The 55,235-nt window shown below is 66.1% G+C and carries 56 protein-coding genes (2 of these 56 only partly in view); 28 read left to right on the plus strand and 28 right to left on the minus strand.

The features are described 5' to 3' along the window. A protein-coding gene (locus AC1RT8_RS06310) for a LysR substrate-binding domain-containing protein (RefSeq protein WP_493074742.1) crosses the window boundary here: on the plus strand, nt 1–736 show its 3' portion. 134 nt of this gene lie to the left of the window's left edge; the window shows 736 of its 870 coding nt (coding positions 135–870); the start codon falls outside the window, past its left edge; its stop codon occupies nt 734–736. On the opposite strand, the gene AC1RT8_RS06315 is transcribed toward AC1RT8_RS06310, so the two are convergent. The 8 genes from AC1RT8_RS06315 to AC1RT8_RS06350 form a co-directional block, all read right to left on the minus strand. After that, nucleotides 733–1,617, minus strand: coding sequence for an alpha/beta fold hydrolase (locus tag AC1RT8_RS06315; RefSeq protein ID WP_493074743.1), 885 nt, complete (start codon nt 1,615–1,617; stop codon nt 733–735). The two genes, AC1RT8_RS06310 and AC1RT8_RS06315, sit on opposite strands and share 4 nt — an antisense overlap. A 123-nt stretch (nt 1,618–1,740) precedes the next feature. Beyond that, the gene (locus tag AC1RT8_RS06320) at nt 1,741–3,321 is read right to left on the minus strand and encodes a DUF2272 domain-containing protein (RefSeq protein WP_493074744.1); all 1,581 of its coding nucleotides are present in this window, start codon (nt 3,319–3,321) and stop codon (nt 1,741–1,743) included. A gap of 516 nt (nt 3,322–3,837) precedes the next feature. Then, nucleotides 3,838–4,170, minus strand: coding sequence for a hypothetical protein (locus AC1RT8_RS06325; protein ID WP_493074745.1), 333 nt, complete (start codon nt 4,168–4,170; stop codon nt 3,838–3,840). A 468-nt stretch (nt 4,171–4,638) separates the two neighbouring features. Continuing rightward, the gene (locus AC1RT8_RS06330; protein ID WP_493074746.1) at nt 4,639–5,121 is read right to left on the minus strand and encodes a hypothetical protein; all 483 of its coding nucleotides are present in this window, start codon (nt 5,119–5,121) and stop codon (nt 4,639–4,641) included. A 279-nt stretch (nt 5,122–5,400) separates the two neighbouring features. Next, complete coding sequence (locus tag AC1RT8_RS06335) at nt 5,401–6,993, minus strand: hypothetical protein (protein WP_493074747.1); 1,593 nt, start codon at nt 6,991–6,993, stop codon at nt 5,401–5,403. Between the two features lie 64 nt (nt 6,994–7,057). Continuing rightward, nucleotides 7,058–7,522: a LexA family transcriptional regulator gene (locus AC1RT8_RS06340; RefSeq protein ID WP_493074748.1), complete on the minus strand. Its 465-nt coding sequence runs from the start codon at nt 7,520–7,522 to the stop codon at nt 7,058–7,060. Nucleotides 7,523–7,533: 11 nt separating this feature from the next. Further along, nucleotides 7,534–7,986, minus strand: coding sequence for a hypothetical protein (locus tag AC1RT8_RS06345; protein WP_493074749.1), 453 nt, complete (start codon nt 7,984–7,986; stop codon nt 7,534–7,536). Further along, nucleotides 7,964–8,896, minus strand: a complete 933-nt coding sequence (locus AC1RT8_RS06350; RefSeq protein WP_493074750.1) for a phage replication initiator YdaU family protein — start codon at nt 8,894–8,896, stop codon at nt 7,964–7,966. Before AC1RT8_RS06350 ends, AC1RT8_RS06345 begins: the two co-directional genes overlap by 23 nt. Nucleotides 8,897–9,408: 512 nt before the next feature. On the opposite strand from AC1RT8_RS06350, the gene AC1RT8_RS06355 reads away from it, so the two are divergent. Next, nucleotides 9,409–9,732, plus strand: coding sequence for a hypothetical protein (locus AC1RT8_RS06355; RefSeq protein ID WP_493074751.1), 324 nt, complete (start codon nt 9,409–9,411; stop codon nt 9,730–9,732). Nucleotides 9,733–9,758: 26 nt separating this feature from the next. Here AC1RT8_RS06355 and AC1RT8_RS06360 read toward each other — a convergent pair whose 3' ends face one another. Together AC1RT8_RS06360 and AC1RT8_RS06365 are read right to left on the minus strand one after the other, a co-directional pair. Continuing rightward, nucleotides 9,759–10,826 (minus strand): YncE family protein, encoded by a 1,068-nt coding sequence (locus tag AC1RT8_RS06360; protein ID WP_493074752.1) that lies wholly within the window; start codon nt 10,824–10,826, stop codon nt 9,759–9,761. A gap of 93 nt (nt 10,827–10,919) precedes the next feature. Then, nucleotides 10,920–12,092 (minus strand): site-2 protease family protein, encoded by a 1,173-nt coding sequence (locus AC1RT8_RS06365; RefSeq protein WP_493074753.1) that lies wholly within the window; start codon nt 12,090–12,092, stop codon nt 10,920–10,922. A gap of 116 nt (nt 12,093–12,208) precedes the next feature. Here AC1RT8_RS06365 and AC1RT8_RS06370 point away from each other — a divergent pair, with 116 nt between their 5' ends. Further along, the gene (locus AC1RT8_RS06370) at nt 12,209–12,538 is read left to right on the plus strand and encodes a hypothetical protein (protein WP_493074754.1); all 330 of its coding nucleotides are present in this window, start codon (nt 12,209–12,211) and stop codon (nt 12,536–12,538) included. Between the two features lie 101 nt (nt 12,539–12,639). On the opposite strand, the gene AC1RT8_RS06375 is transcribed toward AC1RT8_RS06370, so the two are convergent. Next, a complete protein-coding gene (locus AC1RT8_RS06375) occupies nt 12,640–13,107 on the minus strand; it encodes an NUDIX hydrolase (protein ID WP_493074755.1) in 468 nt (155 codons plus the stop codon). Between the two features lie 333 nt (nt 13,108–13,440). Here AC1RT8_RS06375 and AC1RT8_RS06380 point away from each other — a divergent pair, with 333 nt between their 5' ends. Further along, nucleotides 13,441–16,437: a TonB-dependent receptor domain-containing protein gene (locus AC1RT8_RS06380; protein WP_493074756.1), complete on the plus strand. Its 2,997-nt coding sequence runs from the start codon at nt 13,441–13,443 to the stop codon at nt 16,435–16,437. 158 nt (nt 16,438–16,595) lie between these two features. Beyond that, nucleotides 16,596–18,110 (plus strand): DUF4403 family protein, encoded by a 1,515-nt coding sequence (locus AC1RT8_RS06385; protein WP_493074757.1) that lies wholly within the window; start codon nt 16,596–16,598, stop codon nt 18,108–18,110. A gap of 40 nt (nt 18,111–18,150) precedes the next feature. On the opposite strand, the gene AC1RT8_RS06390 is transcribed toward AC1RT8_RS06385, so the two are convergent. The 3 genes from AC1RT8_RS06390 to AC1RT8_RS06400 all read right to left on the minus strand — a co-directional run bounded on the left by AC1RT8_RS06390 (nt 18,151) and on the right by AC1RT8_RS06400 (nt 19,320). Further along, nucleotides 18,151–18,726 (minus strand): hypothetical protein, encoded by a 576-nt coding sequence (locus AC1RT8_RS06390; protein ID WP_493074758.1) that lies wholly within the window; start codon nt 18,724–18,726, stop codon nt 18,151–18,153. After that, a complete protein-coding gene (locus AC1RT8_RS06395) occupies nt 18,723–19,088 on the minus strand; it encodes a hypothetical protein (protein ID WP_493074759.1) in 366 nt (121 codons plus the stop codon). The genes AC1RT8_RS06390 and AC1RT8_RS06395 overlap by 4 nt, the downstream gene beginning before the upstream one ends. 97 nt (nt 19,089–19,185) lie before the next feature. Then, nucleotides 19,186–19,320: a hypothetical protein gene (locus AC1RT8_RS06400; protein WP_493074760.1), complete on the minus strand. Its 135-nt coding sequence runs from the start codon at nt 19,318–19,320 to the stop codon at nt 19,186–19,188. A gap of 5 nt (nt 19,321–19,325) precedes the next feature. Here AC1RT8_RS06400 and AC1RT8_RS06405 point away from each other — a divergent pair, with 5 nt between their 5' ends. Next, nucleotides 19,326–19,841 carry an SMI1/KNR4 family protein gene (locus tag AC1RT8_RS06405; protein WP_493074761.1) on the plus strand — a complete coding sequence of 172 codons (516 nt, stop codon included), beginning with the start codon at nt 19,326–19,328 and terminating at the stop codon, nt 19,839–19,841. A 197-nt stretch (nt 19,842–20,038) separates the two neighbouring features. Here AC1RT8_RS06405 and AC1RT8_RS06410 read toward each other — a convergent pair whose 3' ends face one another. Beyond that, nucleotides 20,039–20,737, minus strand: a complete 699-nt coding sequence (locus AC1RT8_RS06410; RefSeq protein ID WP_493074762.1) for an alpha/beta hydrolase — start codon at nt 20,735–20,737, stop codon at nt 20,039–20,041. 147 nt (nt 20,738–20,884) lie between these two features. On the opposite strand from AC1RT8_RS06410, the gene AC1RT8_RS06415 reads away from it, so the two are divergent. From AC1RT8_RS06415 to AC1RT8_RS06425, 3 genes are all read left to right on the plus strand, one after another. Beyond that, nucleotides 20,885–21,832, plus strand: a complete 948-nt coding sequence (locus tag AC1RT8_RS06415) for a LysR family transcriptional regulator (RefSeq protein ID WP_493074763.1) — start codon at nt 20,885–20,887, stop codon at nt 21,830–21,832. A gap of 581 nt (nt 21,833–22,413) precedes the next feature. After that, nucleotides 22,414–23,043 (plus strand): hypothetical protein, encoded by a 630-nt coding sequence (locus AC1RT8_RS06420; RefSeq protein ID WP_493074764.1) that lies wholly within the window; start codon nt 22,414–22,416, stop codon nt 23,041–23,043. Between the two features lie 664 nt (nt 23,044–23,707). Further along, the gene (locus AC1RT8_RS06425; protein WP_493074765.1) at nt 23,708–24,001 is read left to right on the plus strand and encodes a hypothetical protein; all 294 of its coding nucleotides are present in this window, start codon (nt 23,708–23,710) and stop codon (nt 23,999–24,001) included. Between the two features lie 100 nt (nt 24,002–24,101). Here AC1RT8_RS06425 and AC1RT8_RS06430 read toward each other — a convergent pair whose 3' ends face one another. From AC1RT8_RS06430 to AC1RT8_RS06445, 4 genes are all read right to left on the minus strand, one after another. Then, complete coding sequence (locus tag AC1RT8_RS06430) at nt 24,102–24,911, minus strand: LytR/AlgR family response regulator transcription factor (RefSeq protein WP_493074766.1); 810 nt, start codon at nt 24,909–24,911, stop codon at nt 24,102–24,104. Beyond that, entirely contained in the window at nt 24,908–26,065 is a 1,158-nt protein-coding gene (locus tag AC1RT8_RS06435) for a sensor histidine kinase (RefSeq protein ID WP_493074767.1), read from the minus strand. Before AC1RT8_RS06435 ends, AC1RT8_RS06430 begins: the two co-directional genes overlap by 4 nt. 73 nt (nt 26,066–26,138) lie before the next feature. Further along, nucleotides 26,139–26,621, minus strand: a complete 483-nt coding sequence (locus tag AC1RT8_RS06440) for a hypothetical protein (protein ID WP_493074768.1) — start codon at nt 26,619–26,621, stop codon at nt 26,139–26,141. A gap of 100 nt (nt 26,622–26,721) precedes the next feature. After that, nucleotides 26,722–27,156, minus strand: a complete 435-nt coding sequence (locus AC1RT8_RS06445; protein WP_493074769.1) for a helix-turn-helix domain-containing protein — start codon at nt 27,154–27,156, stop codon at nt 26,722–26,724. A gap of 427 nt (nt 27,157–27,583) precedes the next feature. Here AC1RT8_RS06445 and AC1RT8_RS06450 point away from each other — a divergent pair, with 427 nt between their 5' ends. Continuing rightward, nucleotides 27,584–28,168 carry an outer membrane protein gene (locus tag AC1RT8_RS06450; RefSeq protein ID WP_493074770.1) on the plus strand — a complete coding sequence of 195 codons (585 nt, stop codon included), beginning with the start codon at nt 27,584–27,586 and terminating at the stop codon, nt 28,166–28,168. 48 nt (nt 28,169–28,216) lie between these two features. Here AC1RT8_RS06450 and AC1RT8_RS06455 read toward each other — a convergent pair whose 3' ends face one another. Both AC1RT8_RS06455 and AC1RT8_RS06460 read right to left on the minus strand, forming a co-directional pair. Further along, nucleotides 28,217–29,749 (minus strand): MBL fold metallo-hydrolase, encoded by a 1,533-nt coding sequence (locus AC1RT8_RS06455; protein ID WP_493074771.1) that lies wholly within the window; start codon nt 29,747–29,749, stop codon nt 28,217–28,219. A 1-nt stretch (nt 29,750) separates the two neighbouring features. After that, on the minus strand, nt 29,751–30,641 hold the full coding sequence (locus AC1RT8_RS06460) for a TolB family protein (protein ID WP_493074772.1): 891 nt from the start codon (nt 30,639–30,641) through the stop codon (nt 29,751–29,753). Between the two features lie 169 nt (nt 30,642–30,810). Here AC1RT8_RS06460 and AC1RT8_RS06465 point away from each other — a divergent pair, with 169 nt between their 5' ends. Further along, on the plus strand, nt 30,811–31,287 hold the full coding sequence (locus AC1RT8_RS06465; protein ID WP_493074773.1) for a GNAT family N-acetyltransferase: 477 nt from the start codon (nt 30,811–30,813) through the stop codon (nt 31,285–31,287). Here the strand turns inward: AC1RT8_RS06465 and AC1RT8_RS06470 are convergent. Then, nucleotides 31,259–32,608, minus strand: coding sequence for a YceI family protein (locus AC1RT8_RS06470; RefSeq protein WP_493074774.1), 1,350 nt, complete (start codon nt 32,606–32,608; stop codon nt 31,259–31,261). The two genes, AC1RT8_RS06465 and AC1RT8_RS06470, sit on opposite strands and share 29 nt — an antisense overlap. A 20-nt stretch (nt 32,609–32,628) precedes the next feature. On the opposite strand from AC1RT8_RS06470, the gene AC1RT8_RS06475 reads away from it, so the two are divergent. Further along, the gene (locus AC1RT8_RS06475; RefSeq protein WP_493074775.1) at nt 32,629–33,138 is read left to right on the plus strand and encodes a hypothetical protein; all 510 of its coding nucleotides are present in this window, start codon (nt 32,629–32,631) and stop codon (nt 33,136–33,138) included. A 46-nt stretch (nt 33,139–33,184) separates the two neighbouring features. Continuing rightward, entirely contained in the window at nt 33,185–34,477 is a 1,293-nt protein-coding gene (locus tag AC1RT8_RS06480; RefSeq protein ID WP_493074776.1) for a chymotrypsin family serine protease, read from the plus strand. A 144-nt stretch (nt 34,478–34,621) separates the two neighbouring features. Here AC1RT8_RS06480 and AC1RT8_RS06485 read toward each other — a convergent pair whose 3' ends face one another. The 3 genes from AC1RT8_RS06485 to AC1RT8_RS06495 all read right to left on the minus strand — a co-directional run bounded on the left by AC1RT8_RS06485 (nt 34,622) and on the right by AC1RT8_RS06495 (nt 36,145). Further along, complete coding sequence (locus AC1RT8_RS06485; RefSeq protein WP_493074777.1) at nt 34,622–35,161, minus strand: O-acetyl-ADP-ribose deacetylase; 540 nt, start codon at nt 35,159–35,161, stop codon at nt 34,622–34,624. A gap of 8 nt (nt 35,162–35,169) precedes the next feature. Beyond that, a complete protein-coding gene (locus AC1RT8_RS06490; protein WP_493074778.1) occupies nt 35,170–35,421 on the minus strand; it encodes a hypothetical protein in 252 nt (83 codons plus the stop codon). A 532-nt stretch (nt 35,422–35,953) separates the two neighbouring features. Then, complete coding sequence (locus AC1RT8_RS06495; RefSeq protein ID WP_493074779.1) at nt 35,954–36,145, minus strand: hypothetical protein; 192 nt, start codon at nt 36,143–36,145, stop codon at nt 35,954–35,956. A 214-nt stretch (nt 36,146–36,359) separates the two neighbouring features. On the opposite strand from AC1RT8_RS06495, the gene AC1RT8_RS06500 reads away from it, so the two are divergent. The 7 genes from AC1RT8_RS06500 (at nt 36,360) to AC1RT8_RS06530 (ending at nt 43,923) form a co-directional block, all read left to right on the plus strand. Then, nucleotides 36,360–37,037 (plus strand): L,D-transpeptidase family protein, encoded by a 678-nt coding sequence (locus AC1RT8_RS06500; protein WP_493074780.1) that lies wholly within the window; start codon nt 36,360–36,362, stop codon nt 37,035–37,037. 103 nt (nt 37,038–37,140) lie between these two features. Continuing rightward, nucleotides 37,141–37,518 (plus strand): hypothetical protein, encoded by a 378-nt coding sequence (locus AC1RT8_RS06505; protein ID WP_493074781.1) that lies wholly within the window; start codon nt 37,141–37,143, stop codon nt 37,516–37,518. A gap of 100 nt (nt 37,519–37,618) precedes the next feature. Then, a complete protein-coding gene (locus AC1RT8_RS06510; protein ID WP_493074782.1) occupies nt 37,619–37,855 on the plus strand; it encodes a hypothetical protein in 237 nt (78 codons plus the stop codon). Nucleotides 37,856–37,932: 77 nt separating this feature from the next. After that, the gene (locus tag AC1RT8_RS06515) at nt 37,933–39,174 is read left to right on the plus strand and encodes a TolC family protein (protein WP_493074783.1); all 1,242 of its coding nucleotides are present in this window, start codon (nt 37,933–37,935) and stop codon (nt 39,172–39,174) included. Further along, on the plus strand, nt 39,171–40,406 hold the full coding sequence (locus tag AC1RT8_RS06520) for an efflux RND transporter periplasmic adaptor subunit (RefSeq protein ID WP_493074784.1): 1,236 nt from the start codon (nt 39,171–39,173) through the stop codon (nt 40,404–40,406). The genes AC1RT8_RS06515 and AC1RT8_RS06520 overlap by 4 nt, the downstream gene beginning before the upstream one ends. After that, nucleotides 40,403–43,549, plus strand: coding sequence for an efflux RND transporter permease subunit (locus tag AC1RT8_RS06525; protein ID WP_493074785.1), 3,147 nt, complete (start codon nt 40,403–40,405; stop codon nt 43,547–43,549). The genes AC1RT8_RS06520 and AC1RT8_RS06525 overlap by 4 nt, the downstream gene beginning before the upstream one ends. After that, nucleotides 43,546–43,923 carry a copper-binding protein gene (locus AC1RT8_RS06530; protein ID WP_493074786.1) on the plus strand — a complete coding sequence of 126 codons (378 nt, stop codon included), beginning with the start codon at nt 43,546–43,548 and terminating at the stop codon, nt 43,921–43,923. Before AC1RT8_RS06525 ends, AC1RT8_RS06530 begins: the two co-directional genes overlap by 4 nt. Nucleotides 43,924–44,202: 279 nt before the next feature. On the opposite strand, the gene AC1RT8_RS06535 is transcribed toward AC1RT8_RS06530, so the two are convergent. Next, nucleotides 44,203–47,265 (minus strand): TonB-dependent receptor plug domain-containing protein, encoded by a 3,063-nt coding sequence (locus tag AC1RT8_RS06535; protein ID WP_493074787.1) that lies wholly within the window; start codon nt 47,263–47,265, stop codon nt 44,203–44,205. A gap of 923 nt (nt 47,266–48,188) precedes the next feature. Here AC1RT8_RS06535 and AC1RT8_RS06540 point away from each other — a divergent pair. The 3 genes from AC1RT8_RS06540 (at nt 48,189) to AC1RT8_RS06550 (ending at nt 50,950) form a co-directional block, all read left to right on the plus strand. Continuing rightward, nucleotides 48,189–48,539 (plus strand): PadR family transcriptional regulator, encoded by a 351-nt coding sequence (locus tag AC1RT8_RS06540; RefSeq protein WP_493074788.1) that lies wholly within the window; start codon nt 48,189–48,191, stop codon nt 48,537–48,539. Between the two features lies 1 nt (nt 48,540). Further along, complete coding sequence (locus AC1RT8_RS06545) at nt 48,541–49,710, plus strand: HAAS signaling domain-containing protein (RefSeq protein ID WP_493074789.1); 1,170 nt, start codon at nt 48,541–48,543, stop codon at nt 49,708–49,710. A gap of 199 nt (nt 49,711–49,909) precedes the next feature. Beyond that, nucleotides 49,910–50,950 carry a methyl-accepting chemotaxis protein gene (locus tag AC1RT8_RS06550; protein ID WP_493074790.1) on the plus strand — a complete coding sequence of 347 codons (1,041 nt, stop codon included), beginning with the start codon at nt 49,910–49,912 and terminating at the stop codon, nt 50,948–50,950. Nucleotides 50,951–51,027: 77 nt separating this feature from the next. Here AC1RT8_RS06550 and AC1RT8_RS06555 read toward each other — a convergent pair whose 3' ends face one another. After that, on the minus strand, nt 51,028–51,831 hold the full coding sequence (locus AC1RT8_RS06555; protein WP_493074791.1) for an arginase family protein: 804 nt from the start codon (nt 51,829–51,831) through the stop codon (nt 51,028–51,030). Between the two features lie 19 nt (nt 51,832–51,850). Continuing rightward, complete coding sequence (locus tag AC1RT8_RS06560) at nt 51,851–52,471, minus strand: DJ-1/PfpI family protein (RefSeq protein ID WP_493074792.1); 621 nt, start codon at nt 52,469–52,471, stop codon at nt 51,851–51,853. 140 nt (nt 52,472–52,611) lie between these two features. Between AC1RT8_RS06560 and AC1RT8_RS06565 the strand changes: the two genes are divergently transcribed. The 5 genes from AC1RT8_RS06565 to AC1RT8_RS06585 all read left to right on the plus strand — a co-directional run. After that, a complete protein-coding gene (locus AC1RT8_RS06565; protein ID WP_493074793.1) occupies nt 52,612–52,989 on the plus strand; it encodes an ArsR/SmtB family transcription factor in 378 nt (125 codons plus the stop codon). A 4-nt stretch (nt 52,990–52,993) separates the two neighbouring features. Beyond that, the gene (locus AC1RT8_RS06570; RefSeq protein WP_493074794.1) at nt 52,994–53,470 is read left to right on the plus strand and encodes an SRPBCC family protein; all 477 of its coding nucleotides are present in this window, start codon (nt 52,994–52,996) and stop codon (nt 53,468–53,470) included. Between the two features lie 3 nt (nt 53,471–53,473). Continuing rightward, a complete protein-coding gene (locus AC1RT8_RS06575) occupies nt 53,474–54,208 on the plus strand; it encodes a DNA alkylation repair protein (protein WP_493074795.1) in 735 nt (244 codons plus the stop codon). Between the two features lie 98 nt (nt 54,209–54,306). Next, the gene (locus tag AC1RT8_RS06580) at nt 54,307–54,918 is read left to right on the plus strand and encodes a glutathione S-transferase family protein (protein ID WP_493074796.1); all 612 of its coding nucleotides are present in this window, start codon (nt 54,307–54,309) and stop codon (nt 54,916–54,918) included. 44 nt (nt 54,919–54,962) lie between these two features. Further along, nucleotides 54,963–55,235 carry the 5' end (the start) of a TetR/AcrR family transcriptional regulator gene (locus AC1RT8_RS06585; protein ID WP_493074797.1) on the plus strand. 297 nt of this gene lie beyond the right edge of the window, so 273 of the gene's 570 nt are visible here — the first part of the coding sequence; the start codon lies at nt 54,963–54,965; the stop codon falls past the right edge of the window.

Below are 55,235 nucleotides of genomic sequence, written 5' to 3' on the forward strand. Positions count from 1 at the left end.
GGGGCGACTGGGGGTTCAGCTGTTCCGCCGGTTGCCGCGTGGCCTCGCGCTCACCGACGAGGGGCTGGCGCTGCTCCCCGCGCTCGCCGACAGCTTCGATCGCATTGCCGAGCTGGTCGAGGGCATCGGCGGCGGCATGGCGGTGCAGGTGCTGTCGGTCGCTGCGGTCGGCACTTTCGCGACCGGCTGGCTGCTGCCGCGCCTGCCCGCGTTCCGCGCCGCGCATCCGCGCATCGATCTGCGCCTGTTCACCAACAACAACCGGGTCGACATCGCGGGCGAGGGCCTGGATGTCGCGATCCGCTTCGGCGACGGCGCGTGGCACGGCACGGAGAGCCTGGCCCTGTTGGAAACCCCGCTCACCCCGCTCTGCACCCCGGCGCTGGCCCGCACCCTGTTGGAACCCCGCGACCTGCTCGCCGCCACCCTGCTCCGCTCCTACCGCGCCGACGAATGGCCGCGCTGGTTCGCCGCCGCCGGCGTCGCCGCCCCGCCGCTGCACGGGCCCGTGTTCGACAGCTCGGTGACGATGGCCGAGGCAGCGATGCAGGGCGCCGGCGTCGCGCTCGCCCCGCCTGCCATGCTCGCCCGCCAGATCGAGCAGGGCGCGCTGGTCCGCCCCTTCCCGCAGGAAGTGACGACCGGCCGCTACTGGCTCACCTGGCTCAAGTCGCGCACGCCCAACCCGGCGATGCTCGCCTTTCGCGACTGGCTGCTGGTGGAGACGAACGCCTAACCGCGCACATGCTCCACGATCAGCCCCGCGATCCGGTCGAGCTGCGAGGGCGGCAGGTCGTGCCCCATCTCCTCGATCACCTCCAGCCGGGCGCCCGGCACGCGGCGGGCGATGTCCGCGCCATTGGCGAGCGGCACCAGCGGATCGGCGGCGCCATGGATGACGAGGGTGCGCGTACGGATATTGGCCAGCCGCGCCGCGCGGCTGCCGTCGGCGATCACCGCAAGCAGATGCCGCCGCCCGCCTTGCGGGTTATAGGCGCGGTCGAACGCACGGCCCGCCATGGTGTCGAACGCGTCCGCCGCCCGGGCGGGATCGGGAAAGGAGATCAGCGCGAGCGTCGCGGCGCCCAGCGCGATCGCCTGCTCGCGCGTCGGGTTCGGGTCGCGCCGGGCGAGCATGCGGCGGCGCAGTTCGGATGTCGGGCCGGGCAGGCCGGGCGCGCCGCTCGACGACATGATCGCGGTCAGGCTCAGCACCCGCGACGGATGGGAGGCGGCGAGGATCTGCGCGATCATCCCGCCCATCGACGCGCCGACGACATGCGCCGCCGGAATCTCCAGCGCGTCGAGCAAAGCGACCGCGTCGGCCGCCATGTCCTCCAGCGCATAGGCATGGCGGAAGGGCAGGCCGATCCGCCGCGCGGCATAAGCGAGCAGGGGATTGGTGACCGGCGCGTCATGCAGATGGGTCGACAGGCCGATATCGCGATTGTCGTACAGGATCACCCGGTGCCCCGCCGCCGCCAGCGCCGCGACGAACGCGTCCGGCCAGGCGATCATCTGCGTGCCCAGCCCCATGATCAGCAGGATCGGCGGGCCGGCCGGATCGCCCCTTTCCTCATAATGGAGCTGGACGCCATTGGCGGGGATCGTCGGCATGCGGGCCCTTTCGGCGGAGACGGCCGATGCGTAGCAGATATCCGGGCCGCCGAAACCTGCCGGGCCTTCCGGACTATGGGCGGCGATCGAATCCCGGTGCGCGGGAGGTCGCCAGCCCTTGCGTCATGCGCCGAGCAGGGGATCGATGAAGGCAGCCGAGACGAACCCGTCGCGGTCGCCGTCACCCTGGAGATCGATCAGCGCCCATGGGCCCTCGGGCGTGTCCTGGAACCCGATCACGTTCAACGCCGTTCCTCGGGGAAACCCGTCGGGGAACCCGTCGACTTTGGCGAAGCCGGTGCCGGGGCCGCCGCGAAGGAACAGGGACGATCCCTCGCGGACACGAACGACATAGCGGCCAGGCAGGCGCACGGGGGGCAGGGCGGGGCCTTGCTCCAGCAGGTTCTCGACGATGGAGATGAGCCGTGGCCCGATCCGGCTCTGATCGAGAAAGCCGTTCGCGTTCAACGCGAACGCCTTGGTGCCGACGGTGCCGCTGCCGCCATGAAGCGACTCGTTGCCGCCGATGGTGATGGCGTGGCGAATGCCGTCACGCACCTCAAAGCCGACGACCACGCAGCTGTGCGAGGGATAGCCGGTGTGGTCGCGCGCGAACTCGAAGCTGAGGGTGGCGCCGTCGCGGTTGTGGTGCACAAGATCGCCGAGCTGCACCGCGTGTTCGGCGATGCGGTGACCCCGAAAGACGCCGGTGCCGGCCTGCGCGTTGGCGATCGCGGCATGAACGAACACGCTGTGGCTGAGATTGAACTTGAACTGGGCGGCGGTCGCGCCCCCCTGCTTGATGCAGAACGAGACGAACGCGGCCGACCAGGCGTTCTCGTTCCTGGTCGGATCGAGATTGCGGCTGCCGCCGCCAGCCTCGTAATAATCGGCGATGCGGCTGCGCAGCGGCTCGCTGCCCTCGTTGATGCCGTGAAAGCGGTCGAACTCGCCCTGCGCTGCGGCTACCGCCGATCGGCGCGGCGGGCTCGCCGACGCGGCCGGCACAATGGCCGCCGCACCGGCGATGGGCACCGACCTCGCGATCTTCAAAAAGCTGTCGATGTTTTCGCCGTAGAAGTGCGCGCCGTCGAAGAACCCCTGCTTGAGGCCCTTCTGGGCGTTGAAGTTGCCGAAACCGGTGTTGTAGACGATGGCCACGAACGCGGACTCGAGGTCGGTCAGCGAGGACTTGCCGTTGAACCGCAGACTGCCAAGCGCGCCGCGGAGTTCGCCCATCAATTTGTCGAGCATTGCACCGAAGTCGCCCCAACGCTGTTCGAGGAAATAGTCGGGATCATCTCTGAAGTGCTGAAGGTCGTTTTGAAAGATACCATAGCCGTGAACGAACTTGTCGGGCTTGGCGGCGGCGTTCTTGTAGGCCGTGATGCCGGTGGCGTTCGCCATGTCTTTCAATAGCTGATGCGCGAGCGTGAACATTTCGGGGCCGCGTGGGACCGCGAGCAGCGCATTCTTGTCACGCGGAAACGCCTTGCGCCGAGGTGAGTCGATCGTATCGCCGACCGCGAGCCGCAGCACGTCCTCCCGCGAATGCGTGTGGCGCATCGGCCGCCACAACTCCCCGGTTTCCTGCACCGCGATCGCGCAGACCAGATCGAGCGATATCGGCGTGCCCACAAGTCTAGGTGAAATGTCGGCTGTAAAATTCTGCTTGAACCAGGCAATGTCTTCGCTGATGGCCATTGTTCTCTCCCTTATGCGATCGTTTGCAACCAAGGGTATTCAGCCGGGCAGTCAGATTACGCACAACACAGGGCAGCTATGCACCGTGTCTATAGCAGGATCGCAATCAACCCAAATTGAATCTTGAGATATCGAATGAAGTGCGTGAAGTCGAGCGAAGGCTCGATCTCGTTCACGAAGCAGAATCGGCGGAATCAAGGATGGACGTATCGTGAAGAACGGCTCCGCCCCGCTCTCCTCATGGCGACTCGGTGCTGGAACTTGGCAACGAGCTTTCCTTCGCGAAATAACCGGCTGGTAAATTTTTTTGTAAGCCCGCTGCATCTGGATCGCCCAGCCGCCCGTATCCTGGTGCGGCGCGTCAAACCGGGGGAAGAATGACCGATCCGGATACAATCATCGACTCGGTACGCAGCGCTGAGATCCGGGCCGTAGTGGTTGAGCCAGTACCGTCTTTGTTCGGGCGGGGCATTCTGGTTTCACAAATAACGGCGACACGTGCGACAGCCCCCTTAATTAGGCGCAGGCGTGTATGCCCGTGTGATGTCGAGCAAGGTTGTAGCATTTCGCGCCATTATCGCGCCCCTCAGATTCCTCAATGCGAGACAAATCTTCTGATGGAATATCAGTTTTCCTGAAATCGTTTGGAGTTAGACAAAAATACCTGTCGACAGGAGTGGCTCCCAAGGGTTTGTATTTGCCGTCCACGAGGTCAAAGACGATCACGAATTCCGCCCGGCGGCGCGCAAAATCGGCATATGCCGAAACAACGGCGACGTCCCCAGCCAGGGAATCATTTGAGTAATAGGCGCGGTCCGCATTCTGCGCCTCCTCAAACGCAGAGACCATGTCGGCGAGGAAGTCGTCCCGAAGCGCGCTGGTACGCGCGCGGGGCAGAAGCTTGTTGTAGGCATCGATCGCTGTGGCATCGCAAGCCTGGTAAAGTTGCGGCGTATAGTCGCGCGCCTTGCAGTCCGCCCGACGGACACCGATAGCCGCGATCGCTCGCTTCGCGCGCTACCGCGGGGGTAGCGGCCATCCTTGGGGTAACGGTGACACGTGCAATAACCCCCTAATACTCAACGACTCTATTCTTGGCCCTTTGGATGAGCCGCTGTTGCCTGACAGCCATCCAGGCGCGCAGTAAAGGGGTTGTTGCACGTGTCACGGTTAGTCCGGCACGCTGCCGGTGGCATCACCTGCGCTGACCGCGATCGGGCGGCGATAAACCGGCGGGATCTGTAGAGGCGAACGAGACTAGGGGGCACGGCTCGCCGATATCAAGGTTTGCATTCATTTAGTGCCACATGACTGATCTTATTTCCTAAATGATCCCGGATGTTGTTTAGGTAAATAGTAGCATTTCACACCGCTATCGTGCCCCTCGGAGTCAACGATGCGGGACAAAGCTTCTAGTGGGATGCCAGTTTTTTTTAAATCATTTGGAGTTAGGCAAAAATATTTGTCTACCGGAGTGACTCCTAAAGGTTTGTATTTGCCGTCTACTAGATCAAAAATAACCACAAATTCTTCGTAAAGGAAAATATACTGTTCTAAGTGAGCATTGATCGTAACGTTAAAGGTGCGCTCCGCAAAGCCTCCGGTTGCGACTGAGGTGGTTTTCATTTTCACCAGATAGATGCTATCAGTTGTCAAGTCACCGCCATAAGGGGAGGGTCCCAAATATTTCAGGATCTTGACAGGCTTTGCCACAACGATCGATGTTTTGGCCTCCGGCTCCGCTGCCCCACAGAGCATGCCGGCGAATATCGCTACAAAGAATAAGCGTATGATCTTCATCCCCACGCGTCCTCATAATTACGAATGATCTCGGCAACCCGGCCCTCAACAATCCGGTGACAGAAGTCCTTTAGGTCATCACGTCCCGCCACTCTTTCATCGTGCTGGCGAGGAAAGCGGATGTCGGTACCGATCTCCCGCGCCCGCCCGGCGAGGCAACGACTGTTCGTCGATTTGATCCTCTTTTGTTCCATCGCTGTCAAGGATTTTCACGGGCCGGCCTGTCGGCATATCGCCCGTCGGTATCACCGAAGAAGATGGCACGGCACGCCCGAATTCTCACTCCGGCATTCTGTCGTATCGGGGAATTGCCTGAAATACCCCGTTGCTCGTCATCCTGCCGACGCCAATCTTGGGGCTCTTCGATTTTCCGGTCTTTGGGTTCGTCTTTCCAGCCGTCATTGTTACTTGATGAATGATGGGGGTCTTTGCATTGTCCTCCACCACGAAATTCGGGATCAGCCAGGTTTTGACCACATCTGCATCGCGAGGGCCTGGCAGTTCACTAAAGCCACTGCCGACAATGTGCGTGTGGATCACAAAGGCGCGTGGCCTGGATTTGCCCCACACCGCCACATTTTCGGGGAGCCGGGGCTTGAGATCTCTTATGCTTCCTCCGCGCGCCGGAATGATTTTTATGCCGGTTACGACGTACCTGCTTGTGCCGGAGTCCCATTCGACCATCAGATATTTTTCGACCTGCTGAGTTTTCCCTGCGACTCGAGAATTGGCCAAGGCTGGCGCAATCGACTTCACGAATGCGATCGCATCGGGATCGGCGGAGACATCGACATTTGCAATCGCAGTGATTTTGGGCGCGTCGCCTACAGCTTTCTCATACTCCCTGTCGTTATTCAGCCCTCCTCTGCCCTGTCCGGTATCGGGTTCCACTGAAGACAATAGTCCGTTTCTCAGGGCAAGGATGACGTCGTTCTGCGGCAGATACGCGCCGGTGATGCGATTTGCCTGGTTGTTCGCGAAAATCTGTCTCTTACCCGGTGAGATTGGAGTCGCGATTGGCTTGACCGCTCCCTGCGTAGCGCTGGCTGGTTGCACGGCGGCCTGATTCCCCGCCGGCCCGGGAGCGGCGGGTGTGGTGTTCGCAGGAGCGGCAGGCTGGGATGCCGGTACAGGCCCCGGGCTCTGCTGGCCCGCAGGGACGTTTGCGCCTGTCCCGGTCTGCGATGGATCGACGACGTTGTCGGTCGCCATTCCATCAGTCGCCATGCCGTTGAAATTCATATCGACAGACGGTCGGGTCGGTGCGTCGCCTTGCGCCTCCGGCGTGTCGTCTGGCGCAGAGTCGTTGGTCATATACGCGGCGTCCGCCGCACTGGCCGCCGGAGGAGGGTTCGGCACTGTTTCGGTCGTCCCTCCAAGCACCTTGTACCCACCCGACTTCCACCACCAGATCGCCTCGTCGGCGGTGTAGGTGAACGGCACCAGACCCTCGGCGATCAGCGCATGGCCGAGATATTTGTCCACTTCCTCATAGGTCGCGGCGCGCTCGCCCTTCGTCACCTCGTCGAGATCGTCCATCGTCCGCGACAGCAGCGCCATCGCCATATAGCCGCCCTTGGGATGCCGCATGCTCAGATGATCGGGCACCTTCCAGGTCGAAGGCGGCCCGTCCCAGGGCGAGGGCGGTGGTGCCGGCGGACGCTCGGGGCGCGGGCGGGCGAGGTGCTGGTTCTCCTCCAGGAAGCGCAATATCCATTGCTCGTCCGTCTCCTTCTCCGGCGCCGACTGGGTGTCGGGCGGACGGTTCGGGTTCGCCTCCACCGGCACCGCATCGGCGTCGGGCAGCGGCATATCGGCCGTCGCCGGCGTGTTGGAACTCGGGGTCGCGAAGGGATCGATTGCGTCAACCATTGGGTTCCTCCCTGATGTCGCACCGGCCATGGGGCGGGCGCGGGCAATGTTGAATCGACCGGCCTCAGCCCGGCGCCGCCACCCGCGCGGCAAAGGCCTCCTCGCGCGATTGCCAGCCGGCCCAGACCAGCTCGACGATGAAATCGTCCAGCCCCATGCCCTCGCGCCGCGCCGCCTTGATGATCTGCATCGCCATGTCGGGGTCGCGCGCCTTCACCATGTGCAGCGAGGCGGAGGGCATCCGGCCCGGCCTTTTCCTGGTGCGCCAGTGCGGCGTCTTGTTGGTGACCGGCGCGGTCGCCTTGCCCGTCGCCAGCACGGTGATGCGCCGCGTGCGCTGATAGCGCTCGACCTGGATCAGCCCCTTGCGCTCGAGCCGCTGGACCAGATGGACCGTGGTGCTGATCGAATCGCAGCCGCAGCGTTCCTGCAGCTCGTCGCCGGTCGGCGCGGCCCGCCCGGCTTCGGCGGCCTCGGTCACGCAGGCGAGCACTTCGCGCTCCCAGGGCGAAAGGGACATGTCGTTCATAAGGGGCTCCTTCAGGCGGAAAACGGGGCGGTGAGCTGCGCCAGGCGCGCACGTTGCGCCGACGTCATCGGCTCTCCTTCGGGTCGCCAGTCGCGGTCGTGCGTCGCGATCAGGGTGCGGATGCGCGACAGCTCCCAGCGCCGCACCGCCATGCCGGCGCAGCGCTCGCGGATCTCGGCGACCGAGGGGAAGAAGCGGCACTCCCGTAGCGCCCGCGCACAGGCCGCGCCGAGCACATCGGCGGGAATGTCGCCCAGCCCCTCGGCATAGAGTTCGAGCCGCGCCTCGGCCTCCTGGTCGCTTGCCTTGCCGGCGGGAAAGCCGAGCGCAAGCTTGCCGATCATCCGGCGGATCTCGCGCGGTGCGGCCGGAGCGAGCGCTGCCTCGGTCGCCGCCGCCAGCGTGGCCAGCGCGCTGCGTTCGGCGGGCGAGCAGACATGGCTAAAAGCCGGTGCTTCCGTCACCAGCATCGCGAGCCTCGGATCGCAGCACGGCGCGGACGAGAGGGTTTTGCGGCTCGCCGGCAGCGCCTGCAGCGCGGGAGGTTGCGGATCGGGATGAGCGGCGGTTGCCATGGCGGGTTCCTGTGTCGTCGCGGGGATCGAAGATCTGCGCCCAGCCCTTTTCGGCGGCATGGGCGAGCAGCTTGCCTGGCGGCCATGCGTCATCGGCTTGCGCAGCGAGATCGCGGATCAGTTTGCGGTAGGCGGCCTCGGTCATCGCCAGCCGCTTGGTCCGCCGATTGGCGAGCAGGTCGCGCCAGTCCGCCGGCTCGCAACCGGCCGGGCAGGGGAAGCGCCGTGTGGCAGCCTCGCGCGGGGAATCCCTCCCGGGGGCACGGGGGATGGGATTAATTTTTGGGGTCTGGGGGCTTTTATCAAGGGAAGGGGGAATGGCGCCGGTCACGGCTGGCGGAGCGTCGGTTGTGTCGTGTGACGCGTTACCGGCGTTACTTACATCCTCTTCCATCACGCAGTGACGGAAGGAGGTTGCAAGGGCGCCACCCTCTCCCCCCGTCACCCCGGACTCGTTCCGGGGTCCACCGTGCCGCGAACTCAATGGCTGAAGGGTGTGCGGAACGGTGGATGCCGGAACAAGTCCGGCATGACGGAAGGAATTGGGCCCCGGTTCGCTTCCCCCGCCAAGGCCGTCACTCTCGCAAGCCGGACCGCCAGCCTCCACCCCCTCGAACAGATCCCCCGTCCCATCCCCGAACAGCCGCTCGCGATAGCGCCGCTGCCGCCGGGCATTGCCGGCACGCTGCGCCGCGCGCCGCGCGTCCTCGCGCGCGGCGTCGGCCTTCACCGCCGCGACGATCACCTCGGCCGAGGCGCCCGCCGCGAGCATCGCATCCAGGATCGCGGGATCGATCACGCGCGCTCATGCTCCCGCGTGGCGGGACGGGCGGCGTCGGCCGGCGCCGCAAGCGGACACCCCGCCATCTGGCAACTCCGCGCCTCTGGATGCCACCCCGATATCCCGCACGGCGCACAGCACGCGCCCTCCGCATCAGCGCCCACGCCAGGGGATTCCCGCAAAGCTTCTTGCTGGCTCACGACTCGCTCCGGTCTGTTTGTTCCTTTTATGTTCTCATAGGAAATTTCCTACATTGCAAGCGCGAAGTGATTCAAAGCTTGGGTCTTCATGGTTAGCACCCTCGCGGACAGGAGGGCCGTATGATCGTCGATATCCAGCGGAAGCCGTGTATAACGACGAAAAATGTAATCTCGCAGCGGTGCGAGCCGTGAACAAAGCCAGCGAGATCCCGCAACGACGAGCGCTCGAAAAGCGGCTGAAGGGGACTGGTATCTATGGGTTGTGAACGGTGGGGCCGGTTCCTTCTTGCCGCCACGCTCACGGTGGTCCTTTCCTCATGTCAGATTGCCATGGCGATCGACGTTCAACAGCGCGACAATGGTGGGATCTCGATTCAGTCGAACGACAGATCGAAGAACCCGCCGTGCATCGACTCCATCAGCGTCACGCAACTCGAGGAGGGTAAGGCGCCGATCGACTCCACGATCGTCTGGTCGGTTACGCGCAAATTCGGTTCGGACGAGTGCTTCAACAAGATCGTCTACCCCACGATTCCCCACAATTATTCGGGCGAGTCGACTCAACCCCTGCAGCCAGGGCGGAGATATCTGATCGAGGTCTCCGGCATGAACTGGTCGGCGTCGCAAACGATCGTGCGATCCGCCGCGCGATAAAAATGGCTCTGCCCGGCCGCAGCCCTTCACCGCGGCGTGAGCGTCATCACCACGAAGCTGTCGGGATGATAGGTGATCACCGGCGCGCCGCCCTCGGTCGCCGGCGGGCGCACGCTATGGTCGGCAGTGACCAGGAACACGCGGCCGGTCTTCTCGTCGAGCTGCATGATCTTGGCATTGGGCCGCGTCATCACATTGCCGAGCAGCCGATAGGCGTCCGGCCCGTCCTGCGCGATCACGGTCAGGGTCGAATCGACCCCATTGGAGGTCAGGATGCGGTGGCGTTGCTCGTCGATCGCCAGCCCGTCCAGTCCCTTGCCGATCGGCACGCTGGCGACGATCTTGCCGCTCTGCGGGTCGATCGCCAGCAGCACCGGCGTCTCGCCGCGGCACCCGACGAGCAGCCGGTCGGTCGATGCCTGATATTCCGCCGCGGTAGGCTGAACGCAATCGCCGACGGTCCAGCGCGCTTTTTCCTCGAGCGTCTTCGCGTCGAGCTTCAGGATGACATTGTCGTAGCGCGCGGGCTGGTAGAGATTGCCTTTCCCGTCGCTCGCGGGGTCGTCCATCTTGGTGAAGGGGAAGGTCTTCCGGCCCTTCAGCGCACCGGTCTTCGCGTCGAGCACGAACATGGTCGACATCGCCTTGCGCTGCCCGGTCAGCACGATGATGCTGTCAGTCGTCGCCTCGTGCACTGCGCCGTTGAGTCCGCCATCCTCGGCCAGCTTCAAACGGGCGATCGGCTTCAGCGTCTTCAGGTCGAGGCTCAGCAGGCTGCCATCAGTCATCGCGACATAGCCGCGGCCGTGCTGCGGCAGCAGCAACGGGCCGTTCGCGCCGATCGAATTCTCGACCACCGCGATCTGCTTCCTGGTGTCGACGTCATGGACGACCAGCCCGTCCTTGCGCCGCGCCATGAACAGGCGCGATCCGCCCTGTTCGAGCTTCGCATAATCCCAGTCGGTGTCAGTGCTGGCGAGCGTCGCGACATGGTCGATCGAATAGAGCCGGCCATCCTCGGGCGCGGCGCTCGCCGCCAGCGGCAGCGCGGCGATCATCGTCCCCACTAGGAACATCGTTTTGCGCAGTGCCATGTCGTCCTCCCTCGTCGCCCCGATCTGTCGGGTTCGGCCTGGGTGGGAGATTAATGGCATCAGCTTTCGCGGGCCTGTCATGTGGTCGCTGGCTCAGGCCAGCAGGGTTTCGACCTGGCGGCGGATGTCGCGGAACGTCTCGTCGCGGAAGGTGGATCGCGATCGGATCGCCTTGTTCATCTCGCGCAGCCCGGCCTTTGCGGCTCGCGCGTCGCCGGTTCGCGCCGCGATCGCCGCCTCCGCCGCCAAGGTCATCGGCGCATTCGCGCCATTGTCCCGATGGCCGGCGAGCACGGCGCGCGCATGGTCGGCATCGCCTTCCCACATCGCCGCGAGCCACGCATCGCAGGTGGCGAGCCAGTCGCCATCGCCATAGGCCGTCCGATACGCGTCGATCAGGTGGCGGGCCAGCGCGGCATCGACGGTGACGGAATCCAGCTCCGTCGCGATCTCGGCCGCGGCATGATGGCGGGTCATCTCCGCGACTTCTTCCGTCGGATAGGTCGCCGCTGCCATCGCCGCCATCATCCAGGCCGGCCGGTCGCGCAGGCGCACTTGATGGTCCGACAGCATTTCCAGCCAGCCATAGGGCGCATAAGTCGCATAGCTGCTGTCCGGTCGCCCGGCGGCTCGCCACCTGGCGCCGTCGCTCGATTCCCCGCCGCGCGAGTCCGGCAGGAAGGAGAAGATCGCCGCATGCAGCGACTGGAGGCCCAGCCCGATCGCGAGCGGACTCACCATCACGGCGTGCGTATATTTCACCGTCTGGACGACGCCCGATCCGATCAGGATTGCCTCGGCATGGCGGTCGATCTCCGCCAGGAAGGTCGCTGCGGCGAGAAAGGCAATCGCCGCGAGGATCAGGCTGGCGATCGGCCCGCCCAGCAGGATGGTGCGCCAGTTCGCCGTGGTGCCGACCGCGATCGTGCGCGGAACCGTCGCGACCCATCCCCCGGCATGGCGACCGATGGCGCGCGACACGATCGCGAGCCTGCGGTTCGGTAGCTGGAACCCGAAGGGGCGCACCACAAAGGCGATGATGCGCCATCCGCAGACAAGGGCAGCAACGGCATGGCCGGCTTCATGAACGGCCGTCGAGAGGAACGTGCCGGCAGCAAGGCAGGCCAGCGCGAACAGCACCTGGGGCTGATCGCGAAACGCCCCCGCATAGGCGCAAAGAGCAGCAAACCAGAACAGCGCCGACGCCACGCGGATCGCGGTCGCGCGAAAATTGATCGCCCCCGCTTGCTCGCCCTCGCGCGTCACAGGCTGTCGGGATCGGAAGGCCGCATCGCCGCGACGATAGGGCAGCCGCCGGACGGTGCCAACCGTGCGTCGATCCGCCTTGATCCGCCTGCCGCGACAGGGCTAAGGCCCCGCGGATGTCCGATACTTATGCGCTTCGCATGCTCGCTCTTTCCACGGCCCATATCCGTCAGCGGATGCGCGACGATCTCGGCATCGCGGGCATGGTCGAGGGCGGCGATCTGATCATCAAGACGAAGAAGGGCTCGCTGTTCGGCCGCGACGCCAGCGGCGATTTCGCCAAGGACCTGCGCCGCCGTATCGTCGAGGCGCAGGAATTCCTCGAACGCGCCGCCTTCGCCGTCACCGACGAGGCGCTGGTCGAGGCGTATGAATTCACCGGCGGCGTCGGCCCGGATGCTGACCTGCTGTGGCGCGAGATCAGGCATCGCGGCCTGATCGACTGACGGGCCCGAACAATCTCCACACCGTTCGTTTCGAGCGACGTCGAGAAACATTGATCGAGCCAAGTCCGGTTTCTCGACTACGCTCGAAACGAACGGGTTTTTTACGCCCCCGCCAGCTCCTGCAGCCGGTCGAGCAGGGGCCGCTGGCTCGCCAGCATCTTGGATCGCGCCCGGTCGATCGTGAACCAGTCCGCCCGGTCGACTTCGGGGATGGTGATCGTCTTTCCGCTGCGCGGCGGCCATTCCATCTCGCATTCGGTGCTGACGATGCCCGCCGGGTCCAGGTCGCCCGCCAGCGCAAAGGCCTCCACCCATTTCCCGCCCGATTGCCGGATCCGGCCGAGCGGTTCCAATGGTCCCTCCGCCTCGCTGCCCAGCTCCTCGCGGAATTCGCGGCGCGCCGCCTCCGGCGGTTCCTCGCCGAGCTCGACCGCGCCCTTGGGGATCTGCCACGCGCCCATGTCGCGCGCAGCCCAGAAGGGCCCACCGGGATGGACCAGGAACACCTGCAACGAACCGTGCCGCCTGCGATAAAGCAGGATGCCGGCGCTCAGACGAAAGGGCGGCATGACGAGGTCCCCGCTTTTCGATCCAGCCGCGGCTCGAAGCCGCCATAATGGGGATATCGGGTGCGAACGCCGCCCGGACAAGATGCCCCCGCCATATGGTCGCCACGGCCCGCCGCTCGGGCCCGGTCGCGGGACGTTCGTCCGGTCCAGCGTTACGCTCGCCCGCGCATCGCGCCGCGCCGGCCGTCCAATGGACCTCCACAGCGGTCGAACGGCCGAAAACGGCCTATAGAACACTCGCCCACAGCTTTCCGGCGTTGAACCGCCCCGCCATTGGATCGGCCACCGCGCGCGCCCCTTACTCGCCGGATAACGAAAAAGGGGCATTTTTTCATGACACTCACTCTACGTGCTCGCCTGCTCGCCACTGCCATCGCGCTGGCCGGCGGGGCGAGCCCAGCCATGGCGCAGGACCAGGCGGCGCAGACGCCCGGGGCCGCGCCGGAATCCGTCGCCCAGGCCGCCGAGGAGCCGGGCCAGGCCGATATCGTCGTCACCGGCTCGCTGTTCCGCCGCACCGACACCGAGACGCCGTCGCCCGTCACGGTGCTGAGCAGCGCCGATCTCGACAAGCGCGGCATCTCCACGGTGCAGGATGCGATCCAGCAGCTCTCGTCGAACAACGGCCCGGCGCTGACCAACAGCTTCACCGCGAACGGCGCCTTCGCCGGCGGCGCGTCGGCGGTGTCGCTGCGCGGCCTCTCGACCAGCTCGACCCTCGTCCTGTTCGACGGTCTGCGCGCCGCCTATTTCCCGCTGGCGGATGACGGCACGCGCAACTTCGTCGATCTCAACACCATCCCGGACGACATCGTCGAGCGGATCGAGGTGCTGCGCGACGGCGCCTCGTCGAGCTATGGCGCGGATGCGATCGCCGGCGTGGTCAACATCATCACCAAGCGCAAATTCACCGGCATCAGCGCCCGGGCCGAGGCCGGCATCAGCCAGGACGGCGTCGGCGCCAACCAGCGCCTGACCCTCACCGCGGGCACCGGCGATCTCGATGAGAAGGGCTATAACGCCTATATCAGCGGCTTCTATGTGCACAGCGCGGCGGTGTTCAACCGCGACCTGCCCGCGCCGTTCAACTCGGACGACGCACGCGGCATCTGCTTCGAGGGGACGTGCGGCCCCAACCTCGTGCTCAACGGGCTGAACGCGGCCGGGTTGCCCGGCAATTTCGCACCGACCAGCGATTTCTACATCCGCGCGCTCGACGCGAACAATGCGCCCGTCGGCCGGTTCCAGCTGCTCAATCCGGCGCGGGGTTGCTCCTACGGGTCGACCTACCGGCTGACCGCGGCCGATCTCGCCGCCAGCGCGACCAATCCGACGGTCCTGTGCCAGGAAGACCAGACCAACCGCTACGGGGTGGTTTCCCCGAATATCGAACGCTTCGGGGGGTCGGCGCGCATCACCGCGAAGATCGGCGATTCGGCCGAGGCCTATGCCTTGTTCAACTTCCAGCAGAGTTCGACCTTCTTCACCGGCCTGCCGCCCGCCATCCGCGCCAACGCCAATGCCGGCATCCTCTACCGGCGCTTCTCGACGGTCAGCAACAGCCCCGCGAACGCCCCGGGATCGGGCCCGCTGACCTTGCCGGTCTATGTCTGCGCCGCCCGGGTCAACTGCGCCACCGCGGCCGACCGCCGCCTCAACCCGAACAACCCGCTCGCGGCGCAGGGCCAGGCGGTGCTGCTCAGCGGCCGGATCGGCGATACGCTCACCCAGAACGCCACGCGCAGCCGGGTCTATCGCGCCGCTTTCGGCATCAACGGCACGATGTTCGACAACTGGACCTATAATGTCGACGCGACCGCGATGCACAATGATCTGCGCCGCACCACCAACGGCTTCGTCTATATCCAGCACCTGCTCGATGTGATCGCCGACGGCAGCTATAATTTCGTCAACCCGCAGCTCAACAGCCAGGCGGTGCGCGACTATCTCTCGCCGGAGGGCATCGCCGATTCCTCGTCCGATCTGTATCAGGTCCAGGCGGTCGTCGGCACCGCGCTGATGGAGCTTCCCGGCGGGCCGCTCCAGCTCGGCGTCGGTGCGTCGATCCGCTACGAGGCGATCGACGCCCCCAGCGGCAATGACGATTATAACGGGCCGACCCAGCGCTTCTTCACCTTGAACGCCTTCGGCACCACCGGCACGCGGAAAGTCTATTCGGCCTTTGCCGAGCTCAATGCGCCGATCGTCGACATGTTCGAGGCCAACCTGTCCGGCCGCTACGACAAATATTCGAGCGGCCAGAGCGCCTTTTCGCCCAAGATCGGCGTGAAATTCACGCCCTTCAAGCAGCTCGCGCTTCGCGGCACCTATTCGAAGGGTTTCCGCATTCCGAGCTTTGCCGAGGCGAATGCCTTGCCGACCACAGGTTTCGTGCCCTTCAGCATTGCCGGCGCGCCCGATTCCTTCCTCCAGCAATATGGCTGCACCCGGGCCACCTCGACCACCTGCCCGAACTATCTCAGCGGGGCGGCGGTCGGCCAGACGACGCTTGCCACGCCGGACCTGAAGCCGGAGAAATCGCGCAGCTTCACCTTCGGCGCGGTGTTCCAGCCGATCCCCGACCTCACCTTCACGGTCGATTATTTCAACATCAAGAAGACCGGGGCGATCACCACCCCGCCATACCAGCCGGCGATCACCGCCTATCTGCTAGGTCAGCCGATCCCGGCCGGCTATACCGTCATCGCCGACGCGCCGGACCCGTTCCATCCCAATGCGATCCCGCGCATCGCCTTCGTGACGACCAGCCTGATCAATTCCGACACGATCAGGTCGGAAGGCATCGACTTCTCGGCGATGTATTCGCACCGGTTCAGCGACAGGGTGAAGTTCAGCTCGTCGGTCGAAGCGAGCTATATCATCAACCTCAGCACCACCTTCGCTGACGGCACGACCGAAAGCTATGAAGGCACGCTCGGCAATTTCGTGCTGACGGCCGGGTCGGGCACGCCCGAATGGCGCGGCAGCTGGCAGAACACGCTGCAGGTCGATCCCTTCACCATCAGCGCGACCGCCAATTATGTCAGCGGTTACAATCTGTCGGCGGAGGACCAGGGCAACGTCTCCGGCGATTGCGGCCTGTCGAACGGCTTCACGCCGTGCGACGTCGGCCGCTACATCACCGTCGATGCGGTCGGCAGCGTGCGGGTGAACGACAATTTCACCTTCTACATCAACGTGATCAACCTGCTCGACACGATGCCGTCGATCGATCCGGTGACGTACGGTGCGTTCAACTACAACCCGGTACAGGCGGGCAACGGCATCCTCGGCCGCCAGTTCCGCGCCGGGGTGAAGGTCAACTTCTGACCGACTGACCTTCCCGCTGCGGGGCAGTGGCGGGAGAAGAGGGCGGGCGCCAGCACGGCGTCCGCCCTCTTTCTGTGACTCGTTGCAACGGCGTGGATAGGATCGGCGGCTCGGCGGTTTACCAATTGTGATCGCCTCGGGGCTATCATCGCACCGCCATGAAGGGCCGGGGGAGGGTGATGGGCGTCGCGCGAACAGGACTATGTGCCGCCCTCCTGCTGGCCGGATGCGCGCGCCAGGACGCGGGCAATCCCGCCCCGCCCCGCGATGAATCCAAAGCCGAGCTGCCGACCCAGACATCGACCATCGTCGTGCCGATCGGCGTGCCGCTGTCGGAGATCGAGGCGGGGCTGAACGCCCGTGTGCCGCGCGCGCTCTGGCACATCGACCGCCCAGGCGCGACCTGCGTTCCGCCCAAGCATGTGAAGCTGCTCGGCATCCGCGCCAAGGTGACGCCGCGCATCGCCTGCCGCATCGTCGGCGAGGCGGTGCGCGGCCGCATCCGCCTGTCGGGCAGCGGCAACCGGCTGATCGCGACCCTGCCCGTCTCCGCGACGATCAGCGCCGAACGCATCGGCGGCATCATCAAGCGCGAGACGGCGACGGGCGCCGCCGAGGTCCGCGCGGTCGTCACCCTCGGCCTCGACCGCACCTGGCAGCCGACCGCGAAGGTCAGGATCGCCTATGACTGGACCGAGCCGCCCGGCATCGACTTTCTCGGCCAGCGCATCAAGATCGTCGAAAAGGCCGACCGCAAGCTCCAGGGCGTCGTCGCGGGGCTCGAGCGCGATCTGCCGAAGGAACTGGCCAGGATCCGCACTCGCGAACGGCTCGAAATGATCTGGCGCAAGGCCTTCACCGCGATCGAGCTCAACCGCGACAAGCCGCCGGCCTGGATGCGCATCACGCCGCAGCGCCTGGGCTTTGGCGGCTACCGCGTGCAGAACGGCCGCCTCGAATTGTCGCTGGCGGCCGAGGCGCTGACCGAAACCTTCATCGGCGCCCGCCCGTCCGATCCGGCCCCGACCCCGCTGCCGCCGCCGGCGGGGAAACTGGGCAGGGACGGCCTGCGCTTCTTCGTGCCGGTGCTGGCCGATTACGCCCAGCTCGAACCCGTCGTCCTGCGCGCGCTCAGGAAACGGGCGGCCAGGGGCATCACCTTGAAGACGATCGGCCCGGTCGACGCCAGCTTCGACAAGGTCACCGTCTATGCGACCGGTGGCGGCCGCATCGCGGTGGGCATTGCCGCCGAGGTCGTGGCGAAGGGCAGCAAGCTGACGAAAACGCGCGGCGTCGTCTGGCTGACCGGCGTGCCCTATAACGCGCCGGGGTCGCAACTCGTGCACGTCCGCGACCTCGCCATCGCCGGCCGGACCGATCGCGAGGCGGTCAACCTGCTCATCAACCTGTTCCTCGATCCGCAGGTCGTGGCGGAGATCCGCGAGGCGCTCGCCCATGATTTCGTGAAGGACTACACCCATGTCCTGACCGCCGCGCGCAAGGCGATCGCCAGCCGCCGCGAGGGCGATTTCACGCTCGCTGCCACCGTGACCGACGTGACCCACGGCGAGATCAAGGTCACCGGCCAGGGCCTGTTCCTGCCCGTCCGCGCGGACGGGACGGCGACGATCACCTATGATCCGGGGAGGGCGGGAGCGCGGAAATCGCGGTGAGACCGGCAGTGTCGAGGATGGCTCTTCTCCCGCGCTGCCGTCATCCCTCGGCTTTTGCCACGGGCGTGCGACGCCCCGATACTGCCCAGCCAACGGCGGCGATCAAGCCGGCGACGAACACGAGCCATGTCGCGACGAGCCCCAGCCTTACCGCACTCAGGGATTCGCGCGTGAAGAGCAATCGCGGGTCGTAGCCGGCCCGGTTCAACTCCATCTCGCCGAGATTTGGGCACATGTCCTTGTAGACGGCACGCGTCTGTGCGTTGCACTCATATCCCAGGATGATCCTGTCGCCGCCTTCGATCGAAACGACATAGGTCGAATAGAGATAGAGATAGGCGAACAGGCCGATCATCGTCAGGCTTGCGGCCAGCAGGAGCAGACGGCGCCTGGAGTTCCTCCCCATGCCCCGTCCCAGCTCCCACACCAGGATCGTGGCGAGGAAGATGATCGCGGCGGAAACATGCGCGATCCCCGTTGGCCAGGGTGGCTGCAAATTCTGCAGCGAGGCGAAAACCGGTATCGCGGCAAAAACGGAGGCGTAAGCGAGGACCTTCGCGATCTCGCGAAAGAAACCATCGTCGGTGCGCCGCGCGGGCGCCGGCTTGAGGCTCATTGGCACGGCCCCTGGGGCGCCACGGCGCCAGGCGTGATGTCGAGCTTCATCACCTTCTTGCCCGGCCCGGCCACAAAGGCGCCTCGGTAGCTTTTGCCGTCCTCCCATTTCACCTGGAGGCAATATTCTCCCCGCAACTCCCGCACATCGCCATGCCGAACGGCGATCCATTGCAGCTTGCACGGCGTGAACGCTCCGGGGTGTCCGGCAGACGCGGCGCATTTCAGCGACATATGGGCAAGCGCATAGGAGGCGACCCCCGACTTGGGTTTCAGCCGGAATTTGACTGGCTGGGCCGAGGCCAGACATGGGCCAACAAGAACGGATATGGCAAACAATCCGATGGACAGACGCGCGCGCATATTCGCTTCCCCCTGAATACGACCAGCATGGTGTACGATGTCGGCACGAGTCTGTCAGTAATGAAGCGGCGGTGGTCGTTCGAAATATTCGCTCGCTTTACTCTACCACCTTGCCCGTCCGCAGATCGACCGGCTGCCGGCGCTTGTAGCCGAGAATGCCCGGGATCGGCGCGAGCTGGTTGATGTTGCCGGCACCCGGAGATTGACCCCGCCCGGAAAACCGCCGATCCATTCGACATGGCGCCGCACCTGACCTTGCAAGCGTGGTGGTCCAGGACAGCGGCCGGTATTGAGACTCGGACAATATCGGAAGCCGGAGTGGCGGCGCTCGAGGCGCGCTATGGCGTTTCTCTTCCCGATGATTTCCGCCAGTATCTGAGCCAGGGCATTCCAACGGCCGAGAACTGGGATGACGAGGACGGCAATTGGTGGCCGATCGAGCGCATCAGGAACATACCGGACGAATATGGGCACCCCGTCAGCGATCCCGTCGCGCAGAACGCGGCGAAGCACCTGATTTTTCTCGACTACAGCATATGGTCCTGGGCATGGGCGATCTCCTGCGCGGACGACGAGACGCGCGGAAAAGTGGCCCTGATCGGGGGCTCACCGGACGGATATGTTGCCGATAGTTTTGCGGAGTTCGTGGAGCGGTACACCACTGATTGGAGATCAATAAGCCAGGTTCGGACAGGGGAGCGGCTGAACGGCTCGTTTTGGGCTTGGCTTCGGCAGAGGTGGAAGGGTCGATAGCGCCTGCGCTCCGGGAATTGGTCTTATTCGAGGACACTATACTAATTTAATCCATCTGCCGCAGCCCGCTATCGGCTAGCCGCGTGACGCCCGCTTTGGGTGCGCCGGTGGCTGGTGGTCCGAAGCGTTGAGGGGCCAGTGGGCCAATCCTCCGGATGCTTTCGCATCCGGAGGAAGGGGCATCGCCCTCATCAGGCTCAATCGACTACGCCGCGCGCCGCGCCGTCGATGAAGTCCGCAACGGCATCGGGCTGCGAGACATAGACCGCATGGCTGCCGGCCTGATCGATTGTCTTGGCACCGGCGCGGTTCGCCATCATGCGCTGGGCGGGAACGGGGATCATGTGATCGTCGGTCGCGACCAGATACCAGGAGGGCTTGCTCTTCCAGGCGGGCGCGGTCACCTCGCCGTTCAGCGCATCCAGCCCCCAGGGCACTTGCGCCTTCGCCATGAAGTCCGCCAGTTCCGGCTCCACGTCGGCGGCGAACGAGGCCGCAAACTGGGCCTGGTCGAGCATGAGGAAGCCATCGACCGGCGGCAGGATCGGCGGCACGGGCGCGCCCGGCGCAGGGTTGGCGATCAGCTTGCCGACGGATTCGCCGGCGTCGGGCGCAAAGGCGGTGACATAGACCAGCCCGGCGACCTTCGGATGATTGCCGGCTTCGGTGACGACCACGCCGCCATAGGAATGGCCGACCAGGATCACATCGCCTTCAGCGGCGTCGATCACCCGCTTCGTCACGGCGACATCGTCTTCGAGGGAAATGGTCGGGTTCTGGACGATGCTGACCTTGTAGCCCTTCTTCGTCAGGGCCTTGTACGTCCCTTCCCAGCCCGAGCCATCGACGAAGCCGCCATGGACCAGAACGATGGATTTGATCGCTTTGTTCGACATCTGAAATCTCCTTCGCAGGTGCGTTCTCAACTCTCGCCAGGGCCCTGATCGGCTGCCGGTGTGTTGATGTCTCGCAAGGTACGGATGCCTCCTGGCTCGTGGAAATTTCGATTTCCCATACCTTCATTCACGGTATGAATGATGGTCATGAAGGCCAATACCGACCTGCGGAATATCGACCTGAACCTCCTGCTCGTTTTCGACGTGCTCCATCGCACCCGGAATACGACGCGCGCGGCCGAGCAATTGCATCTCACCCAGCCCGCCGTGAGCAACGCGCTCAAACGGCTGCGGGATCAGTTTGATGATGTGCTGTTCGTGAAGACCGCGACCGGTATGCAGCCGACGCCGAGGGCCGACGACATCGCGAAATTTCTCGATGAGGGCCTTGCCTCGATCCGCCTGGCGGTAAGGGCCGGCCAGGCCTTCGACCCCGCAACCGCGACGCGTACCTTCCGCTTGTACGTCAGCGACATAGGGCAATCCGTTTTCATACCCCCGCTCGCTGCCAGGCTCAGGAAGGTCGCGCCCAACATTCATCTGTCCACGCATTACGTGCCGCTTGAGGCGGCACAGCAGATGATGAAGCTCGGCCAGATGGACCTGGCTATCGGGAATTTCACCGGGCTCCATACGGATTTCGTCCAACAAAAGCTGTTCGATGAAAGCTATGCGGTGCTGGTTCGCGCAGGCCATCCCGCGATCGGCGCCACGCTATCCATCGATCAATTTTTCGCAGCGGAACATATCGACTATATGCCGACTGCCGGCCGCCACGCGCGTTTTGAATCAGAACTCGAAGCGATTTCTGCCAAAGCTGGAAAGGCCCGCAATGTAGCGCTGCGGCTGGCGCACACCTTCGGCATCAGCCGTATCGTGGCGTCGAGCGACCTGATCGCTTGTGTGCCGAGCCGCGTCGCGAGTGCCCTTGCCAATTCGGACGATGTTCGCGCCGTGGCCTTTCCGGTTGAGTTGCCAACCGTCGATATTTCGCAATTCTGGCATGAACGATGCCATCGCGACGACGGGCACCAATGGCTGCGCTCGCTCATCTACGAAATGTTCAACGATAAGCGCCCAAGTTCTATTCGGTAGTCGAACGCATTTGGGGTGCTGGCCAGGGGCAACGGTGGGCAAGGGCGACAGTGCGGCCCGCTCAAGATCGGTCGTCGATCGATTCAACCGCGATCCGAATCATTGCACCATGGAGGCTGGCCGGCGTGTGACGAAACGCCGGCTCGCTCTTTCCCATGACGGTCGCGGCATCTTTGCCTCATCCGTCCCTGCTACTGAGAAAGCCGCCCTGTTAACGGCGCTGGTCCGCCCTGTTCCGCGTTAGTTTTGCCCTGTTATTCAGGAACAGGGCAAATGCTCCACAAAATATTGAGGTGTATGGAAAATATCTCCAACAAAGTTGGAAATAACAGGGCGAGAAAAAAATCTCTGCCCTGTTCCGCCCTGTTAATGGCCAGAAACAGGGTAGCCGTGACAGTGATGCATTCAATTCGACAGAGGCGGGAGGTTCGACAGCGTTTATGCTCGAGGAGTTGAATGCACTGTCATCACAATTCCTCCCGTTCCGGTCGGCCGGCGATCAGGCGATCGGGTCGCGTTGCCCGTGCCCGACGGGCAGAACTGCCATTGCGGTCGGCAGCCAGCGCGTGCTGAATGCCGCAATGGCCGATTACATCAAACGAGTTTGCCGGTTCTTCGCGTTGATGGCGCTGGTGCCGCTCTGTGTCGGCTTCATTGGTCCATGGTCCGAAGCCATGGGGATCTTGGCTATTCCTGCCGCTCTGATAGCGCTGATAGCCGGTACAATTTTCTGGCTTAGGCGCGGTGCGAGCCTATCCAGGCGGGAGGGGATAAGGCGAGAGGGAGGGTTGGCGCTTGGTCTGGCTCCGGTGCTTCTCTTGATGTTCTTTATCGCGTTTTTGCCGCTTCTCGCGGCAGGGAACTTCCTTGGTGGCTTCACCCGTTTGACGGTCAATCGTGATCGGTATGAAGCCATTGTCGCCCAGGCTCGCAAGACACCCGAGACGGCCATATTCAGGAAATATCGGGGCGTAAACTACGCAACGGATTCAGGTCCGCCGGTCCGCGTTCTGTTCAACCCGGAAGGCGCGCGCGGTTTCGCGGGCGCGATCGTGTACGATCCAACGGGCGACGTGATGTTGGCAAAAGGTTGGGACGATACGTCCAAAAACTTTATCGGGCCGGAGGGCGTGACGGGGCTGTTCACGGGCGGTTTGATTGGCTGCCGGCACTTGTCTGGCAATTACTACACTTGCTGGTTCGACTTTTAGGAATTGCGCGGAGGCAGTGCCGGCGCATCGATGCCGTTGAGGGCGTCACCCCATCGCTGTCACCGCGATTCCTGCCACAGCTATCGCCTGCGGTCAGGCGGGTGAGGAGCCTCACAGCCGTTCCGGTGGCAGTTGCCGGGCAAGCCGGTGCAGTCTGCGCGCAATGCCGGCGATCGATTCAAACGAAGCGAAGTTCGTCGCACCATGACGATGCGCGGAGCATTTGGCCGCGCCGCTCTTTCTCACCGTCGGTCGATTTGATTTCCCTGTTCCGGGAGATTTTTTCCCTGTTATGCGACGGCAAATTCCCTGTTATCGGCAAAGATCAGGGAATTGCGATCGGCAGATCACGGTCCCGCAAGCCCGGAATGGGTGGAAAGCAAAGGTTCGTACCGTTATCCTCCGGGCCATGTTCGAACACCATCCGCACCTCGGTACCACCGCATTCGAGCGGACGGCAGACGGGTTCGTCTATTATGCGAATGCCTGGTCAAAGGGCATCCGGTCTCGGCCGCCGCTCGCCAAGCCTATATCTATGGCCCCCGCAGCACCTGGTTCGAGGCTATTCTCGGACAATCCCCCTCGATTCCACGTCGGCCATATTGGCGGTCGGTGAAACGTATCCTGACGGCGTTCTTTTGGGGATATGATCCGGCGGAGCCGGTTGGCTGATCGATCGGCCAACGGTCAGCAATTGACGAAGGAAGAAAAATTGGTTGGAAAATTTCTAAAACGTAACGCCATCGTTGACCTGATCAAAAGCAACGACAGGACCAACAGCCTGCAGGCGCGCAACGGTGACCCGCAATACCACGTGGATACCGTTGTATGTGGATGCCCTGACGAAAACTGTGGTGGATGGCACGCAATCAGAATGGATCGCCCCTTGCCGTCGTCCAGCGAGGCGGACGAGACACTTTTTGCACGTCGCCATCCTTATCGAAGAGCTGGCGATTAAGCGCGTTTCCGACAGGAATAACGAGCGTCAACGCTGTCTTGGCCATGGCAAATCTGGGTGCGGAAAGACACCGTTCCAGCTCTGCGAACCCAACCCAACCCTACCCCACACCCCCAGACCCATCCCGCTCCAGCAACAACTCCCGCAACCGTTTCGCATGCACCCGCCCCGCCGCGATGCGTGTCCCGCCCTGCAAAATCACCTCGCGCCGCCCGGTCGGGGTCCGCCGCACTTCCGTAATCCGCGACAGCCGGACCAGCGCCGCGCGGTGGACCCGGATGAACTGCGCCGGATCGACCCGCCCCTCGAACGCGCGGATCGACAGGCGCAGCAGATGCGAGGTCGCGCCGGTGTGCAGCCGCACATAATCGTCCTCGCTGCTCACCCAGTCGACCAGGTCGAGCGGCACGCGCGTCAGGCTGCCGGTCGCGCCGCGGATCCACAATTCGGTCTCATAGGGCGACCGCGCCTTGTCGTGGAACTCGGCACGCAGATCGTCGATGATCGCGCGCATCTCCTGCACCTGGCCGACCGAGCTGTCCGCCGCCAGCCGCGCCCGCGCCCGGTCGATCGCCTCGCGCAGCCGCGGCGGGTCGATCGGCTTCAGCACATAATCGACGGCAGAGACCTCGAAGGCGCGGATCGCGAAATGGTCGAACGCGGTGATGAAGATCACCGCCGGCGTCACGTCCTTGGGCAGCCGGTCGAGAATGTCGAACCCGGTCCCGTCGCGCAGGCGGATATCGAGCAGCACGATGTCAGGCCGCTTCTCCGCGATCAGGGTCACCGCCTCGTCGCAGCTCATCGCCGATCCCAGCAGTCTCGCGCCCGGGATGCCGCCCAGCACGATCTCCAGCCGGCGCAGCGCCAGCGGCTCGTCGTCGACCGTGACGATGCTGAACCCGGTCACTTCACGACCTCGAGCGGAATGGTCACGCTCACCTCATAGCGCCCCGGTCCCCGCACGACCGATACCTCCTGTGCCGGCCCATAATGCTCGGTCAGCCGCTCGCGCACATTGGCGAGGCCGATGCCGTTGGTGCAGGATGCCGGCGTGGCCGGCCCGACCGTGCCTTCATTGCTCACCCGCATCACCAGCCGCTCGCCGTCCTGCTCCGCCGCGATGCGGATGGCGGTCGGCGGCATCGATTTGGCGACACCGTGCTTGATCGCATTCTCGACCAGCGGCTGAAGGATCAGCGCCGGCACGGCGGCCCGGCGCAACGCCTCGGGCAGATCGAAATCCACGCTGAGATCGGGATAGCGCATCTGCTCGATCGCCAGATAGCGCCGGTGCACGTCGAATTCATGCTCGATCGGCACGTCGATCAGCGGGTCGATCGACAGGGTGGAGCGAAAGAAGGTCGACAGCCCGGTCAGCATCTTCTCCGCCTCGGCGCTCTTCCCGTCCAGGATCAGCGAGGAGATGGAGTTGAGGCTGTTGAACAGGAAATGCGGGTTGATCTGGTTGGAGAGCGCGCGGAGCTTGGCATTATGCGCCAGGTTGCGCAGTTCGGCCGATCGCCGCGCTTCGTCCCGCGCGTCGAAATTATACTCGATCGCCAGATACAGGCCGGTCCAGGCGATGAAGAACCAGGACCATAACGACAGCACATGCGCGACGTCGTTCCAGCTGATCACGACCGCGAACGTCCGTCCGGTCGCTGCGGCAAAGGCGAAATAATTGAGCCAGGCGAAGGTCTCGGCGGCGAAGGGCGCGGTCAGCGCGAGCGCCAGGGCGCGCGTGCGGAAGCTGCGGTGCGACAGTCGCCGCAGCAGCCGGTGCATCCCGTAACAGACGCTGATGCCGACAAGGTAGAGGAACCCCCGCACCCCGGCCGACAACAGCTGGTGCGGGTTGTCCGCCAGATAGCCGAAAAAGGTGAAGATCGTGAAGCTCGCACCCCACATGGAGAGCGTCAGGACCAGCTTGGCCCGGGTCTCGGGCCAGGTCTCCGCCCGGCCTCGTGTCCGGCCACCCCGCACGCCCGTCTCCTCGACATAAAAGGGCTCGCGCCCGGCATTGGGGTTCAGACCGTCCACGCGCCGGGTGTCGCAAATCATCACCGGCGTGTCGACTGACGCTCACCCCCTCGGAATCGACGTTCGCCCGCTCTGGCGCCCGCTCACCCCCGGCTCAGGCTGGCGCCGCGACGGCGTCCGGGTCCCGGCCAAGGCCCCTGAGCGTGATATATGCCATCGGGATGCCGACGCAGACGATGTGCGCGAACAGCGCGCTCGCTATGCCGCGCGGCTTCAGGCTGGGGAAATTGTCCGGCCAGCGCAGCGGCAGGATGATCCAGTACATGAAGAGATAGAGCGCAAGCCCATAGGCGATGCCCGCGATCAGCGGATGCGCCGTGATGAAGGGCAGGCGCCGGGCGAGCGTGACGAACACCGCGACCATCACTGTCATGATCGCGAAATGGACGGCCAGCCCGGCCAGCGCGGTCGCCAGGCCGCCGCTCTCCACGCCGTCGCCGAACGGCCCGCTCGCGACGCTGTGCAGCACCCCGATCGGGCTGTTCCCGCGCAAGCCCGCAAAGACGAACGCGCACAGGATGTCGAGCGTCCCGCAGATCAGGGCTGCCGTCAGGATGGTCCTGCCGATGGCGTTCATGGATATGTCCTCCCCCCGTTGATTCGGCCACGCCGCTGCGTCGTCCTGCCGGGCCCGGCCACCGGCTTGAGGGCGAACGCCGTCAATTGACCGCCGGATGTCATGGAACGGCCGGCCAGTGCTCGCCGCAGATCCACAGCGAGGTCGATCCCCGCGCATCCGGCTCGACCCGCAGGCGCATGCCCCAGCCGCGTACCGTCTCGATAGGATCGGGCGCTCCGGCGCCGGCGAACTTGCGCCGGATGCGATAGACATGGACCTCGATGCTGACCGCGCCATGGCCGAGTTCCCGCAAATTCGCGGCGAGGTCGGCATGCGTCGCGCGGCCCTTGCGGACCAGCAGGCCGAGCAAGGCCGCTTCGGTCGGCGAAACGGGCATCGGCACGCCGTGGCGCAGGATCCCCGGCGGCTCGCTGGTGGTCGCCAGCGCGCCGCGCCGGGCCGCGATCCCGCCCTGTTCGACGACCGGACGCCAGATCGGCGGCGCGGCCTCAGCGCGCCGCCGCCGGGGCATGGGTATCGCTTGCGCGTGCATCGGGGCTCTCCACCGCGGGTTCGCGCCAAGAACGCCCTGTGCCGCGCGGAAACCCAATAGCGCAGCGGCCCAGCGCCGCGACGAGGCGGGCGAAGACGCAAGCCTTGCGTCCGAACGGTGGTTTCGAGCGGGCGAGGCGCGCGGCGTTTGTGGCGATCCGGGGGCGCCACGCCACGTCCGGGCCCAATTGGGCCTGTCCGGGGCTGAATAAGGCGGCTCGGCCTCCGCCTGACACAAGACTGTCGGAAACATGACGCCGCACCCGGTGCCAGGCCCAAAAGCCGCCGGAAATGGCGCCGAAACCCCTGCTTGGCCGCGGCGTATCGCGGTCGTGTAACAGCTTCTGTGAGGAGCGATGCGTACCCCCGGCCATTCCCTGCTGTCCCCCTGGCAGGCGGCCTTCCCAAACCCCCGTTGGAGAAAAGACATGCGACTCTTTGCCGCAGCCATCATGCTGTCCGCGTTCGGCGCCGTGCCCGCCCTGGCGCAGGAAACGTCCGACAAGCCCTTCCAGGGCGCTACCGTCACCGCGATCGCCGGCCTCGACGCCGGCAGCGCGGCTGGCGAGAGTCAGACCGGCTTCCTCTATGGCGGCCAGCTCGGATACGACTGGCAGCGTGGAAACACCGTCTTCGGCGTCGAAGCGGAGATCGACGGCGCAACCACGAAGAAATGCTATGACAATGTCATCACGGCCGGCGACAGCTCGTGCGGCAAGGCCGGCCGCGATCTCTATGTCGGCGGACGGATCGGCCGGGTCGTCGGCGACACGGCCTTGCTGTACGTGAAGGCGGGCTATGCCAATGCGCGCGGCACCTTCTCCTATGACGATGGCGGTACCGGCACCGGCAACTATAGCGGCAGCGACACCCGCGACGGCGTCCGTGGCGGCGTCGGCGTCGAAAAGGCGATCGGCCGGAACCTGCTCGTCAAGGCCGAGTATCGCTATTCGAACTATGCTGACGGCTATAGCCGCAACCAGGGCGTGGCCGGTATCGGCTTCCGCTTCTGAACGGGAAGGCCGCGCGGGACATACCCGCGCGGCCTTGCTTTTGCAGGGTCATTTCGACGCGTCGCGCGGGAAACTGCCCGGGCTCGTCCCCATCCACGCTTCAAGCCCGGCCCAGGGCGCCACGCCGATATGCATCATGAAGAACCGGTCCGGCGACAGATGTTCGCGATGTACCGCGTCGATCACTTCGCTGGCGGCCTGCACGCTGGTCGGCTTGCCGTCGCCGCCCTGCTGGAACGGGTCGCTGCCATAGAGCAGCCGGGCATTCGGGAACCAGGCCATCAGCTGGCGTTCGCTCGTCTCGCCCCGGATCGGCATCAGCTCGATGCGATTGGCGCCGGATCCCAGCACTGCCCTGGCCGAAAGCGGCTTGAACACCGCCGGCAGCGGCCTGGTGGAAAGCGCGTCGGGGCGCCCTTCGAAGCGCGCATCCACCAGGCGCTGCAGCGCCGGCTGGTTGAGGTCGAGGCAATAGATCGGGATCCCGCGGGCCGCATAGGCACGGATGCCGGCGATGTGCGGCCATGCGTCCGAGGTGCTGACCACCGCCTTGATCGGTACCCCCGGATAGCGGCGCCCGGCCTCGGCGATGACCAGTTCCGAATAGGCGGAGGAGATCGGCGCTTCCAGCACGACCAGCCCGTCATCCTGCCGCACCAGCGTGACGTTCCACGATCCGGGAATGAGGGTGATCCCGGGTGCGAGGTCCACCGGAGGCTGCCCCGGGAAGCCGAGCGGTTGGCTGACCGGCGGTGCTGCCACGGCCGTCGCGAATTTCGCGCGGATCTCCTCGGGGATCGTCATGTCTGCGTCGGCGAGCGGCGCATCGATCTGCAGCGACCGGACCATATAGGTCGCCTCGCGCAGATGGCCGCGTTCGACGTCCCACTGCATCGGCAGGCGGATGCCGCGGTCGCCGAGCAGCCAGGACGAGAAATAGGTCCGCATCGGCGCGTCGCCGACAAAGCGCCAATAGCCGTCGCGCGCCAGCGGTCCGGCATAGTCGACCGCCGTCGGCAAATGGGTGAAGCGGTTGAGGAACAGGGTCACCGGCGCGCCGTCCAGGCTGAACCGGACAACGTCCTGCGGCACCGACTGGATCGTCTCGGGCGCGCCCAGCGCAACGTCGCCCGCTTCGAGCGCGGTGAGCAACAGGCGCGCGGGCGACAGCGCCATCGTTTCCTTCAGGCTTGCCAGCAGATCGGCATTGCCGGGCGCCTTGTTCGCGCCCCGGATCCGCATCGCGGCGGTATCGTCGGCCGCGACTTCCGCGGCATAGGTGGCGAAGGGCGGGATCGAGCTTTCGGTCCTGGCGCGCCAGCGATGCCTGGCCACGTCATGCTCGACCGTCAGGCGCTGGAACTCGACGATATAGGGGCCCTCCGGCCGTTCCGACTGTTCGATCATGTTGCGATAGCCGTCGCTCGCCACCCGAAGCGTACGGATCGACCGCAGCGCCGCCTCGCCGCCCTGCGCCGCGATCGCGCTGCGCAGCAGGGCGATGGCCGGGCGCTCGACCGCCATGGCGGACGGCCCGGCAAGCGCGAGGGACAGGGCGCCGATACAGCCCGCGATCCGCATTCTATTCCGCATTCGTCCTCCGCCGATGGCCGGTCATTTCCGCAAGCACGGACGGCAGGTCGGCCGACCACAGATCAAGCCGCGTATCGCCCGGGCCGCACGCCGCCGACCAGGTGAATCTGCCCGCCCGGGAAACCGACGGCCCGATATTCAGCCCGGCCGAACAGTTGATCGCGGCCGGCAACGCCCCTTCGTCATGCCAGGCGCCATCGCGCAGCGTGGCCAGGTGGAGCTTGGTGCCTGCCTCGCCCTCGGCATCGCCGCGCGTGAAGATGATGTGCCGGGCATCGCCGGCGAAGGTGGCGTCGAACTCGTCCTCGCCGGTCTCGATCAGCGATCCGAGCGAGGCCGGCGTGCCGATCCGGCCGCCCCGCAGCGAGGCGAGATAGAGATCCTGCCTGCCCGATCCCCCGGGCCGGTTCGACGAGAACAACAGGGTCTTTCCGTCCGGCGACAGCGACGGAGCCCATTCATCGCCCGGCGTGTTGACCGTCGGCCCCGGATTGCGTGGCACGCCATAGGTCCGCGTGCGCGGATCGAACCTGACCTGGTAGAGATCGTCGCCCCCCGATCCGCCCGGGCGGTTGGAGAAGAACCAGACGCTGCGCCCGTCCGGGGCGAAGGCCGGGTCGAAATCATTCGAGTCGCCGTTGAACGGCACCGGCGCCGGCGGCGTCCACGTGCCGCCGACCAGCCAGGATTCGACGATCTCGAGCGCCCCCCGATTGACCACGCCCCACAACCGGTGGCGCCCATCGGGCGAGACCGCGAGACGCACGTCGGACATCGGGGTGGAGATGGCCAGCCGTTCGATGCTCGGTGTGGCTGCCGGTGCGGCGATGGCAATGGTGGCGAGCGTCGCGGCCAGCGCGAGTCGATAGCGGGAGGTCATGCGGAGATCATCCATGCGGGGCCGGCACCCGGCAAGGGCCCGTGGTGCCGACGGTCGTATCGTGTCGGTCAACGTCGCGGGTACGGCTTTCCTCCCTCACCTTCCCCGGCGGAGGCCGGGGAAGGGCCAGTGGGTAGCGCGAGCCCGCCGCCCACGACATGATCGCACCATGACCGACCCCATCGTCCTCCGCCGCGCCGAACCCGCCGACGCCGCCACGATCCGCGCGCTGGTGCGCGAAGCCTATGCCAAATGGGTGCCCGTGGTCGGCCGCGAGCCCCGGCCGATGAGCGCGGACTACGACAAGGCGGTGCGCGATCACCGCATCGACCTGCTCTATCTGGGCGGCACGCTCGCGGCGCTGATCGAGACGATCGACGAGCCCGATTGCCTGCTGATCGAGAATGTCGCGGTGGCGCCCGCCTTCCAGGGCAAAGGCCTCGGCCGCCACCTGCTCGCTCATGCCGAGGCGCTGGCCGTCGCAGCCGGCCAGGCGCGGATCAGGCTCTTCACCAACAAGCTGATGGTGGCGAACCAGCAGCTCTACGCACGGCTCGGCTACGGCTTCGACGGCGAGGAGGCATTCCCCGGCGCGATCGCCGTGCACATGAGCAAACCTATCGGTCCCGTTTCCGGTCGGCCTTGATCGCCACGGTGACGGTCACCCCGGCCTTCACATCGGTGGTCGCCTTCCATTCCCCCTGGCCGACGCCGAAGATGGTGCGGTCGATCACCGTCGATCCGCTCATCGTCGCGACGTCGCCGTCGATCTTCAGGGTGAAGGGCAGGGTCAGCGGCCGGGATACCCCGCGCAGCGACAAGGTGCCGACCGCCTCGTACCGGTCGCCGGAACGGTGGCGGAATGTCGTGGCGGTGAAGGTCGCGCTCGGGTGGGTGGCGGCGGCGAACCAGTCCTCGCCCGGCAGCGCGCTCTCGGTGTCGGCATTGCCCGTCTTGGCCGAGGCCATGTCGATCGTCACCTTGACCGACGAGGCGTCGAGCGCGGCCGGATCGAACAGGATCGCCGCGTCCCAGCTGCCGAAGCGCCCGTCGACCGGCCCCTGCGACCAGCTCGTGCCGAACGACAGCGAAGAGGCGGCGCGGCGCACCGTCCAGCGCGATGGCGCGACTGGCGTCGATGATGCCGCGGGCGTGGGGCTGGCGTCGGCCGTGGGCGTGGCGCTGGGCGATGCCGCGGGCAAGGGCAGGGCGGCCGGCGATGCCTCGGCGACGGGCGCGGCCGTGGCGGCGGGCGCCGGCTCGGCGAGCGGGGTCAGGCGGACCAGCGTAGCGATGGCGGTCAGCCCGATGATTCCCGCGATAGCCGCCAGCGTCGCGGCACCGAGCGACCTGGCGGGCACCGGGATCATCCGCGCCATGTCGCCGCCGCGTTCGAGGAACTGATGCTTCAGCGCGCCCGCGACATGGAGGAACAGCACGGCATAGGAGATATAGACCAGCGCATGATGGCCGATCTCGGCCGCCTCCTCGACGCCGGCCTTGACACCGGGCGCGAGCCCCGGGATGCCCGGCACATGCGGCCAGGGAATGGTGCTGAACAAATAGGTCGGGATCGCCGTCTTGCTTGCGGAGACGAGCAGCCAGCCGGTCAGCGGCAGGCCGAGCAGCAGCACATAGAACCCGACATGCACGGCATGCGCGAGCCGCTTTTCCCAGAGCTTCATCGTCGGCGGGAAGGGCGGCGGAGGATTGGCGATCCGCCAGCCGAGCCGGATCAGGGTCAGCAGCAGGATGGTGATGCCGACCGACTTGTGGAGCTGGAACACCGCGAAGGTTTCCGGCCCGCGCGGCCCGTCCATCCGCCAGCCGAGCCCGATCTGGAATGCGAAACAGGCCGCGATCGCCCAATGCAGCAGGATCGCGCCGTGCGAATAGCGATTGGCCGGTTCCCGGGCCGGTTGCGGGGGCGTCGGGGCTGCTTCCGGCTCGATCTGCGTGTCGGTCATCCAAGGCTCCGCGAGAGAAGGTGCGTCGTCACGATAGCGCCGCCGTCGCGCCGGGCAAGCTTGCGCATGGCTGGCCGATGCTCCAGTCCAGCCGCATGACCGCGAGCCTCACCCTGACTTATGACTTCAGCCAGGACGATGATTTCGGCTGGCTTCAGGCAAAGGTGTCGACGGCGAAGGTCAGCGGCACCTTCGGCTTCTGGGTGCAATGGCAGGAAGTCGCGGAATGGGGACGGTCGCTCTCCCATTATCCGATCGCCATCGACCGCCCGTTGACGGCGGATTGGGGCCAAACCGACAACGATAGCGGCCACTACCAGGCGGTCGTCAAGATGACGATCGCGGCCATCGACACGCTTGGTCATCTGGAGGCGCTTGTGCATCTCTCCGACCACATCGACCGTCGACGCCAGTGCCAGGCGGTCTTTCGCACCACCTATGCCGAGTTGGAGCGCTTCTCCGCCGCGGTCGTGGCGATGATGGCGCGCAAGGGCGACGATGCGGTCCTGACCGGGCACGATCCCGGCTGAGACGATCCGCTATTCATCGCCGGTGCATTGAGGCATGACTATCGTCATGAGCATGCGCCACGCTGCCCTTCGCGCCGCCATCGCCGCCGTCCTGGCAACCCTCTCCATTGCGCCCGCCGCCGCTCAGCTGCCCGTTCCCCCGATAGCGGCGACCCCGGCGCAGGTCGTGCCGCCGGCGCTGCCGGTGCAGACTCCGGCCGAGGCGCTGGCGCAGGATGCGGCCGACTATGCGAAGCAGAATGGCGTGCCGCTCGACGAGGCGATCTTCCGCCTGCGCGCCCAACAGGAATCGGTCGCGGCGACCGACCGGATTGCACTGCTCTACAAGGATCGGCTCGCCGGCATCTCGATCGAACATCATCCCGACTATCGCATCGTCGTGCTGCTCACCGGCGACCAGCCGGTCGCCGACGAGACAGTGGTCGCGGGCGGGCGCACCATCCTTGTCACCTTCCACACCGGCGCGCCCGCGACGCGCGACCGGATCGTCGCCGCAATCGAGAAGCACCAGGCCGAGATTCGCGCCGCGCTGCCGCATCCGCCCGGCATGGGCGTGGATCCGCGCACCGGCGAGCTGGTGGTCATGCTCGCCGATGCCGATATGCGGGCGATCGATGCGGTGGCGATGACGGCGAAGCTGACCGGCATTGCCGGGGTGCCGGTGCGGCTGCGCGTGCTCGGCCGCGATGCCAATGCGGCGGCGATGGACGTCGGCGGCGGATCGCGTGTCGTGGGGGTCAATCCGGTCGACGGGCTGCGCTATGCCTGCACCACCGGCTTCGTGGTGACCGATGGCACGCGGACCGGGGTGGTCACCTCGGCGCACTGCCCGGACTCGCTGTCCTATGTCGACCGGACGCGGCACGAGACGCCGCTCGAGTTCGTCGGCCAATGGGGCTGGGGTTTCCAGGACGTGCAGGTCAATGTCAGCAGCGAGGCGCTGCGGCCGCTCTTCTATGCCGATACCGCCAAGACCGAGGCGCGGCCGGTCACGACCTGGCGCAACCGCACCAGCACGCGTGCCGGCGATGTCGTCTGCCACCGCGGCGAGACGACGGGCTATAGTTGTTCGCAGGTCGAGCTGGTCGATTATGCGCCGGCCGGCGATCTGTGCGGCGGCGCCTGCACGCCGACCTGGGTGGTGGTGAACGGCCCGACGTGCCGCGGCGGCGACAGCGGCGCGCCGGTGTTCAGCGGCACGGTCGCCTTCGGCATCGTCAAGGGCGCGAGCTACCGCCCGGACGGGAGCTGCATCCTCTATTATTACATGTCGACGGATTATCTGCCGCCCGGCTGGTCGCTGCTGCATGGCGACGCGGCGGGACGGGCCCTGCCCTGAAGGTGAACGGCCCCGCCAGCAAGGGGGGAAGCTGGCGGGGCGTTCTGGATCTGAAGCGGCGCGAGGGGGGACAGGAAGCCGCTTCGGTGACAGGAACACCCCAGCGGGGAAGTGGTTCCCGGCCAGTCTTCGAAATAGCGGGCGCTAGGCCGTGGGCGGGGTGATCCGGTCGAGCGCCTGCCGGAATATCGCCGTCGCCTCGGGGCCGAAGCACACGAAGAGGATCCGGTCGAACGCCAGCGGCTCGGCATCCAGGAAGGCCGCGACCGTTTTTGTCGCGACCTCGGCCGCCGCAGCCAGCGGATAGCCATAGATGCCGGTCGAGATGGCGGGGAAGGCGATGCTCCTCACCCCCTCGTCGCGGGCGACGCTCAGGGACTCGCGGTAGCAGCTCGCCAACAGGTCCGGCTCCCCGTTCGTGCCGCCGCGCCAGACCGGGCCGACGGTGTGGATGACGTGGCGGGCCTTCAGCCTATAGCCTTTGGTGATCTTCGCCTGGCCGGTGCGGCATCCGCCGAGCAGCCGGCATTCGTGGACGAGATCGGGGCCCGCCGCGCGGTGGATCGCCCCGTCGACCCCGCCGCCGCCGAGCAGCGACGAATTCGCCGCATTGACGATCGCGTCCATGTCCAGCGCCGTGATGTCGCCGGTGACCAGGTTCCACTCGGTCCTGCCGTATCGCATGGCCCATTCTATCGCGTTCTCGCACCCGGAACCAAGCCGCCGGCTCGTTTCCCCGCGCTGACCATCTCCGGCGGCTCGATCGACAGTTCGAGCATCAGCGCGACGAGACGGTCGTCCATGCGGTCATCCTCCTCCTGCCCATAGCTCGAGCGCAGCGCCGCGCCCATGCAGGCGAGCCTGTCGCGATCCGGCGGGCGGGCAATGGCCGCTTCGGGCGACGCGGCATCGCGGCCGCGCCAGGAGGCGATGCGGCGCCACATCGGCTTATCGGGGTGTCGAGATCGACGGGAAGGCGGCACTGCCGGCCAGGCATGCAGCGGTGATCGCGATCTTCGATGCCTTGCCTCGCAGGTCCACGGCCGATTCTCCCGGTTCGGGCCTGAAAACGATCGGTGGTTGGGGCCGTTCCTGCCGCTCGGGCGTGACGGTGGTCAGGCGGGATGGGCCGAGCCCGGCAAGGTGACAGCCTTTGTCATTGGATCGAGGTTGATGTCGGACTTTGTCATTTGATCCGGCGACCCCTTCGGCGCTTCCTCCTGTCCATGCGGAGGAGGACCGGGATGCTGAAAACCATGATCACCTCGTTCGCGGTGACCGCCGCGATCCTGGCGTTCGCGCTGCCGGTGGTGGTGGTATGAAAGCCCTGTTTTCCCTGGTCCTTGCCCTGATTCCACTGATCGCGGTGGTCGGCGCCTGCGTCGCGGTGCCCTGAAAAATCTGTTCGCCCGATGGCGCCGCCAGTTGGGAGACCACTGGGAGATGGCGTTCACCCGTGCCTGACCGGGAGGGCCGTCAGGCCGCCTCGGTCGACGGCCCCTCCGGATCATTGGCGCGTTCGAGATAGGATTCGGCGATCAGATAATGCGCGTGCACCACCGCGGGGTGCTCGGCGCGTTGCGCCAGTTCAAGCTCCTGTTCGGCTCGTTGGATATACCAGGGTTCGTCATGCTCTTCAGCCGGCACGTCCGGCGCCTTCTCGCGCATCGCTTTATGCTCTCCAGGGGATCCCGCTCGCGGGGTGAGACGTCCGGACGGCGCGATCGGTTCCGGCGGAAATCGACGAGTTGCGGCGGATGCGACGGAGCGATCCGGCGCGGTGGGCCGCCGCAAATCATGAACGGCACGCCGCTTCGTCCCGCTCCGGGACGGCGGGATTCAGCGGCTGGAAAAAGGCGCGCGGGTGCGCGATCAGCGGCCCATGACGACGCGCATAAGGACCATCAGCGGCAAGACGATGTTGTGGATCGGGGCGATGTTCCTTGCCCCCTGCGCGATCGCCGGCGGCTATGTGGTCGGTGCGCGCGAAACGCCGCGGCCGGTGATTGCCCGGACCCTGCCGAAGCTCGCGCCGGCGCCGGCCCGCGCGGTCGCCGCGCTCCAGACCGCCGCCGCGCCTGCGCTCGACCCCGCGGCTTATGTGGTGAAAAGCGTGCTGCCGATCGACCACGCGATGCGCCAGGGCGAATATCATTGGGACGAATCCGCCGCGCCTAGGACCGGGCAGATCGTGATCACGGTGGATCTCGCCGCGCAGGTGCTGTCGGTGTTCCGCGACGGGCATGAGATCGGCACCGCGGTGGTGATCTTCGGCGGCGAGGACAAGCCGACCCCGCTCGGCGTGTTCGACATCTCGCAGAAGGATGCCGACCATATCTCCAACATCTATGACGCGCCGATGCCCTATATGCTGCGGCTGACCAATGACGGCATCTCGATCCATGGCAGCGAAGTCGGTGACGGCTACATCACCCATGGCTGTGTCGGCACGCCGCAGAAATTCGCGAAGCTGCTGTTCGATACGGTGAAGCTGGGCGACCGGGTGATCGTCTCGCGCGGCGAGACGCTTGGCGTGGGGCAGCCGATTCCGGCGGCTTGAGATATGATGTTTCTGTTCAACCTCCCTGTAATCGCCGAACCTGTAACCGACGAACCATCTGACACGAATTGACTCGCGTCATGTTGCGACGCATCAAGAAACCGTGCTGAAGCTGTTGCGCCATCTGCTGTGCCTCGGGCTGCTTTTCGGTTTCGCCGGAAACGGCGTTGCCGTGGCGGCTCCGTGCATTTTCATGGAGCAGAGCCGGCCGGCGGCGATGGTCGGCATGCCCGATTGTCAGATGACGCCCCCTTGCGCCGGATGCGGTGACACAAGTGACACCGGCCACAAGCCCGGCAAGGACAAGGCGCCGGGCTGCATGGCGATGACGGCCTGCACGGCCGTCGTGGCGATGAAGGAACCGGCTGCGCAGGCGCCGGATCGCCTCCGGACCGCCTCCGTCCATATCTTGCCGGCTGCGGCCGAGCTTGCCGGGCGCGACATCGCGCCCGAACCGGAACCGCCTACTCTCCTCGGCTGAACCTTCGCGCTCGCCCGGCTGATCGGCCGTGCCGTCTTCGGACGGCGGCCGTGATCGAACCGCGCGTGCATCGACTGCGATTCACCTGAGGACTATTTCAATGAGCAAGACGATCATGGCTGCCGTGCTGGCAGCGACAATGCTGGCCGTTCCGGCCGCCCATGCCCAGTCGAACAAGGGCTTCCCGACCATCTCGGCGCAGGAGCGGCAGGCGCAACGGACCTGGTGGACGGCGCGTGCCAAGCGGCACGCCGAGCGGCGCATGGCCGCGTGCATGGCAATGCCCGAGTGCGGCAGCACGTCGATGATGTCGGCCACGCCTTCGGACAGGGGCTGACGGTCGGCGCCTGCGGCCGGCGTTTCGGCGCCGGTCGCAGGCGATCGATCCGCATCCCTCCCTTCACGGAGGCCGTGATGAGACATATTCTGCTTGCGCCTGCTCTGCTGGCGGCCGGTCTGGCCGTGCCGTTGGCGGCGCGCGCCGACCCGCTGACCTATGCCGAGGCGCTCGAAAGCGCCGCCGCCAATGCGCCGAGCCTGAGAGCGCGCGCGGCGGCGATCGAGGCCGCGCGTTCGTCGGCGATCGCCGCCGACCGGCTGCCCGACCCGACGCTCGACCTCGGCATCCGGGATTTCCCGGTCACCGGTCCGAACGCCGGCAGCTTCAACCGTGACGACTTCACCATGGCGACGATCGGATTCAGCCAAACGATTCCCAATCTCGCCAAGCGCCATGCTCGCGCCGAACGCGCACGCGCCGATATCGGCATGGCAGAGACGGGCAAACTGGCCGAAGAGCGCAATGTCCGGCTCGAGACCGCGCTCGCCTGGATCGACCTCCATTATGGCGAGCGACGCCTGAGGCAGCTCGACCTGCTCAATGCAAGCCTCGACGATCTCCAGAAGACGGTGACCGCGCGGCTCGCTTCGGGCAGCGCGCGGCCCAGCCAGGCGCTCGAGCCCGAGCAGCTGCGCGCCGCCATCGCCGATCGCCGTGCCGAGATGGTCGCGGTGATCGCGCAAGCGCGCGCCCGTCTCGCCCGCTACACCGGCGACCCGACCCCGGAGGTCTCGGGCGATCCGCCAATGCCCAACATCGACCTCGTCAGGCTCCGCGCCGGGATCGACGCGCTCCCCGCGCTTCGCGCGCAGGACGCGCGGATCGCCGCCGCCGACGCCGATGTCCGCCTGGCGCGCGCCGACAAGCGTCCGGATTGGCGTGTTGGTGCCTCCTATGGCCGCCGCGATCCGGCATTTGGTGATCTCGTCTCGGTCGGCGTGTCGATCGACTTGCCGCTGTTTGCCGGTCGGCGCCAGAATCCCAGGATCGACGCCAGTGCCAGTATCGCGCGGAGCAGCCGGTTCGACCGCGAGGCGCAGCGCCGCGAGCTGACGGCGGCGTTGGAGGCCGATCTGGCCGATCACGTCATGCACCATGAACGGTCGCGCAACGCTCGGGAAACGCTGGTGCCGCTGGCCAGGCGCCGCGCCGAGCTGGACCGCGACAGTTATGCCGCAGGCAAGCTGGATCTCGGCACCGCCCTGCTCTCGACGCTGACGCTCGCCGAAGCCGAGGTCGAGGCGCTCAACCGCGACGCCGATGTCGCGCGCGACGCGGTGCGCATCACCATCACCTATGGAGAGGAGCGGCCATGACGCTCGACAGACAACAGGCGCTCCGCTGGAGCGGATCGCTGCTTGCCGTTGCACTGGTTGCAGGCGGCGCGGGATATTCGATCGGGCACAGGGGTGGGCCCGCGGTGTCCAGCGCGGCCGGCGGCGCGGACGGCCGGCAAGTGCTTTATTATTACGATCCGATGTTCCCGAACCAGAAGTTCGACAAGCCGGGAAAATCGCCGTTCATGGATATGCAGCTCGCCCCCAAATATGCGGACGAAGGTGCCCCCGGCGGGCCGGCGGGCATATCGGTCGATCCGACGGCCAGGCAGAGCCTCGGCATGCGTGTGGTCGCGGCGAAGGCCGGCAGTCTCACCGGCGCCCTCGACGTCACCGGAACGATCGACTTCAATCAGCGCGACGTGGCGATCGTCCAGGCGCGCGCCGGTGGATTCGTTCAGCGGGTCTATGCTCGCGCTCCCGGGGATGTCGTGCGCGCCGGCGCCCCGATCGCCGATCTGCTCTTGCCTGACTGGAGTGGTGCGCAGATCGAATATCTGAGCGTTCGCAGGCTCGGCAAGCCCGACCTCACCGCCGCCGCGCGCCAGCGGCTCACGCTGATCGGGATGTCCGACGGGCAGATCGGCCAGATCGAGCGGACCGGCCGTCCGAACGGGGCCGTCACGATCACCACGCCGATCTCCGGTGTCCTTCAGTCGCTCGATGCGCGGCAGGGCATGACGCTGGCGGCGGGCCAGACGCTGGCGCAGGTGAACGGGCTCGGCACGGTCTGGCTCAACGCCGCGGTGCCGGAAGCGCGCACCGGCGATGTCCGTATCGGGCAGAGCGCCGCAGCGACCTTCACCAGCTTTCCCGGCGAGACATTCGACGGCCGGGTGATCGCGATCCTGCCGACCGCGCAGACCGACAGCCGTACGCTCACCGTTCGCATCGAGTTGAGGAACCGGAGTGGCCGACTGCGGCCGGGCATGTTCGCAACCGTGGCGTTCGGCGGCGATGCGAAGCCGGCGCTACTCGCCCCGAGCGAAGCCGTGATCCGTACCGGCTCGCGCACGCTGATCATGCTGGCGACCAGCGACGGGCGCTATCATCCGGCCGAAATCCGGGTCGGCCGCGAGGCGGGCGGGCAGACCGAGATTCTGGCGGGCCTGAGCGAGGGCGAGAAGGTCGTCGCCTCGGGCCAGTTCCTGCTCGATTCCGAAGCGAGCCTGACCGGCATTCCGGTTCGCCCGATCGGAGGTGCCCGTTGATCGAACGGATCATCCGCGCCTCGGTCCAGGCACGCGGCTTCGTGCTCCTGGCGGCGCTCGGGCTTGTGGTCTTGGGCATCGGCGCGGTCCGCACCACGCCGGTTGACGCGCTGCCCGACCTGTCGGACGTGCAGGTCATCGTCCGCACCTCCTGGCCCGGGCAGGCACCGCAGATCGTCGAGAACCAGGTCACGTATCCGATCGCGACCGCGATGCAGTCAGTGCCCGGCGCGCGGGTGGTGCGCGGCTATTCGTTCGTCGGCGACAGCTTCGTCTACGTCCTGTTCGACGACGGCACCGACCTCTATTGGGCGCGCAGCCGCGTGCTCGAATATCTGAGCCAGGTGCAGGGACGGCTCCCGCCCGGGGCGACCGCGTCGCTCGGGCCCGACGCGACGGGGGTGGGCTGGATCTACGAATATGCGCTGGTCGACAGAAGCGGCCGGCACGATCTCGCACAGCTCCGCTCACTGCAGGACTGGTTCCTGCGCTACGAATTAAAGTCCGTACCCGGCGTCGCCGAGGTCGCCAGCATCGGCGGCATGGTCAAGCAGTATCAGGTGCTGGTCGATCCGCAGAAGCTCGCCTCCTATGGCGTGACGCAGGGCGAGTTGGCCGACGCCCTGAAGCGCGCCAATTCGGAGACCGGCGGCTCGGTGGTCGAAATGGCCGAGGCCGAATATGTCGTGCGCGCGACCGGCTATCTCGCCTCGCTCGACGATTTCCGGAGCGTGCCGATCCGTACCGCCGCAGGCGGTGTGCCGGTGCTGCTCGGCGACGTCGCCACGGTCCAGATCGGCCCGGAGATGCGGCGTGGCATCGCCGAACTGAACGGCGAAGGCGAAGTTGCCGGCGGCATCATCGTCATGCGCCAGGGCAAGAATGCGCGCGAGGTGATCGACGGGGTCAAGGCCAAGCTCGCCGAGCTGCGCGCTGGCTTGCCGCCCGGTGTCGAAATGGTCACCACCTATGACCGCTCCGGGCTGATCGACCGCGCCATCGACAATCTGACCGGCAAATTGCTCGAGGAGTTCATCGTCGTCGCGCTCGTCTGCGCGCTGTTCCTCTGGCATGTCCGCTCCGCGCTGGTCGCGGTGCTGACTCTGCCGCTCGGTATCCTCGCCGCTTTCGTCGTGATGCGCATCCAGGGCGTCAACGCCAATATCATGTCGCTGGGCGGAATCGCGATCGCGATCGGAGCGATGGTCGATGCCGCGGTGGTGATGATCGAGAACGCCCACAAGCATCTCGAACGCTGGGCGCACGATCATCCCGGCGCGACATTGGAGGGCGCCGAGCGCTGGCAGGTGGTCACTGGCGCCGCCGCCGAGGTCGGGCCGGCGCTGTTCCTCAGCCTCCTGATCATCACCTTCTCGTTCATCCCCATTTTCTCGCTTCAGGGGCAGGAAGGCCGGCTGTTCACACCGCTCGCCCTCACCAAGACCTATGCGATGGCCGCCGCCGCGATCCTGTCGGTGACCCTGGTTCCCGTGCTGATGGGCTGGCTGATCCGCGGGCGCATCCCGAACGAGGATGCCAACCCGATCAACCGCTGGCTGGCGCACGCCTATCGCCCGGTGCTCGATCTTGTGCTCAGCCGGCCCAGGGCCACGTTGCTGATCGCGGGCCTGGTGTTCGCAACGAGCATCATCCCGATCAGCCGAACCGGTGGCGAGTTCATGCCGGCAATGAGCGAGGGCGACCTGCTCTACATGCCCTCGGCGCTGCCCGGTATCTCGACCGCCAGGGCGGCGCAACTGCTCCAGCAGACCGACCGGCTGATCAAGACGATGCCCGAGGTCGACAGCGTGTTCGGCAAGGCCGGGCGCGCCGAAACCGCGACCGATCCCGCGCCGCTCGAGATGTTCGAGACGACGATCCGGTTCAAGCCCAGGGACCAGTGGCGGACGGGCATGACCGAGGCGAAGCTGATCGACGAACTCGATGCCCGCGTGAAGGTGCCCGGTCTCGCCAATTTCTGGATACCGCCGATCCGCAACCGGATCGACATGCTCGCGACCGGCATCAAGAGCCCGATCGGGATCAAGGTCTCGGGATCGAACCTTGCCGAGATCGACCGGGTGGCGCGCGACATCGAAGCGGTCGCCAGGACCGTTTCCGGCGTCAGCTCGGCATTGGCCGAGCGGCTGACCGGCGGACGCTATATCGACATCGCGATCAATCGTGCCGCAGCGGCCCGCTATGGCATGAATGTCGACGATGTCCAGGCGGTGGTCTCGGGCGCGATCGGCGGCGAGAGCGTGGGCCAGACGGTCGAAGGGCTCGCGCGCTATCCGATCAGCGTGCGCTATCCGCGCGAACTGCGCGACAGCGTCGACAAGATCGCCAACCTCCCTGTGCTGACGCCCGCGAAACAGCAGATCACGCTCGGCACCGTCGCCGATGTCCGGGTGGTTTCCGGGCCGCCGATGCTGCGCAGCGAGAATGGTCGTCCCGCGACCTGGATCTATGTCGACGGGCGCGACCGGGCGCTCACGGCGATCGTCCGCGACCTGCAGCAGGCAGTCGCTGCCAAGGTCAAGCTGCCGCCAGGGATCAGCGTCGCTTATACCGGCCAGTTCGAGTTCCTCGAACGCGCGACGCAGCGCCTGAAGATCGTCGTGCCGGCGACGCTCGCGATCATTTTCCTGCTGCTCTATTTGACCTTCCGGCGGCTCGACGAGGCCGTCCTGATCATGGCGACGCTGCCGTTCGCGCTGACCGGGGGCGTCTGGCTGTTGTGGCTGCTCGGCTACAACCAGTCGGTGGCGACCGGGGTCGGGTTCATCGCGCTTGCCGGTGTCGCCGCCGAGTTCGGCGTGGTGATGCTGATCTACCTCAAGCATGCGCTCGCCGAGCAGGGCGATGCACCCGGTGCGGCGCAGGTGGAACATGCGGTGCGCGAGGGGGCGCTACGTCGTGTTCGGCCCAAGGCCATGACCGTCGCAGTGATCCTCGCCGGCCTCTTGCCGATCCTGCTCGGCACCGGCGCCGGTTCGGAAGTGATGAGCCGCATCGCCGCGCCGATGATCGGCGGGATGCTCACCGCGCCGCTCTTGTCGATGTTCGTGATTCCCGCCGCCTACCTGCTCATGCGGCGGCACTCGAGCCCAGTTCTCAATATGGAAGGAGAAGACCGATGAAATCTTTGTACCGCGCTGTCGCGCTTGCCACCGTCGCGCTGCTGACCGCCTGCGGGCAGAAGGCCGGGACCAGCCAGACCATGTCGGGCGAGCCCGCCACTGTGGCAGACGGCTCGGCCGACATGGGGAATATGGCGATGCCCGCCGAAGCGAAGATGGCGAAGAGCAGCGGTACGGTCACCGCGATCGACAAGGCGGCGGGCAAGATCAGCCTCGCACACCAAGCAATTCCCGAGGTCGGCTGGCCGGCGATGACGATGGCGTTCGGCGCCAGGCCCGCGCTGCTCGACAAGGTCGCGGTCGGCGACAAGGTCGTGTTCGACGTAACGATCAATGGCAATGCCGGCGAAGTGACGGCGATCGCGAAGCAATAGGGTCGATCGATTCGGCCTTGCGGGCGAGGCACTCGCCCGGAGCACCCGCCGCCCCAACAAAAAATGCCCGGACCGCACGCGGCCCGGGCACCCAGTTTTACGCAATCCTGCGCTGACATCCATCGAGGGAATCGGCTGAACGTCAACGCAGGGTGAGGTTGCCCTCGTGCGCATCGCGGCCGCTTCGGCTTGACCAGACTAGAGGAGCCGCCGAGGCGATCGTGATCCTGACCGGAAAGCGGGCGGCACCGCGGGTGCCGTCCGTTCCCCGGAATTGCCTTAGAAGTCGACCTTGGCGCCGACGCGGAACGAGCGGCCGATGATGCCGGCCTCGGCCACGACGGGGTTGTACAGATACGCACCATAGGTCGTCGCATCGATCGGCGCCTTGCGGTCCGCGACGTTCATCACGTCGGCGTACAGCGTGAAGCGATCGGCGACCTTGACCTGGCCGTGCAGGTCGACCGAGATGAACGACTTCACGTTGCACGACTGGTAGGCTTGGCCGTCGAGGTTGGTCGGTACGAGGCTGCAATCGCCGGCCGTGCCACCCTGATCCTCGGCGGAGTAATTGTATCCGCTCGTGTAATAGGCGGTCGCGGTCAGCGACCACGGTCCGACGTCAAGCGTGTTCTGCCAGTTGCCGCGCCAGCGCTGTGTGCCCGAGCCGGCGGTCAGGTTGAAGTTGCCGAGCGTGCCCGCATAATGCTCGGTGTGGCCGTCCGGGAAGGTGGTGTTGAGGTCGATGATGTAGGTCGCCTCGACATCCGTGGTGAACTTCACGTTCGAGCCAAGGTTGAACACGCCGCGTGCGCCGAAATCGAGGCCCGAGGTATGAATCTTGTTGGCGTTGATGAAGCTGCCCTGCGCAAAGGCGACACGCTTCGTGGCGTTCGGATGGTCGGGATCGGCCTCGTCCTGGATGATGGTCACGCCGTTGTAGTTCAGCTCGCCGGTCGCATAATAATTGTCGATCGCCGACTGGAAGTTTACCGCGGTGATCGCGTTGGTCTTCTCGATATTGTAGTAATCGACCGTGAAGCTGATGTTGTGGACCGGCTCGATCACCGCGCCGAAAGTAAAGTTGCGCGACTTTTCCGCCTTCAGGTTCGGGTTGCCGACCGTCGTCTCGCCGATGCTGTACGTGGTCAGATAGTTGTTGAACTGGCCGGTCGAGGTCAGATGCTGGTCGGTGAAGCTCGTCGGCAGATTGCCCGGGTTGACGGTGACATAGCCCGAGGTCGGCAGCGCGCCGGATTCGGCGAAGCTCGGAATGCGGAAGCCCTTCGAGAAGGTGCCGCGGATCGCGAGCTGCTTGATCGGCGTGAACTTGGCGCCGATCTTCGGCGAGAAGTTGCTCTGGCCGCTGCTGTAGTGATCGTAGCGGCCCGAGCCGTTGATCTCGAGCATATCGAGCACCGGCGCGTTGATCTCGAAATAGGCCGATTCAACCTCGCGCTTGCCGGTCGCGCCAAAGGCGTTCAGGCGGAAATAGCGCTCGGTCGGGCCGGCATAGTCCGGGTTGCCGCTGGGATCGTACAGCGATTCGTGACGGAAGGCGCCGCCGACAGCGACCTGCAGCGGACCGCCGGGAAGCTGGAAGAAGTCCTTCGAGATGCTGCCCTGCACCTGGTAGAGATGCGAGTTCTGGTGGTTGATCTGGGTCGGCGTCAGATAGTCGAGCGTCGCCTGGCTGTTCAGCTCCGGATTGACGAAATTGTACGAACCGTCGGCCACTTCGTCGAGCAGATGCTGGATATAGACATAGCCCTTGGCGGTGGTCTTCAGCTTGCTGATCATGGCGGTGCCGTCGATCGCATAGTTCCAGTCGTCGCCGAAACTGCCGTGCAGGCCGAGGGCCGCGCGGAAGGTGTCGCTCTGCGAGGAATTGAACTCGGTGCTGGTCGGCAGGCGGCCGGCGATGCGGGCAACCTGGCCCTGCGCCGCGAACGGGTTGTTCGGGTTCAGGGTGCCGTTGGCGGCGGTGCAGGCCGCGGTGGTGCCGCGGGCGCAGACATAGACCGGCAGGGTGATGACGGTGGCGCCGGCCGACGTGCTGTAGGCCGGGAAGTCGATACCGGCCGGAGCGTTCGCCCGGAAGATGCTGGCAAGGCCGGTATAGGCCGAATAGCTGTGCTCGTAATTGAACTCGGCGGTCAGCTCGCTGCCGCCCAGGACGTTGGCGGTCAGATGCGCCGATCCACCGTAACGGTGCATCTCAGGCTCGATCTGGCCATAATCGTGCGTGATGTCCTGTTGGCAGACGGTGCGCGGCGTGGTCGGCACGGGAAGCGGGTTGCCGTTCGCATCCGAATTGGCCGCGGCAAATTGCGCGTCGGTCAGCGTATAGGGCGTCAGGTTGCCGCAGCCGTTGAGCAGCTGATAGGCGCCCAGCGGGGTGGTGTTAGTGGCATCGTACGGGCGCACGATGAACACGTCGGGCGCGGTCGACAGGCCGTTGAAATTGCCGTTGGTCACGCCGTTCGCGATATTGTTCGGGCCGCAGACGCCGAGCTGGCCGGCGCTGCCGGTGCGGGCGCAAAGACCAGTCAGGTCGTCGGTGTTGAACGGATATTCGCGGTCGCGATTGTAGAGCGCCGCCTGGTCAAGATAATGGCCGCTGACATAGACGTTGAAGCCCTGCTCGCTCAGGTCGCCATAACCGAAGGTCGCGCTCAGGCGATGGTTGGCGGCATCGCCGCGCTGGCTGACGCCGGCCTCGGCGCTCGCATGGAGACCCTTGATCTCCTTCTTGGTGATGACGTTGACCACGCCGGCGACGGCATCCGCGCCATAGGTCGACGATGCGCCGTCCTTCAGCACTTCGACCCGGTCGACGATCTCGTCGGGGATGGTGTTGAGATCGACGAAGTTGCGCGTGCCGTCATCGGCCAGCGGGTAGTAGGCGGCGCGCAGACCGTCGAACAGGACCAGCGTGGACGAGGTGGTGAGGCCGCGCAGCGAAACCGACGAGGCGCCGCCCGCGAATGCGCCATTGGCGGTGAAGCTGTTGGTCAGCGCCGGACCGTTATTGGCGGCGAGCGACTGGATCGCGCCCTGCACGGTGGTGATGCCGCGCTTGGCGATATCGTCCGAGGTCAGCACGGTGACGGGCGAGGGCGTCTCGGTGTCGGTGCGGCGGAACAGCGTGCCGGTGACGACGATGTCGGAGCCGCCGGTATCGGCCGCCTGGTCGGTCTGGCCGGCGGCAGGCGTGTCCTGGGCTGCCGGCGCCGCGTCCTGCGCGAAGACGGGCGTCGCGCCGAGCGACAGGAAGGCGACCGCGGTCGCCGCGCCTGCGAGCAACCTGGCTTTACGCAGGGATGGAGTGGCATTGATCACAGAGAAAGCTCCTCACTGACCCGCAGGCGACGCGCGATCGCGCCGCCCTCACGCGGACTTATGTTTTCAAGTCTCTGGGACCATGTAGCCCGGCCCCCCGAGACATGATGGGCGGGCCATGCGGCCACCCCCCGGCGGTGTAAAGAATGTGTAGGACGAGCCCGGTTTTTCAGATGACAATGTGCCGAAAAAGCCACGAAATCTGTTAGATGGACCGGAATGGTCACATGAGAGCCGGTCGATGAAACGGGTCATGCGGGTCGAGAAATAGGCACGCCCGGGCGGTGTAACGGCGAAGTCAAAAGCGTCATTCCTGCCGCGGTGGAAGCATCGGGAGCGGCGCAGCAACATTTCGTTACAAAAGGCGGAGTCGGCATTGGCGCCCGCAACCGGATCGACCCTGACGGTGTCTTGATCCGGGTCGATAGCGGGGGCGGATAGTCTGGACCGGGTGGGAACGCGTCGCAGTAAACCGGGGCCGGTGCGCGGCGATCCGGTCGGCCGTTCGCGGGTCAGAAATGGCGGGCCTGCCGGATGACCCGGGCGGCGCGCGGCCTGGCGATCACCGATATGAGGCCGATATGGACCTTATGGAGCGATGTCTTTTGCCATGGCGGCGCGAAACTTGACGGCAGATGAACGAGGAATCGGCCTCTGCGCACGATAGGACCATAACGGGGCGAATATGGCGGCGTCCCGCCAGCGCGCAGCCAGCATGCCCGCCCTCCGCGACTCCGCCGGATGACGCGTTTATGAACTTTCTGTCATAATTGGCTGAAAACGCCCCCGGAATATGGCCGAAATGGGCCCTTTGCACGGTGGGGCGTCAAGCCCGTTTTCGCCGCAATCCCGACTCCGGTTGACACGCGCACATGCCATATGACACACACTGTGTGACACATAGTGTATGACAGGCAGCATAGATGACCATCGACCCCGATCTGTTCGAATCCATGCGGATGGAGCTCCGTCGCGGATCGCTGGTACTGGCGGTGCTCGCCCGGCTTACCGAGGAGCGGTACGGCTATACGCTGCGCCAGGCGCTCGCCGCCGACGGGCTCGAGATGGAGGAAAGCACCCTTTATCCGCTGCTCCGCCGGCTCGAGACCCAGGGGCTGCTCCACAGCGAATGGCGCGAGGAGGAGAAGCGCAGGAAGCGCTTCTACCGGCTCTCGCCCCAGGGCGTGGCGATGCTCGCCGCGCTCACCAGCGAATGGCGCGGCATCAACGCCTCGCTCGACAAGATCCTTCCCCTCTCCGGCGAAAGGCCCTGACATGGACATGCTCGAAACCTATCTGGACGCCGTCGCGGCGCAGCTGCCGCGCGACGCCGCCGACGACATCGTGGCCGAACTGCGCGACACCTTGCTGTCGCAGATCGAGGAGCACGAGGAAGCGCTCGGCCGCCCGCTGACCGATGAGGAGCGCGAGGAGGTGCTGCGCGCGATGGGCCATCCGCTCGTCGTGGCGGCGCGCTATCGCAAGGGGCCGCAGATGCTGATCGGGCCCGAACTCTTCCCCTATTGGCTGTTCGCGGTGAAGGCCGGGCTGCTGATCATGGCGGCGGTGTTCGCGCTGACCCTGATGCTGCGGCTGGCCGCCAGCCCGCTCGATGCAGGGCAGGCGGTCGCGCAATCCTTTCACGGCCTGTTCGGCGCAGGCCTGACCGTGATCGGCGTGGTGACGCTGGCGGGTGCGATCTGCGAGCATTTCGGGCTGCGGCCGCCCTATCTCGACACCTGGCGGGTCAGGGATCTGGAGCTGTTGAAGTTCGGCGATCCGGCGCGCTGGGCAAAGCATCTCGGCATCGATGCGGCGGCGCGGCGCTCGGCGGAGGCGCGCGCACCGGAAGACGCACACCGGCCCCGGCCGGGCCAGTCGACGTCGGGCCCGGCGATGAAACTGCCGCGCGCCTGGCCGGGTTCGGAAGCGTTGCTCTCGCTGATCGGCGGGCTGGTGTTCGCGGCATGGTGGACGGGGCTGCTCCATATCGCGGGGCTGGGGCGCTTCGAGCTGGACGGCGGCGCCGTGACGGTCGCGGCCGCGCCGATCTGGGCCGCGCTCTATCTGCCGATCCTGGCCTATGTCCTGGTGCAGGTGGCGATCGACGCGCTCGGCGTGCTGCAGCCGGCCGCGATCCGGCTGCGTGCCGCGTTGCAGATCCCGGTCGCGGTCGTCGGCATCGCGCTGGCCTGGACGATCCTGAATGCCGGTGCCTGGTTCATCCTGAGCCGGGCGGGCGTCGACGTCGCGATCGGCGGCGACGCCTCGCTGATCAGCGTGCAGGCCTTGCGCGGCATGCACGATCTCGGCCGCACCCTGCAGGGCACGGCGACCGGTGTCGGCGTGATCATGACCTGGGTGCTGGTGATCACGATGATCTCGCTGGGGGTGAAGATCGGCAAGAGCCTGTGGCAGCTCTTCGCCCCGCGCCGGCTTGGCTGAAGACGGAATTTCCCCGGAATCCGCGGCGTCGTTAAATCACCGAAACGGTTGTTGCGGCCCGGGCGCCGATGTCATAGCCTCGTCACACAAGGGCATGGCATCGGCGCTTCGGCGCGGGTGGGGACATCAGATCAGGCCCGGACTGGGGTTGCGAACCGGCACCCGCGGAGAGGCATTCACCGGCTGATAGGGGAAAGCCGTGGCCGATGCCGTTCTGAAGCTTGCCTATGAGGTTTCGCGCGTCACCGAGGAGAAGGTGTCCCTGATCGAGGGGGTGATGCGGCGCACCGGCGTGCTGGCGCTGAACGCCCGGCTGGAGGCGGCGCGCGCCGGCGAGGCGGGCATGGCCTTTTCCGTCGTCGCGCAGGAAATGAACGGGGTCGCCACCGACATCCAGAATATCGCGCGCCAGCTGCGCGAGGCAGTCGCCGCCAATATCGAGCAGCTCCGCCGCGCCGGATCCGAGATGCATTTCGAGCTGCGCGGCGAAAGGCTGGCCGATCTGGCGCTCAACGCGGTCGAGATCATGGATCGCAACCTCTATGAGCGTTCCTGCGATATCCGCTGGTGGGCGACCGACAATGCGCTGGTCGAGGCGCTGGCCAACCCCGGGCCCGATGCGACCGCCTATGCGCAGGAGCGGCTGGCGACGATCCTGCGCTCCTACACCGTCTATCTCGACCTGTGGATCGCCGACCGCGACGGGCGGATCGTGGCGACCGGGCGGCCCGATCTCTATCGCGGCGCGGCGGGGGCGAACGTATCCGACGCCGAGTGGTTCAGGCGCGGCATGGGATGCGGCAGCGGCGACGAATTCGCGGTGTGCGACGTCGCCCGCGCGCCGCTGCTGGGCAATGCGGCGGTCGCGACCTATTCGACCGCGATCCGCAGCGGCGGGCGGCGCGACGGAGAGCGGATCGGGGTGATGGGCATCTTCTTCGACTGGGCGCCCCAGGCCGCCGCGATCGTCCAGGGCCTCGGCCTGTCGGAGGAGGAGCGGAGCGCCTCGCGGGTGATGCTGCTCGGCGCCGATCATCTGGTGCTGGCGGCGTCCGACGGGCGGGACATATTGTCGAAACGGTTCGAGATCGATGCCGGGGCGGAAAAGCGCGGCTGGTACCGGCGGGGGAACAGCATCGTCGCCTATGCCCGGACGCCGGGGTACGAAACCTATCGGGGGCTCGGGTGGTACGGGTGCATCGAGAGCGCGGTGGATTCGGAATGGGACAAGGGCGGGTGAGGCGCAGCCGTCCTTAGCCCGGCACGCGAGTCAGCGTCCCGTGTCGCCGGCGGGGGCGCAACGGGGCATTCGGCGCGTCAGGCGGTGCCCGACGCTGCCGCGCAGAGCCGCTCGATGAAGCGGCTGCCATCGGCCGCGCCTTCCGCGTCGGCGGGGGCGAATTCCGTGATGGTCAGGCCGACCAGATTGCCCGAGCGCGCGGCCGATCGCACCACGGCGAGACCGCCTTCGATCGAGAGCTTGCCCTCGGGATAAGCGAGGTGCGGGAATTCGGCGGGGTCGAGCGAATCCAGGTCGAAATGCACATGGATCGGCCCCGACACGGCCTCGCCCGGCTCGAGCCAGGACAGGCCCTTGTCGCGCTGGAACGCCCAGTCGCCGTCATCGCCCAGATGGGCCGAGACATAGCGGAACTGCGACGGCGACAGCGTCGACAGCAACGGCTGAAGATCGGCCGGGGCCGATCCCATCAGCGCGGCGACCGGCATACCGTGAAAATTGCCGCTGGGCGAGGTTTCCGCGGTGTTGGCGTCGAGATGCGCGTCGACCCAGATCACCGTCAGATCGGGATATTGCCGGTGCAGATAGTCGATGACGGCGACGTCGCAGCCGCAATCTCCGCCCGCTGTCAGCAGGCGGCGCGGCTTGTGCGTGTCGAGGATCGCCCGGGCCGAGCGGAACTGGTCGAGGATCGCGGTCCAGCGGTTGATCCCGCCGCGCGCTTCGCCCTCGCCGGCATCGGGCACCTGTACCATCGGCCCATAGCGCCCGCAGACATCCGTCGTGGCCGCCGCGCCCCGGCGCAGATGCTCCGACCGGCCCGATCCCTGCCATTGCGGATAGGACAGGACCAGATCGAACGCGCCATCACCGGTTTGCAATCGTCATTCCTCCGCTGTCCTACGCCGCGATCTGCGCGGCCCCGGGCAGGAACGGGCCGACCACTGCCATTGCCCGCCTGACATAGTCCTCCTTCTGCCCGACCGGCGCGACATAATGCATCGCCGCTTCGGCATCCGCCACGCCGGCGCCGCGCGCGATCATCCAGGTCGCGAGATATTGCGACGCGAAGCACCCGCCCGCCGTCGCGACATTGCCGTGCGCCACGAATGGCGCGTCGAGCACCTCCACGCCCGCTTCGATCACCCAGGGCTTGGTGGTGAGATCGGTGCAGGCGGGCAGGGCGCCGACCAGGCCGAGCTTCGCCAGCAGGAGGGTGCCGGAACATTGCGCGCCGATCAGCTGGCGCGCCGGGTCGAGCGCGATGCGCGACAGCATTGCCGGATCGTTCGCGATCTCGCGCGTCCTGATCCCGCTGCCGATGATCACGGCATCGGCCTCGGCGGCGAAGTCGAGCGGCTTCTGGCGGCGGACGGTCACGCCGTTCATCGAGGTCACTTCCTCGGTGGGCGCGGTGATGTGCGCCGCCCAGCCCTTCGCGCGCAGCCGGTTGAGGATGGCGGCCGCGACGAACGAGTCGAGTTCGTTGAAACCATCGAACGTCAGGACCGCGATCTGCACGACAAGCTCCTCAGGGCAGTGATGGACGCTGCTTCTAGCAAGTCGGGCGCCCCGGTGGAACGGATGTGTCGGCAGGCGCTTGACTCGCCGTCGCATTGTATATAACTAGTTAGTTATTGAACTGACAGGTTATAGAGAAAATGACGCCGCACCATCTCGACGCCACCTTTGCCGCCCTGGCCGATCCGACCCGCCGGGCGATCCTCGCGCGGCTGGCGACGGGCGAGGCGACGGTGGGCGAGCTCGCTCATCCGTTCGCGATGAGCCAGCCGGCCATTTCGAAGCATCTGAAGGTGCTCGAACATGCCGGGCTGATCCATCGCGGGCGCGACGCGCAGCGCCGGCCCTGCCGGATCGAGGCCGGGCCGCTGAAGGAAGCCAATGCCTGGATCGAGCGCTACCGATCGATCTGGGAAGGCAATTACGAGCGGCTCGACGCCCTGCTCGAAGAGCTGAAAACCAATGGGCTCGAGGAATTGAAGACCGTCGCGGGTGACGCGGCAAACCCCAAGGAGTGAGACGATGCCTACCCCTGTTGACGTGACCACCCCGTCCGACCGCGAGATCGTGGTCAAGCGCAGCTTCGCCGCGCCGCGCACGCTGATCTGGGACTGCCACACCAGGCCCGAGCTGATGAAGCGCTGGCTGCTCGGCCCGCCGGGCTGGACCATGCCGGTGTGCGAGGTCGATCTGCGGGTCGGCGGTGCCTATCGCTTCCGCTGGCGCAACGACGAAGGCCATGAATTCGGGTCGCAGGGCGAGCATGTCGAGATCGTCGCGCCCGAGCGGCTCGTCACCACCGAGAAGATGGAAGGATTCGATGGCGCCTCGACCAACACCCTGGTGCTGACCGAGGAGGACGGCAGGACCGTGCTGACCATGACCATGGTCTTCCCGAGCAAGGAGATCCGGGACGGGGCGCTGCAGTCCGGCATGGCCGACGGCATGGCGATCAGCTACGACCGGATCCAGGAGATTGCGGACGAGAAGGTCGGCTGAACCATGGCGGGGGCTATTCCGGATCGGGTGACCGTGGTGCTGCAGGCGCTGGAAGGCGCGGCATCGGCGCGGGTCCGCGACGAGATGGGCCCCCGCTTCGGCATTGTCACCGACAAGGCGATGGGCGTGCAGATGGCCGCGATGCAGGCGATCGCCAAGCCGCTCTACCCCGATCATGCGCTGGCGGCCGCCCTGTGGGAGACGGGGTGGTACGAGGCGCGGATGGTCGCCTGCATGGTCGACGACCCCGCCCTGGTAACGCCCGAACAGATGGACGCCTGGCGCAGGGATTTCGACAATTGGGGCATCGTCGACACGGTCTGCGCCAAGCTGTTCGACCGGGTGCCTTATGCCTTTGCGAAGATCGACGACTGGGCCGGGCTGAACGACGAGTTCGGGCGGCGGGCGGCGTTCGCGCTGCTGGCGTGCTGCGCGATTCACCGGCGCGGCGGGGATGCCGATTATCGGCACGGGCTCGCGCTGATCGAGGCCCATGCCACCGACGAGCGCAATTTCGTGAAGAAGGGCGTCAACTGGGCGTTGCGGGCGATCGGCTTAAAGGGAAGTTCCGCGTTGCAGGCGGCGGCGCGGGAGACGGCAGCGCGGCTGGCGGCCTCGACCGATCGGACCGCGCGGTGGAACGGCAAGGACGCGCTGCGTGCGTTCGCCAAGGCGGATGGGAAGAGCCCCACCCCACCCTCCCCGGCGAAGGCCGGGGTCCAGTTGGGGGACGCCTGAGATTAGCGTTTGCGCGTCGTTACTACAGCCTTCCCAACTGGACCCCGGCCTTCGCCGGGGAAGGTGAAGAGGGGCGGGCAAGCACCAGGGAGAAGCCGATGATCACCATCTATAATTTCGCGGGCGGCGCGCGGGGACTGCGGGTCGCGTGGCAGTGCGAGGAGATGGGGCTGGCCTATACGCCGGTCTCGCTGACCTATCCGACGCCGCCCGATTATCGCGCGAAATACCCGCCGGGGTCAGTGCCCTTCCTCGAGGATGAGAGCGGCGTCGGGCTCGGCGAATCCGTGGCGATCATGCTGTACCTGGCGGAACGCTACGGCCCGACGCCGCTGCTGCCGCGCGAGCCTGCGGCGCTGGCACAAGTACTGCAGTTCACCGTGTTCGCTGAAAGCGCGATCGGCGGCACGATGAATGCGCTGATGGCCGCGAAGTTCGGCGCGCCCGAGGCGGACAAGACCAACTGGTCGGTGCGCATGGGCGAAGGGAGCGTAGCCGGCGGCCTGGCCTATGTCGCCGCGGTGCTGGGCGACCGGCCTTTCCTGGTCGGCGACGACATCACGCTCGCCGATATCGCGGTGGCGCCCGCGCTTGGCATGTGGAAGGCAGCGCTCGGCGGCGAGATCCCTGGTCCGCTCGAGGACTGGCGCACGCGGCTGGCGGAACGGCCCGCCTATCAGCGCGCCCGCGCCGCCTTCCCGCGCGGCTGAAAATAATTATGGACAGATCGATCCGGAATGCCTAGCTGAACGTCATGGCACGCCCCAGGGAATTCGATCGCGACGTCGCACTGGCAGAGGCGATCAAGGTCTTTGCCGATCACGGCTATGAAGGCACGTCGACCGATATGCTGCTCAAGCGCATGGGGATCAGCCGGCAGAGCCTGTACGACACGTTCGGCGACAAGCGCCGGCTCTATCTGGAGGCGCTGCGGCGCTACAACGGGACCAGCACGGCCGAGATCATCGCCGCGCTCCACGCGCATGCCTCGCCCGCAAAAGGGCTGGAGGCGGCATTGCTTGATTTT

Source organism: Sphingomonas sp. GW821-FHT10F11 (assembly GCF_058809095.1).

Excerpts from the sequence above, each read along its gene's own strand:
- AC1RT8_RS06400 (WP_493074760.1), bottom strand. The coding sequence starts at position 19,320 with ATGGATCGGCGGTTTTCCGGGCGGGGTCAATCTCCGGGTGCCGGCAAC.
- AC1RT8_RS06490 (WP_493074778.1), bottom strand. The coding sequence starts at position 35,421 with ATGTGGCGCCGCATCGCCTCCTGGCGCGGCCGCGATGCCGCGTCGCCC.
- AC1RT8_RS06450 (WP_493074770.1), top strand. The coding sequence starts at position 27,584 with ATGCGACTCTTTGCCGCAGCCATCATGCTGTCCGCGTTCGGCGCCGTG.
- AC1RT8_RS06530 (WP_493074786.1), top strand. The coding sequence starts at position 43,546 with ATGAAATCTTTGTACCGCGCTGTCGCGCTTGCCACCGTCGCGCTGCTG.
- AC1RT8_RS06480 (WP_493074776.1), top strand. The coding sequence starts at position 33,185 with ATGAGCATGCGCCACGCTGCCCTTCGCGCCGCCATCGCCGCCGTCCTG.
- AC1RT8_RS06495 (WP_493074779.1), bottom strand. The coding sequence starts at position 36,145 with ATGCGCGAGAAGGCGCCGGACGTGCCGGCTGAAGAGCATGACGAACCC.
- AC1RT8_RS06445 (WP_493074769.1), bottom strand. The coding sequence starts at position 27,156 with ATGCACGCGCAAGCGATACCCATGCCCCGGCGGCGGCGCGCTGAGGCC.
- AC1RT8_RS06385 (WP_493074757.1), top strand. The coding sequence starts at position 16,596 with ATGAAGGGCCGGGGGAGGGTGATGGGCGTCGCGCGAACAGGACTATGT.
- AC1RT8_RS06485 (WP_493074777.1), bottom strand. The coding sequence starts at position 35,161 with ATGCGATACGGCAGGACCGAGTGGAACCTGGTCACCGGCGACATCACG.
- AC1RT8_RS06360 (WP_493074752.1), bottom strand. The coding sequence starts at position 10,826 with ATGGCACTGCGCAAAACGATGTTCCTAGTGGGGACGATGATCGCCGCG.
- AC1RT8_RS06375 (WP_493074755.1), bottom strand. The coding sequence starts at position 13,107 with ATGCCGCCCTTTCGTCTGAGCGCCGGCATCCTGCTTTATCGCAGGCGG.
- AC1RT8_RS06515 (WP_493074783.1), top strand. The coding sequence starts at position 37,933 with ATGAGACATATTCTGCTTGCGCCTGCTCTGCTGGCGGCCGGTCTGGCC.
- AC1RT8_RS06370 (WP_493074754.1), top strand. The coding sequence starts at position 12,209 with ATGTCCGATACTTATGCGCTTCGCATGCTCGCTCTTTCCACGGCCCAT.
- AC1RT8_RS06565 (WP_493074793.1), top strand. The coding sequence starts at position 52,612 with ATGACGCCGCACCATCTCGACGCCACCTTTGCCGCCCTGGCCGATCCG.
- AC1RT8_RS06500 (WP_493074780.1), top strand. The coding sequence starts at position 36,360 with ATGACGACGCGCATAAGGACCATCAGCGGCAAGACGATGTTGTGGATC.
- AC1RT8_RS06435 (WP_493074767.1), bottom strand. The coding sequence starts at position 26,065 with ATGATTTGCGACACCCGGCGCGTGGACGGTCTGAACCCCAATGCCGGG.
- AC1RT8_RS06580 (WP_493074796.1), top strand. The coding sequence starts at position 54,307 with ATGATCACCATCTATAATTTCGCGGGCGGCGCGCGGGGACTGCGGGTC.
- AC1RT8_RS06540 (WP_493074788.1), top strand. The coding sequence starts at position 48,189 with ATGACCATCGACCCCGATCTGTTCGAATCCATGCGGATGGAGCTCCGT.
- AC1RT8_RS06455 (WP_493074771.1), bottom strand. The coding sequence starts at position 29,749 with ATGCGGATCGCGGGCTGTATCGGCGCCCTGTCCCTCGCGCTTGCCGGG.
- AC1RT8_RS06405 (WP_493074761.1), top strand. The coding sequence starts at position 19,326 with ATGGCGCCGCACCTGACCTTGCAAGCGTGGTGGTCCAGGACAGCGGCC.
- AC1RT8_RS06410 (WP_493074762.1), bottom strand. The coding sequence starts at position 20,737 with ATGTCGAACAAAGCGATCAAATCCATCGTTCTGGTCCATGGCGGCTTC.
- AC1RT8_RS06395 (WP_493074759.1), bottom strand. The coding sequence starts at position 19,088 with ATGCGCGCGCGTCTGTCCATCGGATTGTTTGCCATATCCGTTCTTGTT.
- AC1RT8_RS06340 (WP_493074748.1), bottom strand. The coding sequence starts at position 7,522 with ATGAACGACATGTCCCTTTCGCCCTGGGAGCGCGAAGTGCTCGCCTGC.
- AC1RT8_RS06415 (WP_493074763.1), top strand. The coding sequence starts at position 20,885 with ATGAAGGCCAATACCGACCTGCGGAATATCGACCTGAACCTCCTGCTC.
- AC1RT8_RS06545 (WP_493074789.1), top strand. The coding sequence starts at position 48,541 with ATGGACATGCTCGAAACCTATCTGGACGCCGTCGCGGCGCAGCTGCCG.
- AC1RT8_RS06575 (WP_493074795.1), top strand. The coding sequence starts at position 53,474 with ATGGCGGGGGCTATTCCGGATCGGGTGACCGTGGTGCTGCAGGCGCTG.
- AC1RT8_RS06320 (WP_493074744.1), bottom strand. The coding sequence starts at position 3,321 with ATGGCCATCAGCGAAGACATTGCCTGGTTCAAGCAGAATTTTACAGCC.
- AC1RT8_RS06330 (WP_493074746.1), bottom strand. The coding sequence starts at position 5,121 with ATGAAGATCATACGCTTATTCTTTGTAGCGATATTCGCCGGCATGCTC.
- AC1RT8_RS06390 (WP_493074758.1), bottom strand. The coding sequence starts at position 18,726 with ATGAGCCTCAAGCCGGCGCCCGCGCGGCGCACCGACGATGGTTTCTTT.
- AC1RT8_RS06420 (WP_493074764.1), top strand. The coding sequence starts at position 22,414 with ATGGCCGATTACATCAAACGAGTTTGCCGGTTCTTCGCGTTGATGGCG.
- AC1RT8_RS06380 (WP_493074756.1), top strand. The coding sequence starts at position 13,441 with ATGACACTCACTCTACGTGCTCGCCTGCTCGCCACTGCCATCGCGCTG.
- AC1RT8_RS06335 (WP_493074747.1), bottom strand. The coding sequence starts at position 6,993 with ATGGTTGACGCAATCGATCCCTTCGCGACCCCGAGTTCCAACACGCCG.
- AC1RT8_RS06470 (WP_493074774.1), bottom strand. The coding sequence starts at position 32,608 with ATGACCGACACGCAGATCGAGCCGGAAGCAGCCCCGACGCCCCCGCAA.
- AC1RT8_RS06460 (WP_493074772.1), bottom strand. The coding sequence starts at position 30,641 with ATGACCTCCCGCTATCGACTCGCGCTGGCCGCGACGCTCGCCACCATT.
- AC1RT8_RS06315 (WP_493074743.1), bottom strand. The coding sequence starts at position 1,617 with ATGCCGACGATCCCCGCCAATGGCGTCCAGCTCCATTATGAGGAAAGG.
- AC1RT8_RS06355 (WP_493074751.1), top strand. The coding sequence starts at position 9,409 with ATGGCGATCGACGTTCAACAGCGCGACAATGGTGGGATCTCGATTCAG.
- AC1RT8_RS06510 (WP_493074782.1), top strand. The coding sequence starts at position 37,619 with ATGAGCAAGACGATCATGGCTGCCGTGCTGGCAGCGACAATGCTGGCC.
- AC1RT8_RS06570 (WP_493074794.1), top strand. The coding sequence starts at position 52,994 with ATGCCTACCCCTGTTGACGTGACCACCCCGTCCGACCGCGAGATCGTG.
- AC1RT8_RS06465 (WP_493074773.1), top strand. The coding sequence starts at position 30,811 with ATGACCGACCCCATCGTCCTCCGCCGCGCCGAACCCGCCGACGCCGCC.
- AC1RT8_RS06520 (WP_493074784.1), top strand. The coding sequence starts at position 39,171 with ATGACGCTCGACAGACAACAGGCGCTCCGCTGGAGCGGATCGCTGCTT.
- AC1RT8_RS06440 (WP_493074768.1), bottom strand. The coding sequence starts at position 26,621 with ATGAACGCCATCGGCAGGACCATCCTGACGGCAGCCCTGATCTGCGGG.
- AC1RT8_RS06325 (WP_493074745.1), bottom strand. The coding sequence starts at position 4,170 with ATGGTCTCTGCGTTTGAGGAGGCGCAGAATGCGGACCGCGCCTATTAC.